Annotated in this window: 47 protein-coding genes and 1 tRNA gene (2 of these 48 only partly in view); 17 read left to right on the plus strand and 31 right to left on the minus strand. The window is 66.2% G+C overall.

All coding sequences use genetic code 11. From position 1 onward, the window contains the following. From cho to GWK50_RS07640, 18 genes are all read right to left on the minus strand, one after another. A protein-coding gene (gene cho / locus GWK50_RS07555) for an excinuclease Cho (protein ID WP_162015926.1) crosses the window boundary here: on the minus strand, positions 1-386 show its beginning. 508 nt of this gene lie to the left of the window's left edge; only the first 386 of its 894 coding nucleotides appear in the window; its start codon is at positions 384-386; its stop codon lies beyond the left edge, outside the window. 173 nt (positions 387-559) lie between these two features. Beyond that, positions 560-633 (minus strand) — tRNA-Gly (locus tag GWK50_RS07560). Between the two features lie 72 nt (positions 634-705). After that, positions 706-1,839, minus strand: coding sequence for a branched-chain amino acid ABC transporter substrate-binding protein (locus GWK50_RS07565; RefSeq protein WP_162015928.1), 1,134 nt, complete (start codon positions 1,837-1,839; stop codon positions 706-708). Positions 1,840-2,050: 211 nt separating this feature from the next. Beyond that, on the minus strand, positions 2,051-3,094 hold the full coding sequence (locus tag GWK50_RS07570; protein ID WP_162015930.1) for an NAD(P)/FAD-dependent oxidoreductase: 1,044 nt from the start codon (positions 3,092-3,094) through the stop codon (positions 2,051-2,053). Between the two features lie 160 nt (positions 3,095-3,254). Further along, a complete protein-coding gene (gene fdxA / locus GWK50_RS07575; protein ID WP_119964963.1) occupies positions 3,255-3,584 on the minus strand; it encodes a ferredoxin FdxA in 330 nt (109 codons plus the stop codon). Positions 3,585-3,695: 111 nt separating this feature from the next. Continuing rightward, entirely contained in the window at positions 3,696-5,057 is a 1,362-nt protein-coding gene (locus GWK50_RS07580; RefSeq protein ID WP_162015932.1) for a GTP-binding protein, read from the minus strand. Next, positions 5,057-5,989, minus strand: a complete 933-nt coding sequence (gene cysD / locus GWK50_RS07585; protein WP_162015934.1) for a sulfate adenylyltransferase subunit CysD — start codon at positions 5,987-5,989, stop codon at positions 5,057-5,059. The genes GWK50_RS07580 and cysD overlap by 1 nt, the downstream gene beginning before the upstream one ends. A gap of 18 nt (positions 5,990-6,007) precedes the next feature. Further along, positions 6,008-6,640: a phosphoadenosine phosphosulfate reductase family protein gene (locus GWK50_RS07590; RefSeq protein WP_162015936.1), complete on the minus strand. Its 633-nt coding sequence runs from the start codon at positions 6,638-6,640 to the stop codon at positions 6,008-6,010. A gap of 61 nt (positions 6,641-6,701) precedes the next feature. Beyond that, positions 6,702-7,097, minus strand: coding sequence for a DUF934 domain-containing protein (locus GWK50_RS07595; protein WP_162018048.1), 396 nt, complete (start codon positions 7,095-7,097; stop codon positions 6,702-6,704). Positions 7,098-7,129: 32 nt separating this feature from the next. Next, a complete protein-coding gene (locus GWK50_RS07600) occupies positions 7,130-8,920 on the minus strand; it encodes a nitrite/sulfite reductase (protein ID WP_162015938.1) in 1,791 nt (596 codons plus the stop codon). Positions 8,921-9,090: 170 nt separating this feature from the next. After that, positions 9,091-9,894, minus strand: coding sequence for a sulfite exporter TauE/SafE family protein (locus GWK50_RS07605; RefSeq protein WP_162015940.1), 804 nt, complete (start codon positions 9,892-9,894; stop codon positions 9,091-9,093). Between the two features lie 69 nt (positions 9,895-9,963). Next, on the minus strand, positions 9,964-11,853 hold the full coding sequence (gene mnmC, locus GWK50_RS07610; RefSeq protein ID WP_197904988.1) for an FAD-dependent 5-carboxymethylaminomethyl-2-thiouridine(34) oxidoreductase MnmC: 1,890 nt from the start codon (positions 11,851-11,853) through the stop codon (positions 9,964-9,966). An 80-nt stretch (positions 11,854-11,933) separates the two neighbouring features. After that, positions 11,934-12,206: an oxidative damage protection protein gene (locus tag GWK50_RS07615; RefSeq protein ID WP_162015944.1), complete on the minus strand. Its 273-nt coding sequence runs from the start codon at positions 12,204-12,206 to the stop codon at positions 11,934-11,936. Between the two features lie 342 nt (positions 12,207-12,548). After that, positions 12,549-12,998: a nitrate reductase cytochrome c-type subunit gene (locus GWK50_RS07620; RefSeq protein ID WP_162015946.1), complete on the minus strand. Its 450-nt coding sequence runs from the start codon at positions 12,996-12,998 to the stop codon at positions 12,549-12,551. A 34-nt stretch (positions 12,999-13,032) separates the two neighbouring features. Next, positions 13,033-13,932 carry a quinol dehydrogenase ferredoxin subunit NapH gene (napH, locus tag GWK50_RS07625; RefSeq protein WP_162015948.1) on the minus strand — a complete coding sequence of 300 codons (900 nt, stop codon included), beginning with the start codon at positions 13,930-13,932 and terminating at the stop codon, positions 13,033-13,035. Continuing rightward, entirely contained in the window at positions 13,929-14,774 is an 846-nt protein-coding gene (napG, locus tag GWK50_RS07630) for a ferredoxin-type protein NapG (RefSeq protein ID WP_162015950.1), read from the minus strand. Before napG ends, napH begins: the two co-directional genes overlap by 4 nt. Before the next feature lie 61 nt (positions 14,775-14,835). Continuing rightward, positions 14,836-17,361 carry a nitrate reductase catalytic subunit NapA gene (napA, locus tag GWK50_RS07635; protein WP_162015951.1) on the minus strand — a complete coding sequence of 842 codons (2,526 nt, stop codon included), beginning with the start codon at positions 17,359-17,361 and terminating at the stop codon, positions 14,836-14,838. Further along, positions 17,352-17,612 carry a chaperone NapD gene (locus GWK50_RS07640; RefSeq protein ID WP_162015954.1) on the minus strand — a complete coding sequence of 87 codons (261 nt, stop codon included), beginning with the start codon at positions 17,610-17,612 and terminating at the stop codon, positions 17,352-17,354. The genes napA and GWK50_RS07640 overlap by 10 nt, the downstream gene beginning before the upstream one ends. A gap of 1,079 nt (positions 17,613-18,691) precedes the next feature. On the opposite strand from GWK50_RS07640, the gene GWK50_RS07645 reads away from it, so the two are divergent. Further along, entirely contained in the window at positions 18,692-19,336 is a 645-nt protein-coding gene (locus tag GWK50_RS07645; protein ID WP_242455323.1) for a ligase, read from the plus strand. 197 nt (positions 19,337-19,533) lie between these two features. Here GWK50_RS07645 and GWK50_RS07650 read toward each other — a convergent pair whose 3' ends face one another. After that, complete coding sequence (locus GWK50_RS07650) at positions 19,534-20,169, minus strand: FMN-dependent NADH-azoreductase (RefSeq protein WP_162015955.1); 636 nt, start codon at positions 20,167-20,169, stop codon at positions 19,534-19,536. Positions 20,170-20,309: 140 nt separating this feature from the next. On the opposite strand from GWK50_RS07650, the gene GWK50_RS07655 reads away from it, so the two are divergent. Continuing rightward, complete coding sequence (locus GWK50_RS07655) at positions 20,310-21,239, plus strand: LysR family transcriptional regulator (protein WP_162015956.1); 930 nt, start codon at positions 20,310-20,312, stop codon at positions 21,237-21,239. A gap of 137 nt (positions 21,240-21,376) precedes the next feature. Further along, positions 21,377-22,243, plus strand: coding sequence for an HDOD domain-containing protein (locus tag GWK50_RS07660; protein WP_242455324.1), 867 nt, complete (start codon positions 21,377-21,379; stop codon positions 22,241-22,243). 21 nt (positions 22,244-22,264) lie between these two features. On the opposite strand, the gene GWK50_RS07665 is transcribed toward GWK50_RS07660, so the two are convergent. Continuing rightward, positions 22,265-23,863 (minus strand): methyl-accepting chemotaxis protein, encoded by a 1,599-nt coding sequence (locus GWK50_RS07665; protein WP_162015958.1) that lies wholly within the window; start codon positions 23,861-23,863, stop codon positions 22,265-22,267. 525 nt (positions 23,864-24,388) lie between these two features. Between GWK50_RS07665 and GWK50_RS07670 the strand changes: the two genes are divergently transcribed. The 6 genes from GWK50_RS07670 to GWK50_RS07695 all read left to right on the plus strand — a co-directional run bounded on the left by GWK50_RS07670 (position 24,389) and on the right by GWK50_RS07695 (position 30,574). After that, complete coding sequence (locus GWK50_RS07670) at positions 24,389-25,387, plus strand: sulfate ABC transporter substrate-binding protein (RefSeq protein WP_162015959.1); 999 nt, start codon at positions 24,389-24,391, stop codon at positions 25,385-25,387. A gap of 3 nt (positions 25,388-25,390) precedes the next feature. Continuing rightward, complete coding sequence (gene cysT, locus GWK50_RS07675) at positions 25,391-26,275, plus strand: sulfate ABC transporter permease subunit CysT (RefSeq protein ID WP_162015960.1); 885 nt, start codon at positions 25,391-25,393, stop codon at positions 26,273-26,275. Then, a complete protein-coding gene (cysW, locus tag GWK50_RS07680; RefSeq protein ID WP_162015961.1) occupies positions 26,272-27,174 on the plus strand; it encodes a sulfate ABC transporter permease subunit CysW in 903 nt (300 codons plus the stop codon). The genes cysT and cysW overlap by 4 nt, the downstream gene beginning before the upstream one ends. A 13-nt stretch (positions 27,175-27,187) precedes the next feature. Continuing rightward, positions 27,188-28,312 carry a sulfate ABC transporter ATP-binding protein gene (locus GWK50_RS07685; protein ID WP_162015962.1) on the plus strand — a complete coding sequence of 375 codons (1,125 nt, stop codon included), beginning with the start codon at positions 27,188-27,190 and terminating at the stop codon, positions 28,310-28,312. Positions 28,313-28,360: 48 nt separating this feature from the next. Continuing rightward, positions 28,361-28,867, plus strand: a complete 507-nt coding sequence (locus GWK50_RS07690; RefSeq protein ID WP_162015963.1) for a disulfide bond formation protein B — start codon at positions 28,361-28,363, stop codon at positions 28,865-28,867. A 78-nt stretch (positions 28,868-28,945) separates the two neighbouring features. Then, entirely contained in the window at positions 28,946-30,574 is a 1,629-nt protein-coding gene (locus GWK50_RS07695; protein ID WP_162015964.1) for an HD family phosphohydrolase, read from the plus strand. Here GWK50_RS07695 and GWK50_RS07700 read toward each other — a convergent pair. From GWK50_RS07700 to argA, 4 genes are all read right to left on the minus strand, one after another. Further along, the gene (locus GWK50_RS07700; RefSeq protein WP_242455325.1) at positions 30,508-32,151 is read right to left on the minus strand and encodes a PepSY domain-containing protein; all 1,644 of its coding nucleotides are present in this window, start codon (positions 32,149-32,151) and stop codon (positions 30,508-30,510) included. The genes GWK50_RS07695 and GWK50_RS07700 overlap by 67 nt on opposite strands. 16 nt (positions 32,152-32,167) lie before the next feature. Then, on the minus strand, positions 32,168-34,372 hold the full coding sequence (locus GWK50_RS07705; RefSeq protein ID WP_162018049.1) for a TonB-dependent receptor: 2,205 nt from the start codon (positions 34,370-34,372) through the stop codon (positions 32,168-32,170). A gap of 171 nt (positions 34,373-34,543) precedes the next feature. Further along, positions 34,544-34,903: a DUF2946 family protein gene (locus tag GWK50_RS07710; RefSeq protein ID WP_162015965.1), complete on the minus strand. Its 360-nt coding sequence runs from the start codon at positions 34,901-34,903 to the stop codon at positions 34,544-34,546. 144 nt (positions 34,904-35,047) lie between these two features. Continuing rightward, positions 35,048-36,394 carry an amino-acid N-acetyltransferase gene (gene argA / locus GWK50_RS07715; protein WP_162015966.1) on the minus strand — a complete coding sequence of 449 codons (1,347 nt, stop codon included), beginning with the start codon at positions 36,392-36,394 and terminating at the stop codon, positions 35,048-35,050. 164 nt (positions 36,395-36,558) lie between these two features. Here argA and chrA point away from each other — a divergent pair, with 164 nt between their 5' ends. From chrA to GWK50_RS07730, 3 genes are all read left to right on the plus strand, one after another. Further along, positions 36,559-37,758 (plus strand): chromate efflux transporter, encoded by a 1,200-nt coding sequence (gene chrA, locus GWK50_RS07720; RefSeq protein WP_162015967.1) that lies wholly within the window; start codon positions 36,559-36,561, stop codon positions 37,756-37,758. A gap of 35 nt (positions 37,759-37,793) precedes the next feature. Further along, positions 37,794-41,825: an ATP-dependent RNA helicase HrpA gene (gene hrpA, locus GWK50_RS07725; RefSeq protein ID WP_162015968.1), complete on the plus strand. Its 4,032-nt coding sequence runs from the start codon at positions 37,794-37,796 to the stop codon at positions 41,823-41,825. 77 nt (positions 41,826-41,902) lie between these two features. Further along, positions 41,903-42,325 carry a DUF2325 domain-containing protein gene (locus GWK50_RS07730; RefSeq protein WP_242455326.1) on the plus strand — a complete coding sequence of 141 codons (423 nt, stop codon included), beginning with the start codon at positions 41,903-41,905 and terminating at the stop codon, positions 42,323-42,325. Positions 42,326-42,590: 265 nt separating this feature from the next. On the opposite strand, the gene GWK50_RS07735 is transcribed toward GWK50_RS07730, so the two are convergent. Further along, complete coding sequence (locus GWK50_RS07735) at positions 42,591-44,921, minus strand: DUF1631 family protein (protein ID WP_242455327.1); 2,331 nt, start codon at positions 44,919-44,921, stop codon at positions 42,591-42,593. 196 nt (positions 44,922-45,117) lie between these two features. Further along, complete coding sequence (locus tag GWK50_RS07740; RefSeq protein ID WP_162015970.1) at positions 45,118-47,196, minus strand: sodium-translocating pyrophosphatase; 2,079 nt, start codon at positions 47,194-47,196, stop codon at positions 45,118-45,120. Between the two features lie 221 nt (positions 47,197-47,417). Between GWK50_RS07740 and ppa the strand changes: the two genes are divergently transcribed. Both ppa and GWK50_RS07750 read left to right on the plus strand, forming a co-directional pair. Next, positions 47,418-47,963 (plus strand): inorganic diphosphatase, encoded by a 546-nt coding sequence (gene ppa, locus GWK50_RS07745; protein WP_162015971.1) that lies wholly within the window; start codon positions 47,418-47,420, stop codon positions 47,961-47,963. Positions 47,964-48,108: 145 nt separating this feature from the next. Further along, on the plus strand, positions 48,109-49,887 hold the full coding sequence (locus GWK50_RS07750; protein WP_162015972.1) for a methyl-accepting chemotaxis protein: 1,779 nt from the start codon (positions 48,109-48,111) through the stop codon (positions 49,885-49,887). 58 nt (positions 49,888-49,945) lie between these two features. Here the strand turns inward: GWK50_RS07750 and GWK50_RS07755 are convergent, their stop codons facing one another. Then, on the minus strand, positions 49,946-50,764 hold the full coding sequence (locus tag GWK50_RS07755) for an alpha/beta fold hydrolase (RefSeq protein WP_162018051.1): 819 nt from the start codon (positions 50,762-50,764) through the stop codon (positions 49,946-49,948). A gap of 252 nt (positions 50,765-51,016) precedes the next feature. Between GWK50_RS07755 and GWK50_RS07760 the strand changes: the two genes are divergently transcribed. The 3 genes from GWK50_RS07760 (at position 51,017) to GWK50_RS07770 (ending at position 54,513) form a co-directional block, all read left to right on the plus strand. Then, on the plus strand, positions 51,017-52,801 hold the full coding sequence (locus GWK50_RS07760; protein WP_162015973.1) for a methyl-accepting chemotaxis protein: 1,785 nt from the start codon (positions 51,017-51,019) through the stop codon (positions 52,799-52,801). 123 nt (positions 52,802-52,924) lie between these two features. Further along, positions 52,925-54,145, plus strand: a complete 1,221-nt coding sequence (locus tag GWK50_RS07765) for an NnrS family protein (protein WP_162015974.1) — start codon at positions 52,925-52,927, stop codon at positions 54,143-54,145. Positions 54,146-54,213: 68 nt separating this feature from the next. Next, on the plus strand, positions 54,214-54,513 hold the full coding sequence (locus GWK50_RS07770; protein ID WP_162015975.1) for a DUF2249 domain-containing protein: 300 nt from the start codon (positions 54,214-54,216) through the stop codon (positions 54,511-54,513). A gap of 43 nt (positions 54,514-54,556) precedes the next feature. Here GWK50_RS07770 and sufT read toward each other — a convergent pair whose 3' ends face one another. The 4 genes in view from sufT to GWK50_RS07790 are tightly spaced (each overlapping or abutting the next) and all read right to left on the minus strand, a layout consistent with a single transcriptional unit that may run on beyond the window. Continuing rightward, positions 54,557-55,108: a putative Fe-S cluster assembly protein SufT gene (gene sufT / locus GWK50_RS07775; protein WP_162015976.1), complete on the minus strand. Its 552-nt coding sequence runs from the start codon at positions 55,106-55,108 to the stop codon at positions 54,557-54,559. Continuing rightward, positions 55,105-55,587 (minus strand): Fe-S cluster assembly sulfur transfer protein SufU, encoded by a 483-nt coding sequence (gene sufU, locus GWK50_RS07780; protein WP_162015977.1) that lies wholly within the window; start codon positions 55,585-55,587, stop codon positions 55,105-55,107. The genes sufT and sufU overlap by 4 nt, the downstream gene beginning before the upstream one ends. Further along, positions 55,584-56,861: a SufS family cysteine desulfurase gene (locus tag GWK50_RS07785; RefSeq protein ID WP_162015978.1), complete on the minus strand. Its 1,278-nt coding sequence runs from the start codon at positions 56,859-56,861 to the stop codon at positions 55,584-55,586. Before GWK50_RS07785 ends, sufU begins: the two co-directional genes overlap by 4 nt. Beyond that, positions 56,851-57,361 carry the 3' portion of a SufD family Fe-S cluster assembly protein gene (locus GWK50_RS07790; RefSeq protein WP_162015979.1) on the minus strand. 737 nt of this gene lie beyond the right edge of the window, so the window shows 511 of its 1,248 coding nt (coding positions 738-1,248); the start codon falls outside the window, past its right edge; it ends in the stop codon at positions 56,851-56,853. Before GWK50_RS07790 ends, GWK50_RS07785 begins: the two co-directional genes overlap by 11 nt.

Raw genomic sequence — 57,361 nt, forward strand, 5'->3', positions numbered from 1 at the left:
TACACCACCTCGGGCCGGTCGCCGTTCATGCGCAGCGCACACAGCTGGCGGCTGCGGCGCAGCTTCTGGTTGAACAGCGGGTGCAGTTCCTTGATCAGTTTCGCTTCCAGCAGCAGGGCCCCAATCTCTCCCGCCGTGCGGATATGGCTGATGCGCCGGGTCTGGCGCAGCATGCGCGCTTCGTCGGGTGTGCGCAGATGGGCCAGCAAACGGTTGCGCAGGTTGATGCTCTTGCCGATGTACAGCGGTAGGTCGCCTTCCTCGCCATGGAAGAGGTACACCCCAGGTGCTGCAGGCATGTCGGCAAGGGCTGCGCGCAGGTGCTCGGGGTATTCGTAGTACCTGGCTTCATCGAACTCAGGGCGGCGGCGTGCGGGAATGTGCATGGCAAATCTCCGCTTCAGGTCTTGAACTGCTTGACGTTGGCCAACACGATCCCTCACGCCTCGATGGTCTGCTTGCCGTGGGGCACGATGTCTTCAAGGCAACAAAAAACCCGCTGCTCCCATGGAGTCAACGGGTTGTGTGGGGTGGCTTGATGCCCGAAGAGATGGCTGTCTGGAGCGGGTGATGGGAATCGAACCCACGTTATTTGCTTGGGAAGCAAGAGTCCTACCATTGAACGACACCCGCGCAACCCCGCATTATAGGCAAGCCGACGCTCGCCTCAGGTGTGCGGGGCGGACATGCGCCGGAAGGCGCGTATCACTGGCTGCTCAGCGCCATGGGCTTGCCATTCTTGAAGGTGTTGACCACCGTGGGGGCCTTCAGGCGGTTGCCCTTGTCGTCGTAGCCGTATTCACCCAGCACGCCCTTGTAGGGGTTCTTGCGCATCCAGTCGCCGACCTTGGCGGGATCGATGGAGCCGCTCTTTTGCATGGCTTCGCCGATGAACATCACCTGGTCGTAGTAGGCCGGGCCATACACGTCGGGGTTTTGGCCAAAGCGCTTCTTGAACTTGTCCTGGAAGGCCTTGGTGGTGTCGTTGGCGTCCATCAGCATGCCGGCGTAGGCGCAGTACACAAAGTCGTTGACCGCGTCGCCCGCAAGCTTGGCCACCTCGGGGCTGCACAGCGTGTCGCCACCCAGCAGCTTGGCGCTGATGCCCAGCTGCTTCATCTGGCGTGCCATGGGGGCGGCCTGGGGCGCGTAGCCGCCGTAGAAAATGGCCTCGGGCTGCTTGCCCTTGAGGCTGGTCAGAATGGCCATGAAGTCGGTGGCCTTGTCGTTGGTGAACTCGCGGCCGACGATGGTCAGGCCCAGCTTCTGCGCTTCCTTGGCGAACTCCTCGGCCACGCCCTGACCGAAGGCGGTGCGGTCATCGACCACGCCCACCTTCTTGAGCTTCATGGTGTTGGCGGCGTAGGCTGCCATGTTGCCGCCGATCTGCGAGTCGCTGGCAACGATGCGGAACACGTTCTTGTAGCCGCCCTGCGTGACCTTGGGGTTGGTACCCACGGTGGAAACCATGGTGCCGCCGCCGTCGTAGACACGCGATGCGGGAATGGCCACGCCCGAGCAGTAGGGGCCCATGACGTACTTCACGCCCGAATCCACGAGCTTCTGGGCCACGGCCACGCCGGTCTTGGCGTCGCACTGGTCGTCTTCGGAGACCACTTCAAACTTCAGCGTCTTGCCACCCACGGTGATCTTGCGGGCGTTGAGCTCCTCGACAGCCAGGCGCACGCCGTTGTCGTTGTCGCGCCCGGCAAAGGTGTTGGGGCCGGACAAGGGGCCGCTGTGGCCGATCTTGACGACTTGCTCCTGGGCCATGGCGGGGGCGGCACAGGCCAGGATGACAGCAGCGACGAGGGGGGATTTCAGGAGAAAGGGGCGCATGGAAAGAGGCTTCCGAAGAGGATTGCGGAATGGGTGCCCTTGGACGCCGGGCGGGTAGGCCCGGGCCCGTGGGCGGCGGTGTCTGGGTACAGACGCACGCGCTGAGCGCGCGTTGCGATTCTGCCGCAGCAGGGTGCGTTTTTAGCGCCATTAATAAATGACGCGGGGAAGTAGCGCGCCGTATGCTCTGGCCAGGAGCACCCCAGCCTGGTCAGTGCGCCGACGGCGCCACACCCAGCAAGCCTTGCAGCCGTTCGCTGCTGGTCGTGTATTCCAGCGGCAGCTTGTGTCCCGCCAGCCATTCCGCCGCACCAAAGGCGGCCAGCGTGGCTTCGTGGAAGCCGCTGAGGATGAGCTTGCGCTTGCCGGGGTAGGTGATGGCGTCACCCACGGCGTGGATGCCGGGCACGCTGGTGGCGAAGGTGGCGGTGTCCACCACGAGCTGCTTGCGTTCCAAGGCCAGGCCCCATTCGGCGATGTGCCCCAAGCGCGGCACCAGGCCCAGGCGCACCAGCAGCAGGTCCAGCGGCAGGCGCAGCTGCGTGCCTTCGGGCGTGGTCAGGTCCAGCGCGGTGAGGCGCCCTTGCTCTTCGACGATGCCGCCGGCCACGCCGATGGCGACCGCGATGCGGCCAGCCGCGCGCAGGGCCTGCAACTCTTGCAGCAGGGCGGGCGGGGCGTCGAACACGTCGCGGCGGTGCTGCAGGGTGGTGTGGGCGGGGCGCAGGGCCTCGGGGGCGGTGGCGCAGGCGATGGCCTGGGCCACGGCGGGTTCGTCGCCTCCATGCACCACCACGCGCTGGCCGACGAGGCTGGTGCCTTCGTCCAGGCGGTAACGCAGTTGGTTGCCCTCATGGGCTTCCAGGCCGGGGAGCTTGAGGGTGCGCGGCACGAAGGCACCCACGCCGGTGGCGATGAACACGGCACGGGCCTGCAGCTGCGTGCCTTGCGCAGTGCCGACGCGGAAGCCGCCTTCGGGCAACGCCTGCACCGTGTCCACCTGCTGGCCGAGGTGCAGCGTGGGGGCGAAGGGCTGGATTTGTGCCAGCAGGCGCTGCACCAGTTCGTTCCCGGTGCAGGCCTGGACGGCGGGGATGTCGTAGATGGGTTTGTCGCCGTACAGCTCGGCGCACTGGCCGCCGGGGTGGGGCAGTGCGTCGATGACGTGGGCGCGCAGGCCTTGCAGGCCGAGCTGGAACACCTGGAAAAGGCCAACAGGCCCCGCGCCGATGACGATGGCGTCGGTGCTGAGCATTCCTGAACTCAGTGAGGCCTGCAGCCGATGCAACGGACGCGGCCCAGGCCAGGGCCGCCGTGCAAGGGCCGCCCCGCAGCACCGGCGGCGTCCCCCTTCCCGCAAAGCATGGCTTTGCGAGAGAAGGGGGAAGGCGCGCAGCGCCAGAGGGTGTTGTGCATTACCGCTGCAGGTCCTTGACCTTGCCGGGCTGGCCGTTCCACTCGTCGGCGTCGGGCAGGGCGGCCTTGCGCTTGGTGATGGGCTTCCAGCCGGGGGCGTTGGTCAGATCGGCGTTGATCTTGATGAAGGCCAGCTCGGTGGGGGGCAGGTCTTCTTCGGCGAAGATGGCGTTGGCCGGGCACTCAGGCACGCAGACGGCACAGTCGATGCATTCGTCCGGGTTGATGACCAGCATGTTCGGGCCTTCGACGAAGCAGTCAACGGGACACACGTCCACACAATCGGTGTATTTGCACTTGATGCAGTTTTCGGAGACGACGTGGGTCATGGCAGTGTGAATTTGTAATCGGGATAACCCTGGATTTTAAGTCGGTGGCAGGCCGCCCCCCGGGGGCGGCCCTGCCGGTGCAGGGGAAAACTGAGCGCTTGTTGCTTTGGCTCAGTTCACCAGCACGGCGCCTGCGGTGGCGTTGCTGGCCGTATCCACCAGAATCAGCGAGCCCAGCACGCGCGCCTGGCTGAACGGTGCAGCGGGCAGGGGTTCCTGCAGCAGCAGCTCCACATGGCCGATGGCGTTGGGGTCCAGCCGCTCGGCGTCTTCCTCGGCCAGGGTATTGATGTCCAGCCGGTGCACCACGCGGCGCACCTTGGCCTTGACCCAGCGGTGGCCGTGCAGCGCCCAATAGACGCGGCCCGCCAGCAGCGGTTCGTTGTCCATCCAGGCCACGGTGGCCTTGATCTCGCGCTGGCCGGGCCATGCGGGTACGGCGGCAGGTGCGTCAAAGTCGTCTTCGGCCACGGCGGCCTGCGTGGGTGCGGCCACGATCCAGTCGCCGCGCGAGACGTCCACCTCACGGTCGAGGATGATGCCCGCGCTCTCGCCCGCACCCACGGTGGTGGGGCGGCGTGCGTGGTCCAGCACCTGGGCCACGGTGGCCAGTTGCCCGCTGGGGAAGACCTGCACCGCGCTACCCGGCTGCACGCTGCCTGCGGCCACACGGCCCCAGAACACGCGGCGACCCTGGCTGGTGTCGGACGAAGACGAGAACTTCTCCACCCACTGCACCGGGAAGGCCAGCGGCAGGCCGGTGTCGGCCGGGGTGTTGGGCAGCAGCTCGAGGATCTGCAGCAGGCTCGGGCCTTCGTAGCCGCACCAGCCGCTGTGGCGATCCACCACGTTCCAGCCCTTGAGGGCCGAGACGGGCACGGTGGCGGCCACCTGAATGCCGGCGTCCTGGGCGAACTGCGCCAGCGCGGCGCCGATGTGCTGGAAGGCGAGCTGCGGGTCTTCCACGGCGTCGAGCTTGTTCACGGCAAACACCAGCGAATGCACGCGCAGCAGGTGCACCAGCAGGCTGTGGCGGCGCGTTTGTGGCAGCAGCGCGAGTTGCGGGTTTTTCCAGTCGAGCTTGGTGGCATCCACCAGCACCACGGCGGCGTCGGCCTGCGAGGCGGCGGTGACCATGTTGCGTGTGTACTGCTCGTGGCCCGGCGCGTCGCCGATGATGAACTTGCGCTCTTCGGTGGCAAAGTAGCGGTAGGCCACGTCGATGGTGATGCCCTGTTCGCGTTCTGCACTGAGGCCGTCGGTCAGCAGGGCCAGGTCCACCTCGCCACCACGCTGCACACCGGCCAGGTGGTCCTGCAGCACGGCGCGGCTGTCCACCAGCAGGCGGCCGATCAGCGTGCTCTTGCCGTCGTCCACGCTGCCGCAGGTAATGAACTTCAGCGCTGAAATATGGTCATTTTGGGCTGCATCGCCCGCCGTTGCTGCGGTATCAGCTATCAAATTCATAGTCATCAGAAGTACCCGTCTTTCTTGCGCTTTTCCATCGAGGCGTCGGAGGTCTTGTCGTCCATGCGCGTGGCGCCGCGCTCGCTCACGTCGGCAGCCAGCGTTTCGATCACGATGTCGGCGGCCGTGGCGGCCGGGCTTTCCACGGGGCAGGTGCAGGTGATGTCGCCCACGGTGCGGAAGCGCACGTCGCGCGTTTCCACCACCTCGCCCTCGCGCGGCGGCGTGAGTTCGGTCACGGGCACGAGCAGCCCCTTGCGCTCGACCACCTGGCGCTTGTGCGTGTAGTAGAGCGAGGGCAGGGCGATGTTCTCGCGGTCGATGTACTGCCACACGTCCAGCTCGGTCCAGTTGCTGATGGGGAACACGCGGAAGTGCTCGCCGGGTGCCAGGCGGGTGTTGAACAGCGTCCACAGTTCGGGGCGCTGGGCCTTGGGCTGCCATTGGCCGAAGCTGTCGCGGTGGCTGAAGATGCGCTCTTTGGCGCGCGCCTTTTCCTCGTCGCGGCGGGCGCCGCCGATGAGGGCGTCGAAGCGGAACTCGTCGATGGCCTCCAGCAGCGTGACCGACTGGTGCACGTTGCGGCTCTCACCGGGGTGCGCCAGGCGCACGGTGCCACGCGCCATGGAGTCCTCGACGCTGCGCACGATGAGTTCGGCGCCCAGCTCCTTGGCGCGGAAGTCGCGGAAGTCCGTCACCTCGTGGAAGTTGTGGCCCGTGTCGATCATGAGCAGCGGGTAGGGGATGCGGCCCACGCCAAAGGCCTTCTCGGCGCACTTGAGCATGACCAGCGAATCCTTGCCGCCCGAGAACAGCAGGGTGGGGCGCTCGAAGGCGGCGGCCACCTCGCGCAGGATGAAGATGGTTTCTTCTTCCAGCGCGTCGAGGTGGCGGTTGCTGAGGTGGCTCAGCGTGGAGGTGTCGATGCGGGCGTTCATGGTCGTGTTCGGTCGGGGTCAGTGGGCGAGATGAAGACCGCATTCGCGGTTGTCTTCGCCCTTGGTCGGGTCCACGTAATCAAAATTATTGGGCAGGCCGTGTGCCTTGCAGTATTCGTGCAGGTCCTTGGACGTCCAGTGCAGCAGCGGCGCCACCTTGATGAGGCCGTCGGGGTTGATGCTGACGGGCTCCATCTGCGCGCGCACGGCCGTGTCGGTGGCGCGCAGCGCGGTGAACCAGACCTGGGGCGCGGTCTCGCGCAGGGCGCGGGCAAAGGGTTCGAGCTTCACCTCTTCGGTGAAGGCGGCGTGGCGCGGGTCGTCCAGCGCGGGCGTGGCCCCTTCCACCGCCTCGCGGTGGGCGCGCGAGCGGCGTGGCAAGTAGATGCGCAGGTTCAGCCCCAGCTGCTTTGTCACCTCGTCGGCAAAGCGGTAGGTGGCTTCGGTGTTGTAGCCGTTGTCCATCCACACCACGGGCACATCGGGTTGCACGCGGGTGACCAGGTGCAGGATGACGGCCTCGAACGGGCGGAAGTTGGTGGTGACGATGGAGCGCTGACCCAGGCCCAGCGCCCAGGCTGTGAGGCCTGCGGCGTCGCGGCCCATTTCGGCGTTGACGCGGGCAAGTTCGGCGGCGGTCATGGTGCTCATTGGGTTACCTCCGTGCTGCGCACTGCGGTGCGAGCTTGCTTGGGAACGGCTCGGCGCGCGCTCATGCGGCCTCCCGGGCAAACAAGGGGCGCGGCTCCAGCATGTCGCCCTGGTAGAAGCCTTGGTAGCGTGCCAGTTGGCGCTCGGCCGCGTCGGCCTGGATACCGGGGGCCAGCACTGCGCTGCTGAACCCGCTGCGCTGCATTTGCAGGAGCTGGTCGATCAGCACGTCGCCCGTGGCACGCAGGTCGCCCGCAAAACGGTAGCGGCGGCGCAGCAGCACGGCCTGGCTGAAGGCGCGGCCGTCGGTGAACTTGGGGAAGACCAGCTCGATGCGGTCCACCCCTTCGAGGGCGCCGCTGCCCGCCAGTTCGGCCAGGTCGGCATCGTTGGCGATTTGCAGCACTTTTTGGCTCTCAGCGACCGTATCTATTGCGTCAGCAGCTATTATTTTCATAGTGAATCCATCGTGGAATACAGGGGCGGTGCTCATTCGGCCAGGGCTTCCTCAGTGGCCTTGGGGTGGCGTGCGCCGTTGGCTGCGGCCTTGAAGGGGTCTTGCCCCACGCGGCGCAGCGTGTCGATGAAGAACTCACCACCCTTGCGCAGGCTGCGGTAGGTGCCCAGCAAGGCCTCGATCACGTCGGGCACTTCGGCCGCCGAGAACGCGGGGCCCACCACCTTGCCGCCAATGGCCGGGCCCGACAGTTGCGAGCCGTCCGAGCCGCCCAGGGTGATCTGGTACCACTCCATGCCGTCCTTGTCCACGCCCAGGATGCCAATGTGGCCGCTGTGGTGGTGGCCGCAGCTGTTGATGCAGCCGCTCATGTGCAGGTCGATGGGGCCCAGGTCGAACAGTTCGTCCAGGTCCTGGTAGCGCTCGGTGATGGCTGCCGCAATGGGCAGCGAGCGGGCGTTGGCCAGCGAGCAGAAGTCGCCGCCGGGGCAGGCAATCATGTCGGTCAGCAGGCCGATGTTGGGCTGGGCCAGACCCAGCGCGCGTGCGGCTTCGTACAGTGCGGGCAGGTCGCTTTCAAACACCCAGGGCAGCATCAGGTTCTGGTCGTGGGTGATGCGCGCCTCGCCAGCGCTGAACTGCTCGGCCAGCTGGGCCAGGGCGTCCAGCGTGTCGGCGCTGGCGTCGCCTGGGGCAAAGCCCACGCGCTTGAAGGACAGTGTGACTGCCTTCATGCCTGCCAGCTTGTGGCCGCGCACGTTTTGCTGCAGCCAGCGCTGGTAGAGCTGGCCGGAGGTGTTCACGCTGTGCGTGCGGCTGGCGGGCTGCAGCGGCGGCACCACAAAGCTGGCCTGCACGCGGGCCAGTTCCGCCGCGGTGATGGTGTGCGGTGCGCCGTCCTGTTCCACAATGGCGCGGTACTCTTTTTCCACCGCGTCGATGAAGGATTGACCCTCGGCCTTGACCAGGATCTTGATGCGTGCCTTCCACTTGTTGTCACGGCGGCCGTAGCCGTTGTACACGCGGATCACGGCCTCCACGTAGTTGAGGATCTGGTCCCAGGGCAGGAATTCGCGCACCACGCTGCCAATGACGGGCGTGCGGCCCATCCCGCCGCCCACCTTGACGGTGAAGCCCGCGCTGCCGTCCTCGGCGCGGCGCGCCTGCAGGCCGATGTCGTACCAGCCGGTGGCGGCGCGGTCTTCCTCGGCGCCGTTGAAGGCGATCTTGAATTTGCGCGGCAGGAAGGCGAATTCCGGGTGCAGCGTGCTCCACTGGCGCATGATTTCGGCAAAGGGCCGGGTGTCCAGGATCTCGTCCTCGGCAATGCCTTCGTAGGCCTCGCAGGTGATGTTGCGGATGGTGTTGCCGCTGGTCTGGATCCCGTGCATGTGCACGCTGGCCAGCAGGTCCATCACATCGGCCGCCTTGGTGATGGGAATCCAGTTGAACTGCACATTGGTGCGCGTGGTGAAGTGCCCGTAGCCGTAGGTCAGGGGCGCGGCAGCCAGCGTCAGGCCGGGCTGGGCCGCCTGCAACTGGTCTTGCGTGGCCTGCGCGTGGGCCAGCAGCTCGGGCGTGGGGCGGTCGTAGTCGCGCGCAATGTGCGCCAGCATGCGCAACTGCGTGCTGCTGATTTCGCCATAGGGCACGGCAATGCGCGCCATGGGCGCATAGCGCTGGATGTACCAGCCATTTTGCAGGCGCAGCGGCAGCAAGTGCTCATCGCTCAGCTCGCCGCGTTGCCAGCGCTCGAGCTGGTCGCGGAACTGTTGGGCACGCAGGCGGATGAACTGCTTGTCGAATTCGGTGTATTGGTACATGGGAATACTCAGAAGGTGTGAATGAATCCGGCGTGTCCGAGCAGGCCGCGAAAACGCGGCCGATCTAGGCGCAAAGCGCAGCCATAGCGCGGGCTATGGCGAGCATTTGCAACGACGAGCGGGTGTGTTTTGGCGGAATGAGCGGGCATGGTGGGTTCGTTCACAGCTTCTTAGATAAAAACCAGTTTGGTGCCCGCCCAGGCGAGCAGCACGGAAAGGGCCGAGCGAATGAGCCGCTCCGGCGTGCGTGACACCAGGCGCGAACCCAGCCAGATGCCAGGCAGCGAACCTGCCAGCAACTGCGCCAGCAGCGGCCAGTCCACGGAACCCAGCGACGCATGGCCCATGCCGGCGACCAGCGTCAGCGGCACAGCGTAGGCAATGTCGGCGGCAACGATGCGTGGCAGCGGCAGGTGCGGGAACACCAGCAGCAGCACGGTCACGCCAATGGCGCCCGCGCCGACCGAGGTGAACGTGACCATGACGCCGATGACCGCCCCCAGCAGCACCGGCAGGCTCCAGTGGCGCGGCTCGGCGGCATTGGCGGCGTTGGCCCGGCGGGCAGCCAGCTCGGCGGCCTGGCGCTGGGCCGAGAAGGCCAGCACCTTGTACAGAGTGGCGGCGGCTGTCAGCAGCAGTGCCACGCCCAGGGTGGTGGTCATGAGGTGTTGCACGCGGTCGCTGGCAGGGCCCAGGTAGTGCAGCAGCCACAGCGCAGCCAGCGCTGCCGGAATGCTGCCCGCACTCAGCAGGCCCACCACACGCCAGGGCACCAGGCGCTGGCGCGCCATGCTAACCGTGCCGCCCAGCTTGGTGAAGGCGGCAAACAGCAGGTCGGTGCCGATCGCCAGGTGCGGCTTCACGCCAAAGAAGAAGATCAGCACGGGCGTCATCAGCGAGCCGCCGCCCACACCGGTCAGTCCCACGATCAGCCCCACGGCAAAGCCGGCAACGATGAATGCAATATCTGGCATGGCCGCGACTGTAGGCGGCCTTTATATATATGCAAACTAATTTTTTGTGCTTCTTATATATTTAAAATGCTATTTGGATGCGCTGGCGGCCACCAAGCGTTCGGCGCGCAGGGCGCGGGCCAGCTTGGCGTCCAGTGGCAAGGGTTCCTGGTGCAGCCAGGCAGCCAGCAGCTCACCGCACAGCACAGCCCGCGTGAGCCCGCGTGCGCCCATGGCCGTGCTCACCCACAGGCCGGGCCGGTCGGCCGACACTGGCCCCACGCAGGGCAGCCGGTCGGGTGAGGTGCAGCGCACGCCGGCCCAGGCCTGCAGGGCATCGGGTTCTGTGGTTTCAAAGGCCGGGTGCAGCAGCGGCTCGGCGCTGAGCACCAGGCTTTGAAGGCGGTGCAGGTTGGTGGCATGGGCCGTGGCCTGTTCTTCGGGGCTCAAAGGCAGGCGCTCCTGGTCGCGGTCAAAGGTCGAGCCCAGGTGCCATGCGGTCCCTGCGCCGTGCGGCACATGTGCGACCAGTGCGCCGTTGCCGTTGATGGGAAAAGGGGGCAAACCGGCCATGGCCGCCGTTTGCGGCCCCCAGCTCAATTGCCCGCGCACGGGCTGCAGGGGCAGGTGCGGGGCCTGCGCCAGACTCAGCAGCGCATTGGTGGCCGGGCCTGCGGCCAGCACCACCAGTGGGGCCTGGGCCACGAGGGTTCCTTGCGCGTCCATCACCTGCCAGTCGCCGCAGTCGCTGCGCTGCAACCCGGCCACCCGGTGGCCCAGCCGCACATGGATGCCGGGCTGTGCCAGCAGGCGCTCGACCAGGCGTTGCGGACGCACCCAGCCTGCTTGCACATGCCAGCAGGCGGTACTGTCCTCGGGCAAGCCTGCGGTTTGCAGCGTGGCGGTGGGCGCGGCGTGGTACCAGTCGGGGCCTGGGCCGTCCTCCCAACCCGGGGGCAGGCCCGGTTTGCCGGGGGGCCGGCGCTCCAGCACGCCGCTGGGGCTCCAGTCCACGCCGCTTTGCAACAGGGCCTGCGATTGCTGCAGCATGGCGCGCACCCCGGCGCGCGAAACGCGGGTGAACACGTTGTCGTCGCTGGAGAGGTGCGGCCCGAACAGCCCCACCGGCAGGCCTGAGGCGCCGGTGGCCGGTGTGTCACCAGCGTCGATCACCTCCACCCGCCAGCCGCGCCGCGCCAGGCTGGCAGCGCTGGTGGCTCCCGCCAGCCCGGCGCCAATGACGATGCATGTGCGCTCTGCAGGCCAAGGCGCGGGGCTGGGTGCGGACCAGGCGGGTTCGTACCATGCGTTCAGATTTGCGCGCTTGGGGGGCAGGCCAGGCACCTTTTCCACACGGAAGCCGCACTGCGTCAAGGCCTCGCGCACGCTACCTGCCACAGTCCAACTGGCCAAACGGGTGCCTGGGTGGCAGCAGCGCGCCATGGCCTGCAGGGTGGGCAGGCTCCAGATGTCAGGGTTGCACTGCGGGGCAAACCCGTCCAGATAGACCGAGTCGGCTTGCCAAGCCTGTTCGCGCAACTGCGTGTGGGCGTCGCCAATGGCCAGGGTCAGCAGTACGCGTCCACCCTCGAACACCAGCCTATGCACGCCGGGCAGCAGACCCCAGTACTGGGCGAACAGTTCGTGGGCCAGTGGCAGCAACTCCGGGTGGCGCTCTGCGGCGCGCATCAGGTCGCCGGCCGCCACCGGCCACGCTTCCACCGACATGAAATGCAGCATCTGGGGGCGCTGCGCGTCTGCCCGCCAAGCAGCCCAGGTGGCCAGGAAGTTGAGCCCCATGCCAAACCCGGTCTCCAGGATGCGCCACTGCCGTGCGCCAGCCCAGGCCTGGGGCAGGCCGCAGCCCTGTAGAAACACGGCCTGCGCCTGTGCCAGTGCGCCTTGCTCACCGTGGTAGCGGTCGCCAAAGCGTTTGCTGTAGGGGGTGCCGTCGTCGAGCCAGTCAATGCCGTCAGCCATGGTGGGTTGCTTCAATAGCCAATGAAAAAAGGCGCCGCGGAGGGCGCCGGTGTGCGTGCAGAGGGCACGGGGTGGGCGTGTCAGGCACTGGGGGGGACGTAGCCCTGCACCGCGTCCGCACCGCCGCCGAAGAAATGTTGCTCCATCTGGCGTGCCAGGTACTGGCGGGCGCGTGCGTCGGCCAGGTTCAGGCGATTTTCATTCACCAGCATGGTCTGGTGTTTGATCCAGGCGGCCCAGGCTTCCTTGCTCACGCTTTGCCAGATGCGCTTGCCGAGCTCGCCGGGATAGGGGGGAAAGTCAAGGCCTTCGGCTTCCTTGCCGAGCTTGATGCATTGAACCATGCGTGCCATGGGGAACCTTTGAAATGTGTTGGTAATAAAAAAACGGAGGCACCGTGGCTGTGGTTTGGAGGGGCAGCTTCCAGAATGGTTTTGCCGCATTCCCAAACCCTTGGAACCACCGAAATGGGCCTTGGCCGCCACTTTATCAAGTTTCCTCTTGCCGACGCTGCTTTGACCCTGGGCGCTGCATCGGCTCTGAGCGTCATCCCACGATGGCACCGAGGGCTGCGCTTGACACTTTCAGTGTGGCCCAAAAAAACCGCGCCAGAGGGCAGGGACACTGCCATGGCGCGCAATAGCGGGGGGTATTTGGAGCAGGGGCATACCGGGCGGCTGGCGCCCGGGTGAGAGTCACTTGGCGGCGGTGTTGCCCTTGAAGACGTTTTCCACCAGGGGCTTGGCGTCGATCTGCGGTACGTGGCAGGAATTACACTGCCAGCGCGCCTTGTCGATCACCGGGGCATCGGGGTTGACGGGCTTGACCAGGTGGCTTTCCTTGACCTGCGGGATCTTCTGGCCGCGCACCTCCTTGTGGATGTGGCAATCCAGACAGACGTTGTCTTCGCTGGTGATGTCGTCGAAACCTTCAACCTTGTGCGGCACCAGCGGCGGTTGCTGCTGGAAGGTGCGGGGGATGAGTGCGTGACCGCCGGGCTTGCTGCCGAGGTAGGGCTGGATCTCGGGAGCCTTGTCGACGGCCGGCACATCACTGCCGCGCATGGCGCTCACCGTCTGCGCGGCGCTCCAGCATGCGGCCACGGACAGGAGGGCGGCCAGCGAGATTTTGAGGGTCGTCTTCATGATGGGGATCTCCACGTTTGAAAGGTGTTTGGAATCATTGCGGCGGCTGTGGGGCCGCACTGGTAGTGGGGGCCTCGTTCGGCGCAAAGCGCGGAACAAAGGTGAATACGTCTTTGGAGCAGACATCGATGCAGCGCCCGCAGTTGGTGCAGTTGCTGTCCAGGATCATGGGGCCCACGCCCTTGCTGGCGCCCTTGAGCGGCATGCGGATCACCTGCTGTTCGGGGCAGGCGACGAAGCAGTCGAGGCAGTTGTTGCAGTCCTCGCGCTTGGTGGCCGACACGCGCACCAGGCTCCAGCGGCCCAGCAGGCTGTGGAAGGCACCCACGGGGCACAGATGCCCGCACCAGCCGCGCTTCATGACGAACAGGTCGAACAGGAAGATGCCGCCAATGACCAGCCAGCCCGCGCCCATGCCGAAGATCAGGCCGCGCGGCAGCAGGGACACCGGGTTCACCAGCTCCCAGACGATGCCGCCGGTGGTGGCCGCCAGCACGAGGATGAGTGCCAGGATCCAGTAGCGCGTCTGGCGCGGCATGTCGCCGCCGCCGCGGATGTCGAGCTTGCGGCGCAGGGCGCTGGCCGCGTCGGTGACGATGTTCACCGGGCACACCCAGGCGCAGTAAACACGACCACCCACCAGCAGGTAGAAGACCAGCACGATGCACACGCCGATGATGGCGTTGCGCTCGGGCACATGGCGCGTGGCGAGCAGTTGCAGCATCACCAGCGGGTCGGCCAGCGGCAGCGTGCCCAGCGTCAGGCTGTAGTTGAGGTTGCCCTTGACGATCCACCAGCCGAACCACGGTCCCACAAGGAACAGCGCGAGTACGGTCAGTTGCACCAGTCGGCGCAGCACCAGCCAGCGGTGCGCACCCCACCAGCCCTTGGCTTCGATGGCCTCGCGGGCAAAGGCGTTGTCGGCGGGCTTCATCGCGGTGCTCCGTCAGGGAGTTTGCCTTCAGAGCCGAAGGGGCTGCTGGGCAGGCCCTTGCTGCTGCCCGGGTCGAAGTGGCCGGGCAGGGTGGTGCCTTCGGGCATGCGGTCGGGCAGGTCGATCAGGCCCTTGTCTTCCACCAGCGACTGGCCGGCCTTGCGCTTTTCTTCCCAGCCGATGCGGTAGTGCGCGCCCAGCTCGCCCTTGGCCTGCGCGATGGGATAGACCTTGATGGCTGCCACCTCCAGCACGCAGGACGCCTCGCACTTGCCGCAGCCCGTGCAGTGCTCGGAGTGCACCGTCGGCAGGAACATGGTGTGCTTGGCCGTGCGCTCGTTGTGCTGCACTTCGAGCGTGATGGCCTTGTCGATCACCGGGCAGACGCGGTAGCACACGTCGCAGCGCAGGCCCAGGAAGTTCAGGCAGGTTTCATGGTCCACCAGCACCGCCAGACCCATCTTGGCCTGGGTGATGTCGGTCAGGTCATGGTCCAGCGCGCCCGTAGGGCAGGCCTTGACGCAGGGAATGTCCTCGCACATCTCGCAAGGCTTGCTGCGCGCCACGAAGAAGGGTGTGCCCGTGGCCACCTGCTGTGCCGGCGTGGCCAGTTGCAGGATGTCATAGGGGCAGTCGCGCACGCACAGGCCGCAGCGGATGCAGGCGGACTGGAAGTCGGTCTCGTTGCCTGCGCCCGGCGGCCGGATGGCGCCCGCTGGCAAGGCCTTGGCCTGCTTGCTGACCAAGCCCAGGCCCAGTCCGAGCACGCTCATGCCGCAGGCCATCTTCGTGGTGTCGAGGATGAACTGGCGGCGCGCGGTGTCTTTGACGGGGGCGGTCATGGTGTGGGCGGAACAGAACGAGGGAGGGGCCGGGCGCATGTCTCCATGCGCCCTTGGAGGGTCAGGCCTTCACCACCTTGCAGGCGCACTTCTTGAAGTCGGTCTCTTTCGAGATCGGGCAGGTGGCGTCCAGCGTGAGCTTGTTCACCAGGCGGTGCTCGTCGAAGAAGGGCATGAACACCAGGCCCAGCGGCGGCTTGTTGCGGCCACGGGTTTCCACCTTGGTGCTGACCTCGCCGCGCCGCGTCATCACCTTGACGGTGTCGCCGCGCTGCAGCCCGCGCTTCTTGGCGTCCTCGGGGTGCATGTAGAGCCAGGCATCGGGCATGGCGCGGTACAGCTCGGGCACGCGGCGCGTCATCGAGCCGGTGTGCCAGTGCTCCAGCACGCGGCCGGTGGACAGCCACAGGTCGAACTCGGCGTCGGGCATCTCGGCGGCGGGCGCGTAGGGCAGGGCGAAGATCCAGGCCTTGCCGTCGGGCTTGCCGTAGAACTTGACCACTTCGCCCTTCTTCACGTAGGGGTCGTAGCCCTCGCGGAAGCGCCACAGCGTTTCCTTGTTGTCCACCACGGGCCAGCGCAGGCCGCGCGCCTTGTGGTAGGTGTCAAACGGAGCCAGGTCGTGCGCATGGCCGCGGCCGAACTCGGCGTATTCCTCGAACAGGCCCTTCTGCAGGTAGAAGCCCAGTTCCTTGGACTCGTCGTTGTCGAAGCCCTTCTGCAGGTCGGAGAGCGGGAACTTGTTCACCTGGCCATTGGCATAGAGCACGTCGTACAGGGTCTTGCCCTTGTACTCGGGAGCCTTGTCCAGCAGCTCGGCAGGCCACACTTCCTCGACCTTGAAGCGCTTGGAGAACTGGATGTACTGCCACAGGTCGGACTTGGCCTGGCCCGGGGCCTTGACCTGCTGGCGCCAGAACTGCGTGCGGCGCTCGGCGTTGCCAAACGCCCCTTCCTTCTCCACCCACATGGCCGAGGGCAGGATCAGGTCGGCCGCCATGGCGGACACCGTGGGGTAGCAGTCGGACACCACCACGAAGTTGGCCGGGTTGCGGAAACCGGGCCAGATTTCGCCGTTGATGTTCGGCCCGGCCTGCATGTTGTTGGTGGTCGTGGTCCAGTAGAAGTTGAGCTTGCCGTCCTTGAGCGCGCGGCTCTGGGCCACGGCGTGCAGGCCGATCCAGTCGGGGATGGTGCCGGCGGGCAGCTTCCACTGCTTCTCGGAAATTTCGCGGTGCTTGGGGTTGGTCACCACCATGTCGGCGGGCAGGCGGTGGGCAAAGGTGCCCACTTCGCGCGCCGTGCCGCAGGCCGAGGGCTGGCCCGTGAGGGAGAACGGGCTGTTGCCAGGCTCGGAGATCTTGCCCACCAGCAGGTGGACGTTGTAGATCATGTTGTTGACCCAGGTGCCGCGCGTGTGCTGGTTGAAGCCCATGGTCCAGAAGGACGTGACCTTGGTCTTGGGGTCGGCATAGGTCTTGGCCAGCGCTTCGAGCTTGTCCTTGGGCACACCCGAAAGCTCATGCGCCTTGTCGAGGGTGTATTCGGCGACGAACTGCTTGAATTCCTCGAAGCTGATGGGCGCAGACGCATCGGGCGCGCCCTTGGGCTTGCCGTCCGGGCCGGGATAGCCGTTGTTGCCGGCGGCCTGCTCCAGCGGGTGGGTGGGGCGCAGGCCGTAGCCGATGTCGGTCACGCCCTTGCGGAAGTTCACGTGCTTCTTGACGAAGTCCTCGTTCACCGCGCCGCTCTGGATGATGTAGTTGCAGATGTAGTTGAGGATCGCCAGGTCCGACTGGGGCTTGAAGATCAGCTCGCTGTCGGCCAGTTCGCACGAGCGGTGCGTGAAGGTGGACAGCACATGCAGCTTGACGTGCTTGGCCGTGAGACGCCGGTCGGTGACGCGCGACCACAGGATGGGGTGCATCTCGGCCATGTTCGAGCCCCACAGCACGAAAGCGTCGGCGTGCTCGCAGTCGTCATAGCAGCCCATGGGCTCGTCGATGCCGAAGGTGCGCATGAAACCGGCCACGGCCGAGGCCATGCAGTGGCGGGCGTTGGGGTCGATGTTGTTGGAGCGGAAGCCGGCCTTGAACAACTTGGCGGCTGCGTAGCCCTCCCAGATCGTCCATTGGCCGGAGCCGAACATGCCGATGTTGCGCGGCCCGCCCGCCTTGAGCGCGGCCTTGCACTTCTCCTCCATGATGTCGAATGCCTTGTCCCACGAGATGTGTGCGAACTCGCCGTTCTTGTCGAACTTGCCGTCCTTCATGCGCAGCAGCGGCTGCGTGAGGCGGTCCTTGCCGTACATGATCTTGGACAGGAAGTAACCCTTGATGCAGTTCAGGCCCTTGTTGACTGGCGCGTCGGGGTCGCCCTGGGTGGCCACGACGCGGCCGTCCTTGACGCCGATGAGCACGCCGCAACCAGTGCCGCAGAAACGGCAGGCGCCCTTGTCCCAACGGATGTCGTCGCCGGAGCCGGCAGATTGCGCCAGCGCCTGCGCGCCTGGAACGCTGATGCCGATGGCCGTGGCAGCAGCGGTGACAGCATGTGCCTTGATGAGGTCACGACGGGTTACTTGCATTTCACTAACTCCTGATCAGGGTGGGATTCGGTTTGCTGGAAGATCATGGCGATATTCAAAACATCGTCGATGCGCCCGAGGGCCTCATAGACATCGATCGCTGCGCGGTCGTTTTCGGCTTCGATGGTGACGATGATCTTTCCGTCTTCGGAGGCGGCATGCACTTCGACACCCTGCACTTGGGTGAGTCGCTCGCGCAGCACGGTATCGGTGCCGGGCCTCGCATAAACAATGGCGCTGGAGATATTCAAGGGGGGCTTTCGTCGCGCGGCTGTGTGTGGCGCAGATATTGGTGTGAACAGCCAGAAAATCGATGTGCCTATATTTTCAGCACCGTATCGAATCGTGGAGTGTTGAAAATTCTTGACCGGCTACATAACCGAAATATCGGTTGAACATTTCTGCTGTCGTGGGTTTTTTGTATTTACTGATATGTAACCTGATGCCCGGTATGCTGAACCTGTACGTGAGATGTATGTTTGATCGCGATCAAAAAACATACTTTTCTTATGGCTTTTTTGAGGAACTTGGTGCCTGAGAGCTTGGCTGAGTGCGCCGCCTTGGCAGAAGCGATGGGGCTCACCCAGCATCGAATCCTGCTGCAACGCACCAAAGCCAGTGTTCGTGGGGTCTGCGCGCTGGCCAACGGCCTGGCCACCCCACTGCTGCGGGGAGAACGGTGCATACGCAAGGGCTGCCGTTCCCGGGTTGCCAGCCGCAGATTCAATCCCAGAGGTGCCAGGGTTCTGTTCTGAATGCGCCAAGGGTGGCCCACGCCAGGAGACCCGTCAGTAGAGTGCAATGTAACTAAGATACATGTTTTGCGCCTTCCGCAGGTGCCTCCAACCGCAAGTGCCCTCATTTTTGCGTTCCCATTCGGTGACGGTGATGCGTTATGTTCACTTGGGAATTTCCGATTTTATTTATCGGTTTCTGTGGTTCGCTTGATTTGGTTGCGCATTATCTTGACTAAATTACTTTGGAATTGGGGGCGCGGTTTTCTTGCATCCTGAAAGCGAGGGAGCGTTGGAGCAGGGCGCAGCGGGGCGGATGAAAGCGACCGGCCGACGCCGGGGCTTGCCAGGCCATGGGGCAGTGGGTGCACAGGGGGTGGTGGGGCACCAATTTTTAGGGAAAATGGCTTCTGAAGCCCGTATTCAAAGCGCTGGTAGCTATAAAAAACATAGCGTGTTGCTTGCGCTGGGGTTTGCCAATTTGACTTTCAGCCCTGGCAGCAGGATAGTTCGGCGCGCCATCGGCGACCCCTTTTCACCCTCGGAGCCTTCCCATCGACACCGTACAGCAAGAGCAGGCCTGGAACACGCTCCAGATGGCCGAGCCCGTCACTGCGCCCCGTTTTCGCGTCTGGACGTACCGAGATCCCGCCATCGTGCTGGGTTGTTCGCAGCGCGCCCTGCATGCCGAAGCGGCGCAGCGGATGCCGCAGGGAATGGATGTGCTGGTGCGCCCGTCGGGGGGCGGTGCGGTGCTGACCGGGCCGTGGATGGTGAGCGCTTCGGTGGCCTTGCCGCTGACGCACCCCTGGGTGCGCGGGCGCCTGCCCGACAGTTACCGTGACCTGGGCCAACTGCATGTGGAGGTGCTGGCCGCTCTGGGTGTGGCTGGCCGTGCCCTGCCGGAATCGGAAGTCACTGTCGCCAACGCGCACCTGGGCCCCGTGGTGGGCTGGGCCTGCTACGGCAGTCTGGCCCCTTGGGAGGTGGTGGATGCGGCGGGCCGCAAGCTGGTGGGGCTGGCCCAGCGCCGCCAGCGCACGGGGGTGCTGCTGGTCGCGGGCACCTTGGCCACGGTGCCGGACTGGCCTTTGCTGTGTGGCGCCCTGGGCCACCCCGACGATGTGGACGGCATGCAGCGGCGCACCGTGTCGTGCGATGTGCTGGCCGATCGCCCCTGGGATGCCGCCTTGTATGCGCGCCGCCTGCACGCGGCACTGGAGCGCGCGCTGGGCGAATGAGGCGCCGGGCAGCACATCAGTGATCCGTTCCGCGAACGCGGCGCCCGCGATGCAAGAGCATGAAACTGGCGCATCCCAGGCCAGAGCCACCGCGCAAGGGCCGTCCCGCCGCGCTGGTGGCGTTCCCCTTCCCGCGGTGCGCAGCACTGCGAGAGAAGGGGGAAGGCGCGAAGCGCCACAGGGGGATGTGTTTTATCTCAAGCGGCTTGCTGTGCCAGCGGCTGGTTGGCGGCCTGGCCGATGTGCTGCTGCGCTGCGCTCAGGGCACTGGCCTTGGCGGCTTCACCCATGGCCACACCCTCGGCACGCACAAAGCGCACATCCGTCACGCCGAAAAAGCCCAGCACGGTCTGCAGGTAGCTCTCCTGGTGTTCCATGGCACGGCCGCCTTCGCTGGTGGAATACACGCCGCCACGGCTCGACACGATGATCACGGTCTTGCCCTTGGCCAGGCCCTCAGGGCCGTTGGCCGTGTACTGGAAGGTGCGGCCGGGCTGGGCGATGCGGTCGATCCAGGCCTTGAGCTGCGTGGGGATGCTGAAGTTGTAGAACGGCGCACCAATCACCACCACGTCGGCGGCAAGGAACTGGCTCACCAGCTGTTCGGACACAGCGTTCTCGCGCACCTGCACCTCGCTCAGGCCCTCGGTCTGCCCGGTGCGCGGGGCCATGGCTTCCATGGTGAAGTGGGCCGGGGCGTTGGCCACCAGGTCCAGGTAATCCACCTGTGTGCCGGGGTGGGCGGCGGTCCAGGCGGCCACCACCTGTGCGGTGAGCTGGCGGGATACCGAGTTGGAACCGGTGATGGCGGAATCGATGTGAAGCAGTTGCATGGTGATCTCCTGGGGGTGGAGCCACGGTGTGTGGCGATGGATAGATTGTGGAGATCGCCTTAGTTTTTGATAAGTTGGTGAAAATGCGATAGATTGTCCTGCCAATGGAACAATAAGCAAATGAGCGCCAAGGAGCCACCATGCAGGATCTCAACGACATGCTGTACTTCGCTGAAGTGGTGGAGCGGGGCGGTTTTGCTGCCGCCGGGAGGGCTTTGGGCATCCCCAAGTCGCGCCTGTCGCGCCGGGTTTCCGAGCTGGAGGCGCAACTGGGCGTACGCCTGTTGCAGCGCACCACGCGCAAGCTGTCCCTGACCGATGTGGGCGAGGCCTTTCTGCGGCATTGCCAGGCGGTGCGCGAGTCGGCCCTGGCGGCGCGCGACACGGTGGCCCAGGTGCAGACCGAGCCGCGCGGCACCATCCGGGTGAGTTGCCCGGTCACGCTCGCGCAGACGGTGCTGGGCGAGTTGATGCCTGCTTTTCTGGCGCGCCATCCCCTGGTGCGGGTGGAGCTGCAGGTGAGCAACCGGGCCGTCAACCTCGTGGAAGAAGGCCTGGACGTGGCGCTGCGCGTGCGGCCCACGGTGGACGACAGCGGCAGCATGGTCGTCAAGCGCCTGGATGTGGCGCGCCAGGTGCTGGTGGCCAGCCCCGATCTGCTGATCCGCCAGGGCACGCCCACGACGTTGGCCGACCTGGCGCGCATGGACTCCATCTCCATGTCGGCACCCGACGGCAAGGCCGTGTGGCAGCTCATCGGCCCCAATGGTGCCCAGCAGACGGTGCAGCACACACCGCGCTATGTGGCCGATGACCTGCTCACGCTCAAGTTTGCCGCGCTGTCGGGCACCGGCATTTGCTGGTTGCCCGACTACATGTGCCACGATGAAATCCGCGACCGGCGTTTGGTGCGCGTGCTGCCGGATTGGGCGCCCACGCCGGGCATCGTGCACGCGGTCTTTCCTTCGCGCCGTGGGTTGGCACCTGCGGTGCGGCATTTTCTGGACTTTCTGGGCGAATCCATGCCGGGGCGCAGCAGCATGGCGACCCGTGTGTCAACAGGGGGATGAAGCGGCCTCTGGCCGCCGGGGGGGGGGGCGCGGACACCGGTTTGCGGTCACAATGCAACCAATTGAAACAAAGTCTGTGTGGGTTGTGCAAGCACCTAGTTGCGGCCACCAGGCACCCATCGCCGGGGATTTCCACCGTGACCGACCACCCGATCGACCAGAACATTCGCCAGGCCCGCAGCTTGCCCGCTGTGCGTGCCATCGTCATTCCGCCATGCCCGCAGGCCCTGTTTCGCCTGCAGGAAATACTGGCCCAGCAAGAGACGGACATGGATGCGCTGGACCAGTTGGCCTCGTCCGATGTGGCCCTGGCGGCGGCGTTGATCCGCACCGCCAACAGCCCGCTGTACCGGCTCGATCAACCCGTGCAGACCGTGGGCATGGCACTTACCGTGTTGGGCCTGCGCCCGGCGGTGGAGCTGCTCTCGGCCTTCATCACGCGCCAGGCGCTGCAGGTGCGCTCGCCGCTGCTGGAGCATTTCTGGGAAAGCTCGCAACGCCGCGCCATCGCTTGCGAGCACATTGGCCGCCAGCTCTACAGCCTGGACCCGGGCCTGGGCTACAGCTTCGGCCTGTTCTGTCACGTCGGCATGCCGGTGCTGGTGAAGGCGGTGCGCGGATATGCCAGTACGGTCACCGAGGCCCTGGCGCGCCAGGACCGCACTTTCACCCAGACCGAGAACGCCAATCACCGCACCGACCATGCCGTGGTGGGCGCCATCGTTGCGCGCACCTGGCACCTCACGGGCGATGTGGCGCAGGCCATCTGGCTACACCACGACTTCGGCTGCCTGCAGGACGACCAGTTCAGCCCCACCGTGCGCCACCTGGTAGCCATGGGCTTGCTCGCCGAGCACCTGGTGCACCACCATGAGGGCCTGGAGCCCTCACGCGAATGGCGCCAACACGGCGAGGCCTGCATGGCCTCGCTGGATGTGTCGCACGACGAACTGAACCACTGGGTGGACGATCTGTACCCGGCGTTCGAGGCCGTGCGTTTCTGAGTGCTTGCGGCTGCAGGCCTTTCAACGCGCGGGCAGGGCGGCGCGGCGGTGGGCGGCGGTGCCAACCTGGAACACCTCCACCAGGGCGGTCAGGCGCTGGGCCTGGGATTGCAGGTTGTCCGCGGACGTGCGGCTTTCCTCGACCAGGGCACCGTTTTGCTGAGTCATCTGGTCGAGCTGGGACACCGCGACGTTGACCTGTGAAATGCCGTCGCTTTGCTGGACGGCGGCCGTGCTGATCTCGCCGATGATGGAGGTGACGCGCTGCACCCCCTGCACGATCTCCTCCATCGTGGCGCCCGCGTTGGTCACGAGCTGACTGCCCGAATCCACCTTCTCCACGCTGGCCTGGATCAGCGCCTTGATCTCCTTGGCCGCCTCGGCGCTGCGCCCGGCCAGGCTGCGCACCTCGCTGGCCACCACGGCAAAGCCCCGCCCCTGCTCGCCCGCACGGGCGGCTTCGACGGCGGCATTGAGTGCCAGGATGTTGGTCTGGAACGCAATGCCGTCGATCACGCTGATGATGTCGGCAATCTTCTGGCTGCTGTGGTGGATGTCCGCCATGGTGCTCACCACCTGCTGCATGACCTCACCGCCCCGCGAGGCCGTGCCGGCCGCCTGCGCGGCCAGCCGGTTGGCTGCCTGGGCGGAATCGGCGCTCTGGCGCACGGTGGCGGTCAGTTCTTCCATGCTGGCGGCGGTCTGTTCCAGGCTGCTGGCGGCCTGTTCGGTGCGCTGGCCCAGGTGCTGGTTGCCGTTGGCAATGGCGCTGCTGGTGGCGTGGAGTTCGTCGATGTTGTCGCGCACGGCCGATACCAGTTCATGAAAGCGCTGCTGCATGTCGCGCACAGCCACCATCACGCTGCTGCTGTCGCCTGGCCGCACCGGCACGGCCACCGTCAGGTTGCCCTGCTGCATGGCCTGCACCACAGAGCGCACCTCACGGGGCTCGGCCCCCAGCTCGCGGCCGATGCTGCGGGACACCAGCACCGTGGCGGTCACACCCACCAGCAGGGCCAGCGCGGTGATGGCCAGCATGACTTTGCTGAACTGGCTTGCCTCCTGGTTGGCCTCGGTGCTGTTTTTGATGATGCGGGCCTCTTCAAAGTCGATCAACTTGTTGATGGCCGCCAGCCACTGTTCGTACTGTGGCTTGGCATCGCTCCAGAGCAAGGCTTCGGCCGCTGTGCGGTCGCCTGCCTGTACCAGAGCCACTACCTTGCGCGTGGTGGCAACGGTACGCGCTTCGATGTCCCGGATGGCTTGCACCATGGGCGCCACTTCAGGTGGAACCGAGCCGCCGCTTTGAAGCACCTTGTCCATTTGTTGCCCCGATGCGGCGTAGAACGCGGCCAGGCGATCGATCGCTTCGATTTCGCGCTGGCGTGCAGCTTCGTTGGGGGCCAGCACCACATCCCGTACGGCAATCGAGCGGTCGTGGGCGGAGCCGCGGAAATTGATGGCGGCGCGCTGGATGACCGCGTTCTGCGTGGCGTTGGCCGTGAGTGCGGCGTCAATGCCGCGGGCGATATACACGCTGTACACCGACATGCCCAGCAGCATGGCGATGACGAGACCAAAGCCTGCCATCAGGCGTTGACTGATTTTCCAGTTTTGCATCGTGTTTTGCCTTGTTGGGTGGGAGACGAGATGTTGCAAGTTGTTACTTGTTGGGTCGGAATTGTCTGGGCGGTGTGGTCAGCGGGCAATCCGGTTCTCTCTATGGCAGCGATAGTCTCCAGCCTTGCCGATACCGCCTGACCCGTGCGGTGCAGGGGGGTGACCGGAAGGCACAGGTGCTGAGGTCAAGGCATCTCGTGGGGCTGCGGCGCTCTGCATGTGCATACCCCGGCGTGCCCATGGGGTCGGGAGATCCACGCGGGGCCGGATGGCTTCGGTGCAGGTTGCAGCCCGGTTAGTGCGGGATTGATTGCTATAAAAAATATAGCTGCTAGCGCTTTCCAGTCAAGCGCTTGAAGCCATTTTTCCGCAAAGAATTCTGATGAGAGAGCCTGGCCCTGGACTGGAGAGCGAGTGGTTTTATATGCGATTTGTTGATTAACAAACAAAAATATATTCTTTTGTGTTTTAAAGAAGGCTTCGCACAATGCCCTCCATTCCAAGCAATCACCGGGCGAAGCAACCATGACCTCCCTGAAAATCAAGACCCTCCTGGCCTCCCTGGCCCTGGCTGCCAGCGGCGTGGCATCGGCGCAGAACCAGTTGCTCAACGTGTCGTACGACGTGGCGCGCGAGTTCTACAAGGACTACAACGCCGCCTTCGTTGCGCACTACAAGAAGACCACTGGCCAGGACATCAAGATCGACCAGTCGCACGCCGGCTCCAGCGCCCAGGCGCGCGCCGTGAACGACGGCCTGGCTGCCGACGTGGTGACCATGAATACCACGACCGACGTGCAGTTCCTCGCCGACAGCGGCGTGGTGGCCAAGGACTGGGCCCAGAAGTTCCCGCACGACGCCTCGCCCACCACCTCGACCATGCTGTTCCTGGTGCGCAACGGCAACCCCAAGGGCATCAAGGACTGGGACGATCTCATCAAGCCCGGCGTGCAGGTGATCGTGGTCAACCCCAAGACCGGCGGCAACGGCCGTTACGCCTACCTGGCCGCCTGGGGCGCCGTGCGTGAGAAGGGCGGTACCGAGCAGCAGGCGGCCGAGTTCGTGGCCAAGCTCTACAAGAACGTGCCGGTGCTCGCCAAGGGCGGGCGCGACGCCACGGCCACCTTCCTGCAGCGCAACCAGGGCGACGTGCTGATCACCTTCGAGTCCGAGGTGGTGTCCATCGACCGCGAATTCGGCGCCGGCAAGGTCGATGCGATTTACCCCTCGGTCAGCATCGTGGCCGAGAACCCCGTGGCCGTGGTGGAGCGCACCGTGGCCAAGAAGGGCACGGCGCAACTGGCCAAGGCCTACCTCGACTACCTGTACTCCGACGAGGCCCAGGAGATCGCCGCCAAGCACGCCATCCGCCCGCGCTCCGAGAAGGTGCTGAAGAAGTACGAGGCCACCTTCAAGCCGCTCAAGCAGTTCACCGTGGCCAAGTACTTCGGCAGCCTGACGGAAGCGCAGAAGGTGCACTTCAACGACGGCGGCCAGTTCGACAAAATCTATAGCGCGAAGTAAGCCATGACCGCCGCCACCTCCGTGGCTGCGCTGGGGGCAGCCCCGGCGCAGGCCGGGCGGCGTGCGCCCAAACGCGTGTTGCCCGGCTTCGGGCTGTCGCTGGGGTACACGCTGTTCTACCTGAGCATCATCGTGCTGATCCCGCTGTCGGCGCTGATCTTCAAGACCTTTTCGCTGACCTGGGAGCAGTTCTGGTCGGCCATCAGCGCGCCGCGTGTGCTGGCCTCGTACCGGCTCACCTTCGGCGCGTCGTTCCTGGCGGCGCTGGTCAACCTGTTCTTTGGCCTGCTGATCGCCTGGGTGCTGGTGCGCTACAAGTTTCCTGGCAAGAAGATCGTGGACGCGCTGGTGGACCTGCCGTTCGCGCTGCCCACGGCCGTGGCCGGCATTTCGCTCACGGCGCTGCTGGCGGGCAACGGCTGGGTGGGCAGCATCCTGGAGCCGCTGGGCATCCAGCTCGCGTTCAAGCCCGCGGGCATCGTCATCGCACTGATCTTCATCGGCCTGCCCTTCGTGGTGCGCACCGTGCAGCCCGTGCTGGAGGACGCCGAGAAGGAACTCGAAGAGGCCGCCACCAGCCTGGGCGCCACGCGCTGGCAGACCTTCCGGCTCGTCATCCTGCCGTCCATCACGCCGGCGCTGATGACCGGCTTTGCCATGGCCTTCGCGCGGGCCGTGGGTGAATACGGCTCGGTGATCTTCATCGCGGGCAACATGCCCATGGTGTCCGAGATCACGCCGCTCATCATCATCGGCAAGCTGGAGCAGTACGACTATGCCGGTGCCACCGCCGTGGCGGTGGTGATGCTGGTGATCTCCTTCATCCTGCTGCTCGTCATCAACGCGCTGCAGGCCTGGCAGCGACGCCACGCGGGGGCACCAGCATGAGCGGCAACAACTCTCGAACCATTCGTCGCGCACAAGCAGGCACGACCGAGGCGCCGTGGGTGCGCTACACATTGATCACGCTGGCGCTGGCCTTCATGCTGCTGTTTTTGGTGCTGCCGCTGGCCGCCGTGTTTGCCGAGGCGCTGCGCAAAGGCTTTGGCGCGTATCTGGAAGGTCTGCGCGAGCCCGATGCGTGGTCTGCCATCAAGCTCACGCTCATCACGGCTTTGATTGCTGTGCCGCTGAACCTGGTGTTCGGCGTGGCGGCGGCCTGGTGCATTGCCAAGTACGAGTTCAAGGGAAAGGCCTTCCTGACCACGCTGGTGGACCTGCCGTTTTCCGTGTCTCCCGTGGTGGCGGGTCTGGTTTACGTGCTCATGTTTGGTGCGCAGGGCTGGTTTGGGCCCTGGCTTGCGGCGCACGACATCAAGATCATCTTTGCCGTGCCGGGCATCGTGCTGGCCACGGTGTTCGTGACCTTCCCGTTCATCGCGCGCGAGCTGATCCCGCTGATGCAGGCGCAGGGCAACGACGAGGAGCAGGCCGCCATCGTGCTCGGCGCCACGGGCTGGCAGACCTTCTGGTACGTGACGCTGCCCAACATCAAGTGGGGCCTGCTGTACGGCGTGATTCTGTGCAATGCGCGCGCCATGGGTGAGTTTGGTGCGGTGTCGGTGGTGTCGGGCCATATCCGGGGGCAGACCAACACCATCCCGCTGCACGTGGAGATCCTCTACAACGAGTACCAGTCGGTCGCGGCCTTCGCGGCGGCCTCGCTGCTGGCGCTGCTGGCGCTGGTCACGCTGGTCATCAAGACGGTTGCCGAGCACCGCAACGAGCAGGCGCTGAAGGCGGCCGCAGAACTCCCGCCGGAGCGCCCTGCGCCCGCCGGTTTGTGAAGGACAACAGAACATGAGCATTGAAATCCGCAACGTCAGCAAGCAGTTCGGCGACTTCCAGGCGCTGCGCGATGTGAGCCTGGACATCGCGTCCGGCGAACTCATCGCGCTGCTCGGCCCCTCGGGCTGCGGCAAGACCACGCTCTTGCGCATCATCGCCGGCCTGGAGACGGCCGACGTGGGCAGCATCCACTTCAGCGGCGAGGACACGACCGACGTGCATGTGCGCGAGCGCAACGTGGGCTTTGTGTTCCAGCACTACGCGCTGTTTCGCCACATGACGGTGTTCGAAAACGTGGCCTTTGGCCTGCGCGTCAAGCCGCGCGGTGAGCGCCCGAGCGAGGCGCAGATCCGGCAAAAAGTGATGGACCTGCTCAAGCTCGTGCAGCTGGACTGGCTGGCCGAGCGCTACCCCTCGCAGCTCTCGGGCGGGCAGCGCCAGCGCATCGCCCTGGCGCGCGCGCTGGCCGTGGAGCCCAAGGTGCTGCTGCTCGACGAGCCCTTCGGCGCGCTCGACGCCAAGGTGCGCAAGGAGCTTCGCCGCTGGCTGCGCCGCCTGCACGACGAGCTGCATGTCACCTCGATCTTCGTGACGCACGACCAGGAAGAGGCGTTGGAGGTGGCCGACCGCGTGGTCGTCATCAACCAGGGCAAGATCGAGCAAAGCGGCACGCCGCAGCAGGTCTGGGACCATCCGGCCAGCCCGTTCGTGTATGGCTTCCTGGGTGATGTGAACCTGTTCCATGGCCGTGCGCACGAAGGCCTGGTGCACCTGGAGGGCATGGAGCTTGATTCGCCCGAGCACCACCAGGCGCAGAACGCCAAGGCCTTTGCCTATGTGCGCCCGCACGATCTGGACGTGGAGCGCTACACCAGCGGCGCGGGCGTGGACGAGGACGGGCGCCCGCGGGGCATCGTGGCGCAACTGGAGCGGGCCATTGTGGTGGGGCCGATCGCGCGGCTGGAACTTATTCCCACCGGCGACCACCAACCAGCGCACAATGCAGCCCCGCAGGCCCTGATCGAAGCGCAGATTCCTGCACAGCAGTACCGCGACATGGGCTTTGCGCAAGGGGATATGCTGTTGGTGACACCGCGGCGTGCCCGGGTATTTTTGGACCAGGCCTCTGGCATCTGAGCGGCGCCCCTGTCGGGCGTGCCAGCCGGGGGTTCGATAAGGTGAAGAATGATTGCAAATTGGTTTGACCACGCGCCGCGCCGCGTGCTCGCGTTCATCAGCGCCGCGTGCATTGCCATGCTGGCGTTTGGCCTGTACCTGCAGCATGTGGTGGGGCTGGAGCCGTGCCCCATGTGCATTGTGCAGCGTTATGCTCTGATTTTTGTAGCTATCCTCGCAGGACTGTCAAGCGCCAGCGGCAGAAAAGGCTGGTGGATGAGTCTCACCGCACTGGCGGTGCTGAGCAGCGGTTTTGGCGCATTCACGGCGGCGCGCCAGAGCTGGCTGCAGTGGTTTCCGCCCGAGGTGTCCATGTGCGGGCGTGACTTCTACGGGATGATCGAGAACTACCCGATCCGCCGCGCCATTCCCATGATCTTCAAGGGCTCGGGCGACTGCACGGCCATCGACTGGACCTTCCTGGGAGGCTCCATCGCCAACTGGTCCTTCGTGTGGTTTGTGGTGTTTGGCTTGGCCATGCTGTGGCTGTTGGTGCGCGGCCTGCGGACCCGCTGATCCTGTCACCGTTGGCGCTGTAAGCGGCGCTAACATGGCGGGGCGCTGGCCGCAGGGGGTCGGCATGAAGGCACCACCATGGGCAAGTCATCCGCCATCGAGCTGTTCCGTCGCCTGGAGCAGCTCAACCAGATCGGCGCCGCGCTCTCGCGCGAGCGCGACATCGAACGCCTGCTCGAAAACATCCTCGAAGCCGCCAAGGCCCTGACCGGCGCCGATGCCGGAACCCTTTACAGCATGACGCCCGATGGCGGGGCGCTGCGCTTCGAGATCATGCGCACCGACTCGCTGGGCATCCGCCAAGGCGGCACCACGGGCCAGCGCGTGGGTTTGCCCGACCTGCCACTGCGCCGTGCCGACGGCTCGCCCAACGATGCGCTGGTGGCCGCACACGCCGCTATCCACGAGCGCACGGTCAACATTGCCGATGTGTATGCCGAGGCAGGCTTCGACTTTTCGGGCACGCGCGCGTTCGACCAGCGCACCGGCTACCGCTCGCAGTCCTTCCTGACGGTGCCCATGAAGAACCACGAGGGTGCGGTGATTGGCGTGCTGCAGCTCATCAACGCCATCGACCCGGCCACGGGGCAGGTGGGGCCGTTCTCTTTGGAGGACCAAAGCCTGACCGAGTCGCTCGCCTCGCAGGCGGCCATCGCGCTGAGCAACCGGCTGCTCATCTCGCAACTGGAGACGCTGTTCGAATCCTTCGTCAAGCTCATCAACGTGGCCATTGACGAAAAATCGCCCTACACCGGCGGCCACTGCGAGCGCGTGCCCCAGCTCACCATGATGCTGGCCGAGGCCGCCGACGCCACCACCACCGGGCCGCTGGCCGACTTCCGCATGAGCGAGCGCGACCGCTATGAGCTGCAAATGGCCGGCCTGTTGCACGACTGCGGCAAGATCACCACGCCCGTGCATGTGGTGGACAAGGCGACCAAGCTGCAAACCATTTATGACCGCATCGGGCTGATCGACACTCGCTTTGAGGTGCTCAAGCGCGACGCCGAACTCGATGCCCTGCGCGCCCAGCTGGCCCTGCGCCCGGTGCAGGACGCGGGCGCCGAGGCCATGGCCCAGGCCGCGCTGCAAAGTGAACTGCAGGCCCTGGAGGCCGACCGCGAATTCCTGCGCCGCTGCAACCACGGCAGCGAGGCCATGCAGCAGGCCGACCAGTTGCGCGTGCGCGTCATCGGCACGCAGCGCCAGTGGCGCAACCCCGAGGGTGTGCAGACCAGCTTTTTGAGCGCCGAGGAGATGGAGAACCTCACCATCCGCTCCGGCACGCTCACGCAGGCCGAGCGCGACACCATCAACTACCACATCGTCGCCACCATCAAGATGCTGGAGACACTTCCCTGGCCGCGGCACCTCAAGAACGTGCCCGAGTACGCCGGAGGCCACCACGAGCGCATGGACGGCAAGGGCTACCCCCGTGGGCTGACGCGCGCCCAGATGTCCTGGCAGGCGCGCATGATCGGCGTGGCCGACGTGTTCGAGGCCCTGACCGCCGCCGACCGGCCCTACAAGAGCGGCATGAAGCTGTCGCAGGCCCTGGGCATCATGCAGCGCATGGTGCACAACGGTCACATCGACCCCGACCTGTTCGAAGTGTTCGTGCAGGGCAAGGTGTACCAGCGCTACGCGGAGCAGTTTCTCGATCCGGAGCAGATCGACGCGGTGGGTGCTTCTCCATCCAGTGCATGAGTGCCGTGGGTCACTGGCTGTTGGGGTGGCGTTGTTTGCCGGTTCTTGCGTGGTCGCCGCATTTTGAGTGCCACGCGTCGCCAGCCAATCACGATGCCGGTCAAGCTCATGGCGAGCCCTCCGAGGCTGAGCACGATCAAGACCGTGTCCCAAAGTGGACGCATGGACAGCAGGGGCATCCAGTCCCAACTGTGCAGCATGCCAAACAGCCAGCGGTGCAAGCGACGGTGGCGGTCGAGCCGGTTGAGCACCATGCCTGTATGCAGATCGACATGCACCCAGCTCGCCTGCGGGTCGTCAAACACCACACGCAAGACGGGCAGGGGCTTCTCTGCACCGCCACCCATGGTGTGGGGCTCGCGCGTGTAGTAGTACATGTCGTAGGCTCGGATTGTCTCTACCCGCAGGATTGGCGCCGACATCAGCGCTGCCACTGAGGTTTCAAGTTCCTCCTCTGCCCAGACATGCGGTGTGGCCGAGGCCGCGTTCAGCAGCACAGTCTGGCGCCCAGGCGCATGGGCTTGCACCAGTGAATGGCCTGCGGTGCGCGTCCAGCGCAGCTCGCGCACTTCTGCTGGGGATGCGGCGAGCAGTGCTTGCACATTGGCGGTTTGCTCTGGCAAGGAGAGCGGACCGCCGTGCATGGCTTCGAGCTGCAGTGGCGCTGCACCACTGTCGAAGATGCGCCAGGGGTTCATGGACATCAGTCCGCTGAAGATCCAGGTGAACGTGATGACGGCGAACAGCAGGCCTGCGATGTGATGCCAGCGCATCATGCTGCCCGGATACGGCGAGCGCGTGCCATTGCGGTAGGTGCCCGCGAAGCGCCAGCGCATCACGCCGATCACGCTGCCCAGCACCGTGACAACGATGCCCAGAATGGACAACCAGTTGACGATGTCGGTCCAGTAGGCATTGAACACATTGCCCCTGAATGGATAGAGCCAATGGATCCAGGCGCCCACGTAGTTCCAGACGCGCTCGGTGCGGGTGGCATCACGCACCACCTCGCCGGTCTTGCCGGAGACATAGAGCACCGTGCCCGCGCTGTCTTCCAGTCGCACGCGGTGCAGGGGGCGGTGGGGGTCGAGCGCACGTGAATGGGTGAAGGCATCCTCGTCCGTTTCGCCCTCGTGGGTCACTGCGATCCCTGGCCCTGCATAGGCGGTGGCGCTGGCCAGCGCGTGGGCTGCGTCCACGTTGGTGAGCACTGCACCGTTCTCTGCATCGATCACGATGGCGGCTGCGCGCTGCATCCGGTGGTTCTTGCCGCCTGCCGCGGGTAGTTCGTGCGCGGGTGTGGCCAGATAGACAGGGCGCCCCCCGCTGGCCACGGCCAGGCGCAGGTCCTGCAGCGGACCTTGCAGCCCGGCCGCCACCAGCGCCTGCCCGGGCTCCAGCACCACCGGGGCGGTACGCAGGGTGGGCAAGCGTTCCAGCCGTTCGGCGGGCGTGAGCTTGGGGTAGCCCACGTACATCATCACCACGCCCGAGATGAACCACATGGCGAAGAAGGCGCACAGCAGCACGCCCAGCCAGCGGTGAATCAGGAACAGCCAACGTTTGGCGTGCACCATGGGAGTCTCCGCAGCCTCAGAAGGCGACGTGCAGCGTCACGTCGGCCGTGCGCGGAGCGCCCAGGTAGGCCTGGCCGGGCCGTCCTTCGGCGGCGTAGATGCGGTCGGTTACATTGCGCAGGCGGCCGGTCAGCGAGGCCGTCTTGTTGATCTTCCACGAGAGTCCCAGATCAAGCAGTGTGTACGAAGGCCAGTACATGGTGTTGGCCGCATCCGCATAGGTCTTGCCGACATGGCGTAGTCCGGCGCTGGCGTGGACGGTGGGCGTGATGGCATAGGTCACCCACAGGTTGGCGACCGTTTCGGGTGTGAACGTGGGGGTCTTGCCCGCCAGTGACACGCCGCCTTGCATGAAGTTCTCGTAGCGTGCCCGGGTGGCCATCAGGTTGCCCTGGATTTGCCATTGGGCAGAGGGGCGAAGCCCCACCGCTAGTTCAATGCCTTGGGACGATTGCTCACCCACCAGAAGGGTCTGGCCTGGGTTGTTCGGGTCTTGCGAGGCGATGTTTTTGCGGTTGATCTGGAAAGCGGCCAAGGTGGCCGAGCCCTTGCGATCCCAGAAGTCGAATTTGCTGCCCACTTCGACCTGGCGGCCGGTGGTCAGTTCGCTGTTGTTGCGCACGTCGCCGAAGGTGGCGGTGGACAGCGATCCGGAAGGGGGATCGCCAGCCGTGGCGAACTGTGCATACAGGTTGGCATCGGGTGCAATGTCCCAGACCACGCCAACGCGCCCCGTGGTGGGGTGATAGGAGCGGCTGAAGGTGGCCGGGTTGGCGGCCGTCACCGCGCGGCGGTTGGTCAAGTCCAGCTCAATGCGTTCGTGCCGCAGGGCGGTGACGAGGTTGATTTTGGGCGCTATGGCCGTCCGGTTCTCCAGGTACAGCGCTGTGGAGCTTGTCTTGTTGTCGCGGTCCGGGTTGAAGCCGGGCTGCATGCCGGGAATGTCGAAGAAGTTTTCGGTCGTGAAGTGGTAAGGGTTGACCGTGCTCACGGTGGTGGATAGGCCGTTCGGGAAGCGCGTTTGCCGGTTCACGCTCACGTCGAGGCCGAAAGCCCAGTCGCTCTTGCGGCCCGCGAGACTCCCTTGGTAGGTGCCTTCGAGGCGGTCACCTACGACTTCGTGGTCGTGGCGCTGCAGATAGGTACCGGTACGGATGACTTGGGTGTTGGCGGCGTTGAAGCGGTAGGTCTCGACGTTGCGGTAGTCGCGCAGTGCGTCATAGACATAGAAGGTATTCTTGAATTGCAGTGCATCGGAAGCCCGCCATTGGGCGACCGATCGCAGCCATTGCACCCGGTGGGCGTAGATGCCGTCGGCACTGTTGTAGTTCTTGAAGCGGGTGGCGCGGTCGATCCGCGTCGCCCCGGCCGTGGGATTGAGCGTAGGCGTGCCCCAGTACGGGCGATCCACGTCATCCTTTTGCATCTCGTAGGCCAGGGTGTGCGTGAAGCCCCCGCCAAAGTCGGACAGCAGCGAAGTGGCCAGTTGGGTGGATTGGGTGTGCATGCCATCGATCCAGCTGCCGGCGTTGCGGTGGTTCAGATCCAGGCGCACGAAGTGTTGCGGACCGGCCGTTCCGTCACTGCCGGCAATGCGGCGGTTCAGGCCCAGCGAGACTTCCTTGAGGTTGTTCTGACCTAGGCGCAACTGGCCCTCGGAGAAATCGTGGCGCTCGGCCGTCTTGGTGATGTAGTTGAGGGAGCCGCCCACGGCGCCCGAACCGTACAGAAAGCTCGATGCGCCGCCCACGGCCTCGACCCGATCGTAAATCCAGCTGTCCACGGCCCGGGTGGCGCTTCCGTAGTGCACGGTGATGCCGTTGTAGAGCTGGGTAACCGAGTTCCCTGTGAAGCCACGGTAGCTGGCCGACATGCTGCCGGGGGCGTTGTGCGCCGACACCCCGGGAATGGCGCGCAGGATTTCCTGCGTGTCCTGGGCGCCGCGCGCCTCGATGGTGGCGCGGTCCACCACGTTGACGGAGGCCGGTGTCTCACGTGCGCTCAATCCCAGACGGCTGCCGGTTTCGACTGGGGTGTCGAGGTTAAGGCGGCCATTGGGTGCGGGTGCGGTGTCCACTACCTGCACGGATTGCAGAGTGGGCGTATCGGTCGCAGGGGCCTGGGCTGTGGCCGCCAGGGGCGTGAAAGCCAGGCCTGCCAGCAGGCTGGCGTACAGGGGCGAAAGGGTGAACGATGGGGCCTGGGCGCGCGTGGCGGCCATGCGGGCGGGGGCGGTGGAACGGATCATGAAAACTCTCTCTGACGGATGGCTCGGAGGCACGCCATGGCGCCTGATACGCCTGCCCCGGCTGGGCAAGGCGGCATGTGGGCCGTAGGCATGCAGGCCGACCGCCGCACGCAGGGCGCGACGGGTGGGCTGGAAGGGCGCGGGTCAGGAGAGTGCGGGGGGGCCGCGCGCCGGTAGCGGCGCGGCGGTGGCGGCCGCAATGCGTGCGGCCTCGATGGGCTGCAACGCGTGGGCCAGGGGCAGGGAAGGAATCACGCTGCCGGTGGCAACCGCTGGTGGTGCGCCGGCAGGGGAACACAGAGGGCAGTCCATGCCTGCGCTGCCCATTTTCTCCACGGTGCCGTCATCGCTTTGCATCATCAGCATGAGGGTGCCGGTGCTGGAGCAGATGACCTGGATGGGCTGCGGATGCACGATGGGCGCGGCGATGGCCACACCCAGCGACGCCATGAACCATGCCAGCACCCACAGGCGCAGCGCAGAAAAGGTTCTTGGCATCTTCATGTTTGCCATCATACCTGCCTGGGCCTCGGAAACGGCCCGCCATGCTGGGCGAAACACGCCTGCTCCGCCGTTGTCACCAGATGTTTTGCTATCATATTAATAGCTATTTGCGCTTTCTGGAGCTGGGCTGCACCCTGAAAACGCTTAAAGCTTCTTGACCAGCACCTGGCTGCGCCGATCCCAGTTGTACTTGCGCTTGCGGGCGTCGGGCAGCCACTCGGGGTCCACCACCACGAAGCCGCGCTTGATGAACCAGTGCATGGTGCGCGTAGTGAGCACGAAGATGGACTCCAGCCCCAGGTTGCGTGCGCGCTGTTCGATCCGCTTGAGCAGCTTTTCGCCGTCGCCCGTGCCCTGGCTTTGGGGCGAGACGGTGACAGCGGCCATTTCGCCGGTGCGTTTTTCGGGGTAAGGGTAGAGCGCGGCGCAGCCGAAGATCACGCCGTCGTGCTCGATGATGGTGTAGTTGGCGATGTCGCGTTCGATCTCGGTGCGGTCGCGCTTGACCAGGGTGCCGTCCTTCTCGAAGGGTTCGATGAGCTGCAGGATGCCACCCACGTCGTCGGCCGTGGCCTCGCGCAGTTCCTCCAGCTTCTCGTCCACGATCATGGTGCCGATGCCATCGTGCACATAGATTTCGAGCAGCAGCGCGCCGTCCACGGCGAACGGGATGATGTGGCTGCGCTCCACGCCGCCCTGGCAGGCCTTCACGCAGTGCTGCAGGTAGAAGGCCGTGTCGGTGGGGCGCTGGCTCGGCGGCACGCGCGCCAGCAGTTGCTTGGCCTGGGCCAGCGGCAGCTCGGTGTCGATGGGGTTGTCCTCGCCCTCGGGAGCCTCGGGGTCGGTGCGGATGCCGGGCACCTCGGACAGGAACAGCAGCTTGTCGGCCTTGAGCGCAATGGCCACCGAGGTGGCGACTTCTTCCATGCTCAGGTTGAAAGCCTCGCCCGTGGGCGAGAAGCCGAAGGGCGAGAGCAGCACCAGCGCGTCCATGTCCAGCGCGCGCTGGATGCCCGCCACGTCCACCTTGCGCACCAGGCCGGAGTGTTCAAAGTCCACCCCATCCACAATGCCCACCGGCCGCGAGGTAACGAAGTTGCCCGAGATCACCCGCACCGTGGAGCCTGCCATGGGCGTGTTGGGCAGCCCCTGGCTGAAGGCGGCTTCGATCTCGAAGCGCAATTGCCCGGCGGCCTCTTGGGCGCAGTCCAGTGCCACCGAATCGGTGATGCGGATGCCGTGCGAGTACTTGCCCGCATGGCCCTTGGCCGCCAGTTGCTCGTTCACCTGGGGCCGAAAACCGTGCACCAGAACGATTTTTACGCCCATGGCCTTGATCATGGCCAGGTCCTGGGCAATGCTGTGCAGCTTGCCCGCCGCAATGGCCTCACCCGTCAGCCCCACCACAAAGGTCTGGTGCCGAAACTTGTGGATGTAGGGCGCCACCGACCGGAACCAGGGCACAAAGGTGAAGTTGAAGACGGTGGACATGCGCGGTAGGTGTGCAGCGGGTGCGCCCGCAAGCTGCGGGCGGGGTGATGTAAACCCCTATTGTTGCGCAGACACGCCGCCGGGCGCTGTCGGTGGCCGCCATCGGCGTGCCATGTGTGTCGATTATTCTGCGCCGCCGTTGCTGCACATCCACAATCGCGTCCATGCCCGACTCCGAGTTCTCCGACCGCAGCCCCTGGGCTGTCTTCCTGGTTTTCCTGCGCCTGGGCCTCACGTCCTTTGGCGGGCCGGTGGCCCACCTGGGCTATTTTCGCGAGGAGCTGGTGGTGCGGCGCCGCTGGCTGAGCGAGCGCAACTACGCCGATCTGGTGGCCCTGTGCCAGTTCTTGCCCGGCCCCGCCAGCAGCCAGGTGGGTATGGCCTTGGGGTTGGCGCGCGCGGGCTACCCGGGAGCACTGGCCGCGTGGCTGGGGTTCACGCTGCCATCGGCCGTGGCACTCATCCTGTTTGCCCTGGGCCTGGCCCACTGGGGGGACGCCGTGCCCGCTGGGTTGCTGCACGGGCTCAAGGTGGTGGCGGTGGCTGTGGTGGCGCAGGCGGTGTGGGGCATGGCGCGCAGCCTGTGCCCCGATGTGCCGCGCACCAGCCTCATGGCGGTGGCCGCCTGCGCTGTGCTGTGGTGGTCCTCCGCCTGGGCGCAGGTCTTGGTCCTGGCGCTGGCCGCGCTGGTGGGCCTGTGGACGCTGGCGCCAGGGCAGGGCGCCGCCCACGAGCCCCTGCCCATCCCCGTGGGGCGCCGCGCGGGCATGGCCTGGCTGGCGCTGTTTGTAGCGCTGCTGCTGGGGCTGCCTTGGGCAGCGGCGGTGTTTCCGCATGCCACGCTGGCGGTGGCCGATGCCTTCTACCGCGCGGGCTCGCTCGTTTTTGGCGGCGGGCATGTGGTGCTGCCCTTGCTGCAGGCCGAGCTGGTGCCCACGGGCTGGGTGGACCAGGACACTTTTCTGGCAGGCTACGGCGCAGCCCAGGCCGTGCCCGGCCCATTGTTCACCTTTGCCGCCTTTCTGGGGGCTTCGCTGCAAATGGGGCCCCAGGGTGTGTGGGGCGCGCTGGTGTGCCTGCTGGCCATCTTTGCTCCTTCATTCCTGTTGGTGGCCGGGGCGCTGCCCTTCTGGGAAGGGCTGCGCGCCCACCCGCGCATGCGGGCGGCGCTGGCGGGCGTCAACGCGGCCGTGGTGGGCCTGCTGGTGGCGGCGCTGTACCAGCCTGTGTGGACCAGTGCCATCCACACCCCACAGGACGTTGCCCTGGCGCTGCTGGCGGGAGTGGCCCTCATGGCCTGGAAGCTGCCGCCCTGGCTGGTGGTAGCCGCCAGCGCCGGGGCGGGGTGGTGGCTGGGGGCTTGAGGGGCGCGGCCTGCACGGCCCGATAATTGCGCCCCATGCCTTTGCCCGATCCGCGTCTGCCTGCACCTTCCCGCGCCTTCACCCTGGAGTTTCCCGAGTCCCTGCCCGTATCCGGTCGGCGCGACGAGATCATGGAGGCGATGCACCAGCACCAGGTCATCATCGTGTGCGGCGAAACCGGTTCGGGCAAGACCACGCAGCTGCCCAAGATCGCGCTGGCGCTGGGCCGGGGCAAGTGCAACGCCGCGCCGGGCCAGAAGGGCCAGCTGATCGGCCACACCCAGCCGCGCCGCATTGCCGCCAGCAGCGTGGCCAAGCGCATTGCCGAGGAATTAAAGTCGCCGCTGGGCGAGGTGGTGGGCTACAAGGTGCGCTTCCAGGATCGGCTGAGCCGCGACGCTTCGGTCAAGCTCATGACCGACGGCATTCTGCTGGCCGAGACGCAGACCGACCCGCTGCTCAAAGCCTACGACACGATCATCATCGACGAGGCGCACGAGCGCAGCCTGAACATCGACTTTCTGCTGGGCTACATCCGGCAGATTCTGCCGCGCCGGCCCGATCTGAAAGTGGTGGTGACCTCGGCCACCATCGATGCGGACCGCTTTGCCAAGCACTTTGAAAGCAGCAAGGGCCCGGCTCCGGTGATCCAGGTGTCGGGCCGCACCTTCCCCGTGGAGCAGCGCTGGCGGCCATTCGAGGAGTCACGCGACTACGGCCTGAACGAGGCCATCGCCGATGGCGTGGACGAACTCTGGCAGGGCAACGCGGGCGGCGACATCCTGGTGTTTCTGCCCGGCGAGCGCGAAATCCGCGAGGCCGCCGACCACCTGCGCAAGCACCTGGCGCACCAGCCGGTCACGCGCAACGCCGAGGTGCTGCCGCTGTTCGCGCGCCTGAGCCAGGCCGAGCAGGACCGCATCTTCGACGGCCACACCGGGCGGCGCATCGTGCTGGCCACCAATGTGGCAGAAACATCTTTGACGGTTCCTGGTATCAGATACGTCATTGACGCAGGAACGGCGCGCGTCAAGCGCTACAGCTTGCGTAGCAAGGTGGAGCAGTTGCTGGTCGAGCCCATCAGCCAGGCGGCGGCCAACCAGCGCGCCGGGCGCTGCGGGCGCGTGGCCAATGGCATCTGCATCCGGCTGTACGACGAAAAAGACTTTGCGGGCCGCCCGCGCTTCACCGACCCGGAAATCCTGCGTTCCTCGCTGGCGGGCGTGATCCTGCGCATGAAGTCGCTGCACCTGGGCGTGGTGGAGGACTTTCCGTTCATCGACGCGCCCTCGGGCCGGGCGATTGCCGACGGCTACCAGTTGCTCAATGAACTGGGCGCGGTGGACGACAAGAACGAGCTCACGCCCATGGGGCGCGAACTGTCCAAGCTGCCGCTGGACCCGCGCGTGGGCCGCATGATCCTCGAAGCGCGCGCGCGCGGCGCCCTCAGCGAGGTGCTGGTGATCGCCAGCGCGCTGAGCCTGCAGGATGTGCGTGACCGCCCCATGGACGCGCAGCAGCAGGCCGACCAGCAGCACGCCAAGTTCGACGACGACAAGAGCGAGTTTTCCGGCTACCTCAAGCTCTGGCAGTGGCTGCAGGACGCGCGCGGCGGTGCCCCCGCCTTGCCCTCGGCACGCCAGCAGCAGGCCCAGGCGCGCGCGCGTGGCCCCTCGCAGGCGGTGCTGCCGGTGGCGCAGCGCAAGGCGGCCGCGCCGGTTCCGCCCGTGCCCGCGCCAGCGGCCCCCACGCACAAGCTCAGCAACCGCCAGTACGAGCAGTTGCTGCGCCAGAACTTCATCAACGTGCGCCGTGTGCGCGAATGGCGCGACGTGCACAGCCAGCTGCTCACCGTGGTGACGGAGCACCACTGGGCGCTCAACACCCAGCCGGCCAGCTACGAGGCGCTGCACCTGTCCATGCTGGCGGGCCTGCTGGGCAACATCGGCTTCAAGCCCGAGGAAGAGGAACAGTACCTGGGCGCGCGCGGCATCAAGTTCCACCGCCACCCGGGCGCGCATCTGCGCAAGAAGCCGGGGCGCTGGATCGTCTGCGCCGAACTGGTGGAGACCACGCGCCTGTTTGGCCGGGGCATCGCCGCCATCGAGCCGCAGTGGCTGGAAGAGGTGGGCGCGCACCTGCTGAAGAAACAGGTGCTCGACCCGCACTGGGAGAAAAAGGCCGCCGAGGTGGTGGCCTTCGAGCGCGCCACGCTCTACGGCCTGGTGGTCTACAGCGGCCGCCGCGTGGGCTACGAGAAGGTCGACCCGCACGCCGCGCGCGAGCTGTTCATCCGCGAGGCCCTGGTGGGCGGCGAGGCGCCGCAGGACTGGGACAAGCGCCTGCCCTTCCTGGCCGCCAACGACAAGCTCATCGCCAAGGTGCAGGAGCTGGAGCACAAGTCGCGCCGCCAGGACGTGCTGGTGGACGAGGAACTGATCTTCGCCTTCTACGACCAGCAGGTGCCGCAGGATGTGTGCAACGGCCGCGGCTTCGAGCACTGGTACCGCCAGGAGAGCAAGGCCCGGCCCGACCTGCTCAAGCTCACGCGCGACGAACTCATGCGCCACGAGGCGGCGGGCATCACCACCAGCGCCTTTCCCAAGATGGTGCGGCTGGGCGGCGTGGACTGCGCCGCGAGCTACCTGCACGAGCCGGGCGATGCGCGCGACGGCATCACCGTCACCATCCCGTTGTTCGTGCTCAACCAGGTGCAGGAGGAGCGCTGCGAATGGCTGGTGCCCGGCATGCTCAAGGACAAGATCCAGGCCCTGCTCAAGAGCCTGCCGCAGCGCCCGCGCAGCCGCTTCGTGCCGCTGCCCGACAACGCCACGCGCCTGGCCGCCCTGCTGGGCACGCCCGACCGCGTGGGCCACACCGGGTTGGTGGACGCGCTGCTCAAGCAGGTGCGCGAGGAGACCTCGCTCGACGTCAAGCGCGCCGACTTCAAGCTGGACATGGTGCCGCCGCATTTGTTCATGAACTTCCGCGTGGTGGACGAGCATGGCCGCCAGTTGGGCCAGGGGCGCAACCTGGGCGCACTCAAGGCCGAACTGGGCGCCAAGGCGCGCGGGGCCTTCCAGGCGCTTGCTTCGTTAAAGATAGCGCCTGGCGCAGGTAGCAAGGCAGATTCAGATAAAAAACCATCTGAAAATGCCGTAGATAAAGCGCAAGCAGCTCCTGAAAATAGAGCAAAACAAGCCCCCGCTGCGCAGGCCGAGGCACGCTACACCGCCTGGACCTTCGGTGAACTGCCCGAATTGATGGAGATCGGCAAGGGCGGGCAGACGCTGATCGGCTTTCCTGCGCTCATTGACGCGGGCGACGCCGTCACCATCGAGGTGTTCGACGAGCCCGAGGTGGCGGCGGCCAAGCACCGCGCCGGCCTGCGCCGCCTGTGCGCGCTGCAGATCAAGGACGCGCTCAAGTACCTCGAAAAGAACATCCCCGACCTGCAGAAGATGGCCGTGGCCTACATGCCGCTGGGCACGCAGGAAGAACTGCGCGCGCAGATCATCGACGTGGCGCTGGACCGCGCCTTCCTGCTCGACCCGCTGCCCACCAATGCGCAGGACTTCGAGCGCCGTGTGCAGGAGGGGCGCGGCCGCCTGACGCTGATCGCGAATGAAGTGGCGCGCCTGGCTCTCACCATCCTGCAGGAGTACGCTGCGGCGGTGCGCAAGCTCAAGGACACCAAGGGCGCGCCGGATGCGGTGGCGGATGCGCAGCAGCAGTTGCAGCGCCTCGTGCCGAAGAACTTCCTGGCGGCGGCGCCCTGGCCGCAGCTCGCGCACTTCCCGCGCTACCTCAAGGCCATCGTGCTGCGGCTGGACAAATTCCGCGCCGACCCGGCCCGCGACGCTGCCCGCCTGGCCGAGCTGCGCCCGCAGGAGCAGCGCTACTGGCGCCTCGTCGCCGAGCGCAAGGGCCAGGTGGACGCGCGCATGCAGGAGCTGCGCTGGCTGCTGGAGGAACTGCGCGTGAGCTTCTTCGCGCAGGAACTGCGCACGCCGCAGCCGGTGAGCGTGAAGCGCCTGGACAAGCTCTGGGCGCAGATCAACAGTTGAGGCGGAATGGCGGTCGGGGAAGGTTTCAGGAAGGCAAGCACTTCAAATGCGATCAATTCGCATTTATACTGTCTGTGATGAATCCCAATGCCATGCAGACCGCAGCCGCCTACGACCCTTCAGACGAGCATCTTGCCGTATGCCGTGCCTATGGCGAGGTTCAGGAACGCTGCACCCGTGTGATGGCGGGGCAGCAGGCCGAAATTGATCGTCTGCACGCGCAGGTGGTGCGCTTGCGGGGCGCGCTGGTGGTGCGCGAAACGGCGCTGGCCTATGCGCGTGAAGACCACGAACGCTTGGTCGCCCGCTTGGCCTTGGAGCGCGATCCACAGGCCGTTGCCGCCGATCTGGTGCTGTGCCAGACGGGCTGCCTGGGCCATGGCAACTTCTGGCGCGTGCAGGACCAGTGCCGCCGCAGCGGCAAGGCCTGCGTGTTGATCGAGGCTGCGGGCCGCCTGGAAAACGCCCCTGAATACACCGCAGCTGGTGGTGTGCCCTGATCCGTATCAGCGCTCATTCTGCGAACGCGGCACTCGCAACGATCAACACCCGCGCCCTCAAATTCGAAGCTTCCGTACATGCGGTTGCCCGCGTTCGCAGCAGAGCGCACTGGCCGTGCCATATTCACGCTGCGTCCAGCGTGCTGACTTTGGCCAGGGCTCCCGCGCAAGGGCCGCCCCGCCGCGCCGGGAGCGTCCCCCTGCCCGCATTGCGCAGCAATGCGAGAGCGGGGGGAAGGCGCGAAGCGCCTTAGGGGGTTGCACCCTAATACCGCGTATCCACGCTGTTGCGCATGGCGGCGCGGGCCACGGCGTCCAGCGCTTCGCCCACCACGGTCTGCTCCGACACCACGCGCAGCGCGCCCTGGGCCATGAGCCGGTCGCGCAGGCGCCGTGTCATGGACTGGGAACGCCCGCTGGCGCTGGTGAACAGGAACAGCGTGCCGTGCGGGCCCACCCAGGTGAGCTGGGTGCGTTCCCAATGGCCGTCCACGCGCAGATCCACCCAGGTGCCCACGGCCATGTCGGGCGTGCTGCCGGGCGCGGCCCCGGTGTCCGGTGCTTCCAGTGGCTGGCCGCTGGCGCCGAAGGATTCCATGAACCCCGACTCCTTGGCTTCGGCCGGGGCAAGCCAGGGTTCGTCGTCGGCTGGGGCGTCCAGGCGCGGGGTGCTGGGTTGGGTGGCAGTGGCTGCCGTAGAAGTTGGCATGGGCGCCTGCGCCGCCTGGCCCGTGGCCGGGGTGGCCGTGCCCTGGAAGGCCAACTGGTGCAGGCGCATCAAGGTGTCCATGAAGGGGCCCAGCTCCGTGGCCGGGTAGCCGATGGTGGCCAGCCCTTCGCGCAGGCGGGCCAGCAGCTTGGGCACCAGGCGGGCCAGCCTGGCGGGGTTCTTGCGCGTTTCCTCGGGCTGCGCGCTCCAGAGCAGGGCATCGACAAACTCGCGGTAGCGGCCAGGGTCGGCCTGGCCACTGTCGTTGTTCAGCCTGGCCTGGGCCAGTACCTGGGACCAGGGGCCCTGCAGGAAGGCACCGATCTCTGCGGGCACCAGGCCGAATTCGGGCAGGTGCCGGATCTGCCGGGCCAGCCGCGACGCCAGCAGGTGGCGTTGCTCGGCCCGCCACAGCGACTCGATGGCACGCTTGCGCTCCTGCTCGCGCTGGGCCTCGCTTTCGGACCAGCGCTGCTGGAGCTGTTCCAGCACGGGCTCGAAGTCGTCACGACTCTGGATGGTGGTCTGTGCCAGGGGCAGGGCGTTGTCGTGCAGTGCCAGCAGAAAGCTCTCGAAGCCGGGGGCTTGCACGTTGTCAAAGCCCAGGCTGCGGTCGGTGATTTCCTGCAGTAGCCTGCGCGCAGGGTGGTCGCGGTCGCTGAAGAAGCGCGGGTCGGCCACGGCCAGTTGCATGAGGGCGGGCTCCAGGGCCCGCACCACCTGTTGCACGGGCGGCAGCAGGCGCGGGTCCTGCGCGATGTTGTCCACCATGAGCGCCACCACCTCCTGGCTCAGTGCCTGGCCCAAGCCACCGCTGGCCGCCGCAGAGGGCTGCATGGGGGTGCGCGGGCTTTCCAGGCGCTCCATGAGACGGCCCACCTGGTTCATCTCCTGCAGGGCCTCGAAGGCGGCGGGCACGGTGGGTTCGAAATCGGTGGGTGGCAGGGTGTCGGCTTCGTCGTGCTGCCCATCAAAGGTGCGGGCAAAGTGTGCGGCAAAGTCCGTCACCCGGTTGCCTGTGGGCGCACCGCCCAGGTCACCCAGCAGCAGGTGGCGCAGGCGTTCCAGCGTGAGCAGGGCTTCCTGCTGGGCATGGGCCGGTGCGGCGGCATCGGCGGTGGTTGCCGCCGCAGGCTGCATGGCCGGCGCGGTGGGCACGACCACCGCATGGGCGGGCTCATTGGCAAAGCCTGGGGAATGGCCTTGCGGGCCGCTCGCCAGGGTGTAGGCATAGCGGCCGTCGGCCTGGCGCATGGCATAGCCGATGGGCTTGATGCCGGCCTGCTGTAGTTGCGCTGTGAGATCGGCGTACAGGGTGCGCAGCTCTGCCCCCAGCGCCTGCGCCATGGGGCCCATCCAGTCGCGGCGCACGGTATCGGTCACCTGCATCTGGCCCACCACGGTCTGCAGGGCCTGCAGGAACATTTCGGGCCGCAGTGGGTTGCTTTCGGGGTTGACGTTGGGCAGGCCTTGCGCGGCGCAGGCCAGACCGTTGAACTCTGCCAGCGTGGCATCGACGGCTTCGGCCAGCACCTCGCGGGCACGGGCGCGCTCCACGCTTTCGTGGATCTGGTGTTCGTCCATCAGCTCCAGTTCGTCGAAATGCACCGTGAACAGGGAGCGCGTGTGCTTGTGCCGGTCCAGCGTGTCCTGGGCCATGGTCTGGCGCAATGCGCCGGGGTAGCGCTCGGCCATGGTGAAGCACAGTCGCGAGAGCTGCTGGCGTGCTTCGAGCAGGCCGTGGCGTTCGCCGGGTGTGCGCGAACGGTCTTCCAGCGACTGCAGCGCCAGTCGGGTGCTTTCGAGCACCCTTTCCAGCAGTCGGTGGCTCTGGTCCAGGGTGTGCCGTACGGTGTGCTCAAACACCTGGGCGTCGGTTCCTGTCACGGTCGGAGCGTGGTCTCGCAAGCGGTTTCCTCTCACTGCGGATGGCGGGTGGGGTGAAGGCGGCAAGGGCCCCCAGGTCAGGGGGCATTATTCCCCGTCCTTGGGTGCACAGGAATCCCAAAAAATCACAAGGGGCATGTGCCCCTTGTGGTGGTGCGGGCAGGGCCCGCGGCCCCGCTCCGGTGGGATGGCTGGCTCAGCCCGCGTGGAACTTCACCACCAGCGGCACGATGAGCAGCGCCACGATGTTGATGATCTTGATCAGCGGGTTGACGGCCGGTCCGGCGGTGTCCTTGTAGGGGTCGCCCACGGTGTCGCCGGTCACGGCGGCCTTGTGCGCCTCGGAGCCCTTGCCGCCGTGGTGGCCGTCTTCGATGTACTTCTTGGCGTTGTCCCAGGCGCCGCCGCCGGTGCACATGCTGATGGCGACGAACAGGCCGGTCACGATGGTGCCCATCAGCAGGCCACCCAGGGCCTTGGGGCCCAGCAGCAGGCCGACCACGATCGGCACCACCACGGGCAGCAGGCTGGGGATGACCATTTCCTTGATGGCCGCGGTGGTCAGCATGTCCACGGCCTTGCCGTATTCGGGCTTGGCCGTGCCTTCCATGATGCCCTTGATCTCGCTGAACTGGCGGCGCACTTCCACCACCACGCTGCCGGCAGCACGGCCCACGGCTTCCATGGCCATGGCACCGAACAGGTAGGGGATCAGGCCGCCGATGAACAGGCCGATGATGACCATGGGGTCGCTCAGGTCGAAGCTGACCGCGCGGCCATAGCTTTCGAGCTTGTGCGTGTAGTCGGCAAACAGCACCAGCGCGGCCAGACCGGCAGAACCGATCGCGTAGCCCTTGGTCACGGCCTTGGTGGTGTTGCCCACGGCGTCCAGCGGGTCGGTGATGTCGCGCACGCTGCTGGGCAGCTCGCTCATTTCGGCAATGCCGCCGGCGTTGTCGGTGATGGGGCCGTAGGCATCCAGGGCCACCACGATGCCCGCCATGCTCAGCATGGACATGGCCGCCACGGCGATGCCGTACAGCCCCGCGAGCTGGTAGGCCACCAGGATGGCGATGCAGACGAAGATCACCGGCCAGGCCGTGGAGCGCATGGACACGCCCAGACCCGCGATGATGTTGGTGCCGTGGCCGGTGGTGGAGGCCTGGGCGATGTGGCGCACGGGCGAATACTGCGTGCCGGTGTAGAACTCGGTGATCCAGACCAGCGCGGCCGTCAGCACCAGGCCGGTGGTGCAGGCGCCAAACAGTTTCATCTGCGCGCCGCTGCCGCCCAGGGCATTGTCGGGGATGATCCAAGTCGTGACGAAATAGAACGCGACGAGCGAGAGCACACCGGCGATGGCCAGGCCCTTGTAGAGCGCGGGCATCACATTCTTCATGCCGGGCGAAGCCTTGACGAAGAAGCAGCCGATGATGGAGGCCACAATGGACACGGCACCCAGCGCCAGCGGGTAGAGCACGGCGTTGAGCGGCGCGGCGGCCACCAGCAGGGCGCCCAGCACCATGGTGGCGATCAGGGTCACGGCGTAGGTCTCGAACAGGTCGGCGGCCATGCCGGCGCAGTCGCCCACGTTGTCGCCCACGTTGTCGGCGATCACGGCGGGGTTGCGCGGGTCATCCTCGGGGATGCCGGCTTCGACCTTGCCCACCAGGTCGGCGCCCACGTCGGCGCCCTTGGTGAAGATGCCGCCGCCCAGCCGCGCGAAGATGGAGATCAGCGAGGAGCCGAAGGCAAAACCGATCAGCGGGTTGAGCAGGCCGGCGAGGGTCTTGTCGGCCACCGGATTGCTGCCCACCAGGAACCAGTAGAAGCCGGTCACGCCCAGCAGGCCCAAGCCCACCACCAGCATGCCGGTGATGGCGCCGCCGCGGAAGGCCACGTCCAGCGCGGGGCCGATGCCTTGGGTGGCAGCCTGCGCGGTGCGCACGTTCGCACGCACGGACACATTCATGCCGATGAAGCCGCAGGCGCCCGAAAGGACCGCGCCGATGACGAAGCCGATGGCAGTCTTGCCGTCGAGGAAGAGACCGATGAGGATGGCCAGCACCACGCCGACGATGCCGATGGTCTTGTACTGCCGCGCCAGGTAGGCGGCCGCGCCCGCCTGGATGGCGGCTGCGATTTCCTGCATGCGGGCGTTGCCCGCGTCCTTCGAGAGAATCCAGCCGCGGGCCCAGAAGCCATAGGCCACGGCAACCAGCCCGCAAACGAGGGCCAGTATCAGAGGGGAAGTCAGCGCTGTGTTTCCAGCCATTCTTTTCTCCAGGGTGTTGAATCGCACGTTAGGAGACACAACGCACCGGTCATGTCCCCGCTGCGTTGCTTCCTCGTGCTCCATGCCTGGAGACGATTGGCCAACTCGGCCAATTTACCCCGAAAAAATGACATGCAAGCGTCGAGAAAGGGGGGCGCCGGTAAAATGAGGGTTAATCCCGACGTGAATCCTTAACAATCATCAACAACGCGAACGACACCATGTCTCTCAACAGCGTCACCCCTGGCAAGAACCTTCCTGAAACCTTCAACGTGGTCATCGAGATTCCGGCCGAATCCGATCCCATCAAGTACGAAGTGGACAAGGAGTCGGGCGCCGTCTTCGTGGACCGTTTCCTGACCACGGCCATGTACTACCCGTGCAACTACGGCTACGTGCCCCGCACCCTGTCGGGCGATGGCGACCCGGTGGATGTGCTGGTGATCACCCCGTACCCGCTGCACCCTGGCGTGGTGGTGCCCTGCCGTGCCCTGGGCATCCTGAAGATGGAAGACGAAGCCGGCATCGACGGCAAGGTGCTGGCCGTGCCCACCACCAAGATTCTGAAGATGTACGAACCCTGGAAGACCGTGGCGGACGTGAACCCCATGCGCCTGAAGGCCATCAGCCACTTCTTCGAGCACTACAAGGATCTGGAAGAAGGCAAGTGGGTCAAGGTGCTGGGCTGGGAAGGCGTGGAAGCCGCCCACCAGGAAATCGTGGACGGCGTGGCCAACTTTGAGAAGTCGCAGGCCGGCGTGAACTGACAGACCGCTGACACCTCCCCCTGAAGGCATGCCCGTGGCAACGCGGGCATGCCTTTTTTGCTGGAATGCCCGCTTGCGCACGGTCTGCGCCGCTGTCTAGACTCAAAGCAATCAGATTTGTTACAAATTGCATAGGGGGTGGGAGATGCGGTTTTCCGATTGGCGCATTGGCGCAAAGCTCGGGTTGGCATTCGTACTGGTGGTGGTGTTGGCGGCGGTGCTGGGGGCCGTGTCGTTGGTGCAGCTTGCGCGCATCCATGCAGGGGCGGATGACATGGCCACCCGGCTGCTGCCCAGCGTATCGCAGGCGGGGGAGGTGCGGGTGCTGCTCAATCGCATGCGGCGCTCGGAGGCGGGCATCGTCACCGCCACGCGCCAAGAGGACATGCAGGCGGCGGTGGATCAGGTGCAGGCCCGGCTGGGCGAGCTCAAGGCCGTGGAAGCGCAATACGCCACGCTGCTGAACGAGAGCGCACGCAGCCAGTTCCAGCAGTACGAGCAGCGCAAGACGCAGTACCTCAAGCTGCACGCCGACCTGGCCGACATTGCCAAGGGGGTGGACTACAGCAGCGCTGAGGCACTGGAGTTGTCGGGCGACATGCTGCGCCAGATGTACGCTGGCGAATCCGAGGCGGCCTTTGTGGCCATGGAAGCGATGGTGGGCCGCATGCAGCAGGCCCATGCAGAGGACGTGCGTGTCGCCACGGGTGGCATGCGCGGCATTTTTGACAATGCGCGCCTGTGGGTGGGCGTGGCCTTGCTGGCTTGCGTATTGCTGGCTGTGGTGCTTGGGGTGACCATTGCGCGTGCCGTATCGCGTCCAGCGCATGAGGCGGTGGCCGTGGCGCGTGCCATTTCCGAAGGCAATCTCACGGTGCATATCCCCGCCGGAGGGCGTGACGAGATGGGCCAGTTGCTCCAGGCCCTGCTGCAGATGCGCGACAACCTGGCGCGTGTGGTCTCTGGGGTGCGCGGCTATGCCGAGGGCGTTTCCACCGCCAGCGCGGAGATAGCGCAGGGCAACCACGACCTGTCCTCGCGCACGGAAAGCCAGGCCAGCGCGCTGGAGGAAACGGCGGCATCGATGGAAGAGCTGGGCTCGACGGTGCGCCAGAACGCCGACAACGCCCGCCAGGCCAACCAGATGGCCATGAACGCCTCCACCGTGGCGGTGCAGGGCGGCGAAGTGGTGTCCCAGGTGGTGGAGACCATGAAAGGCATCAGCACCGCCAGCAACAAGATCGCCGACATCATCGGCGTGATCGACGGCATCGCCTTCCAGACCAACATCCTGGCGCTGAACGCTGCCGTGGAAGCCGCCCGCGCAGGCGAGCAAGGCCGAGGCTTTGCCGTGGTGGCCAGCGAAGTGCGCAGCCTGGCCGGGCGCAGCGCCGAAGCGGCCAAGGAAATCAAGAGCCTGATCAGCGCCAGCGTGGAGCGCGTGGAGCAAGGCAACATCCAGGCAGAGAAGGCGGGAGAAACCATGACCGAAGTGGTCAACGCCATCCGGCGTGTGACCGACATCATGGGAGAGATCAGCGCCGCCAGCAGCGAACAAAGCGCGGGCGTGTCGCAAGTGGGCGAAGCGGTCACGCAGATGGACCAGGCCACACAGCAGAACGCCGCGCTGGTGGAGCAGATGGCAGCGGCGGCGGGCAGCCTTAGCGGCCAGGCGCGCGAGCTGGTGCAGGCCGTGGCGCAGTTCCGCCTGGTGCAGCAGGACACCGTGGCAGCACCGCCCAAGCCCCCGGCACGCCCAGTGTCTGCACCCACCGTGTCGGCGCCATCGCCCAGTGCAGCCAAGCAGGTCCGCCCACCCGCGGCCAAGCCCAGCGCGGTGTTGCCCAAACCCAGCGCACCCGCGGTGGCGCAGGCACGGCCCGCCAAATCGGGGCAGGACGACGGGGATTGGGAAAGCTTTTAGTGATTTGGGGCTTTACGCCCGTCCATAAAGCGCTATTAGCTACAAAAATAATAGCAAATTAGCCCGGCTTGCCACGCTGTGGGTCGGGGTATAGCCACTGCAGGCCGGGCACACGCGGGCGCTCGAAAGGGCGCCAGGCCCCGGTCACGGGGTTCTGGCTCAGGCGGTCGGCCACGGCCCACCAGGCGCTGGGGTTCAGGCCCAGGCCGAAATGGCTGGCCACCACCTCAATGTTTTCCGTGTGCGGGTTGTGGGGTGCGGGTGCCTGGATGCTGCCGCGCCAGGCCACGACTCCGTCGCTGCGCGAGTAGATGCTGGTGGTGGGCACGGGTGGTGCGACCGGCAGGTCATAGTGCTCTGTCTCGCGCTTTGGATCGCGCCCACTGACCCATTGGTAGATGCGCCAGGCGTTGGTCGAAGTGTGTTCGCCCGCAAAGGGGGTGCCCAGCGTGACCACGCAGCGCACACGGTCGGGCATTTCCTTGGCCAGTTCGCGGGCGTACACACCGCCCAGGCTCCAGCCCACCAGGCTCACGCGTGCACCGCTGCGCTGGCAGGCTTCGTCGAGCTTGCGCTTGGCTGTTTCCAGCACGCCGTGGCGTGGGCCCATGTTCAAGCCCTGGCCCCAGCCGTAGGCGTGGTAATTGCGCGACTCCAGGTAGCGGCGCAAGGGCAGGGTGGAAGCATCGCCGGCCGTGAGACCGGGGAACACGATGATGGCGTGACCGTCCCCCAGCGGCGCGTTCTGCAGCAGGGGCCATGCGGGCAGCACAGCGCCAAACTCCCAGGGAGCGCGAAATTCCATGGCCAAGAGGTGCAACCCGGGTGGGGGCAAGGTATCTGTTGGGGCTGGCGCTTTTCGGAACGGGAATGGCATCGTGGGGTGGGGTTCGGGCAGCTCGGCGTTGGTATGCGGCTGTTGCATTTTTTCACAATCAGACGCAATCTATCTGGACGCCGCACTCCAAACTCACAAGGTACGGATCCTCACCACAATGTGGCGGGTGTTGCCCAGGTGCATCAAAAAGCGTAGCGTGCTGCGGTGTGAGGTCATGCCGTTTGGTGGTAATGCATGGGTGGTTGGCTGGTTGCGCAACTGGTCGGTGCCCTTTGGTTCAGGAGGTTGACCATGGACTTTTTGTTCAAACTCAGCGTGTCGCGGCGCTTGGTGGTGTTGGTGGGGTTTGCCGTGGCCGCCATGGCGCTGCTGGTCAGCGTGCTCATGACGTCGGAGCGGGCCATGCTCCTGCGCGAGCGCCAGGACAGCGTTCGCCAGGCGGTGGAGACCGCGCATGGCATCCTGGTGCATTTCCACGGCCTGGCGGCCAAGGGAGACATGCCCGAGGAAGAGGCCAAGAAGCGTGCCATGGAAGCCATCCGACCCTTGCGCTACAGCGGGGCAGAGTATTTCTGGATCAATGACATGCAACCGCGCATGGTCATGCACCCGATCCGTCCCGAACTGCAAGGCCAGGATTTGAGTGCGAACAAGGATCCGACGGGCAAGCATTTGTTTGTGGAGTTCGTCAACACGGTGAAGAAGGGCGGCGCAGGCTACGTGGACTACATGTGGCCCAAGCCGGGGAGCGACGCCCCCGTGGAAAAGGCGTCCTACGTCAAGGGATTCGCTCCCTGGGGCTGGATTGTGGGCTCAGGCGTCTATGTGGATACCGTGCAGGCCACCTTCATTCGGCGCCTGGCAGAGGCGGGGGTACAGGCCCTGGTGTTGGCCTTGTTGCTGGTGCTGGTGGGCTGGCTGATTTCACGCAGCATCCTTCAACAGCTGGGTGGGGAGCCCGCGCTGCTCAACCACATCACGCACCAGATCGCGCAGGGCGATCTGACTGTGGACATTCCCACCTCGGCTTCGGGCAGCAGCGTGTTGCACAGCATCCAGGCCATGCGCGACAGCCTGGCCGGCGTCGTGCTGCGTGTGCGCCAGGGTTCCGAACATGTCTCCACCGCCAGCGCCGAGATCGCGCAAGGCAACCACGACCTCTCGGCCCGCACCGAAAGCCAGGCCAGCGCGCTGGAAGAAACATCGGCCTCGATGGAGGAACTGAACTCCACCGTCAAGGCCAACGCCGACAACGCCCGCCAGGCCAACCAGATGGCCATGAACGCCTCCACCGTGGCGGTGCAGGGCGGCGAAGTGGTGTCCCAGGTGGTGGAGACCATGAAAGGCATCAGCACCGCCAGCAACAAGATCGCCGACATCATCGGCGTGATCGACGGCATCGCCTTCCAGACCAACATCCTGGCGCTGAACGCTGCCGTGGAAGCCGCCCGCGCAGGCGAGCAAGGCCGAGGCTTTGCCGTGGTGGCCAGCGAAGTGCGCAGCCTGGCCGGACGCAGCGCCGAAGCGGCCAAGGAAATCAAGAGCCTGATCAGCGCCAGCGTGGAGCGCGTGGAGCAAGGCAACATCCAGGCAGAGAAGGCCGGAGAAACCATGACCGAAGTGGTCAACGCCATCCGGCGTGTGACCGACATCATGGGAGAGATCAGCGCCGCCAGCAGCGAACAAAGCGCGGGCGTATCGCAAGTGGGCGAAGCGGTCACGCAAATGGACCAGGCCACACAGCAGAACGCCGCGCTGGTGGAGCAGATGGCGGCGGCGGCGGGCAGCCTCAGCGGCCAGGCGCGCGAGCTGGTCGAGGCCGTGGCGGTGTTCCGCCTGGCCCAGGGCAGCGCCATGCCAGCCGCTGCCGCACGCAGCGCTTCACCTGCGCCAGCCCCCGCACCAGCGCCGCGCCCGGTGCCCGCTCCGGCATCCAGGCCGGTGCAGGCCAAGGTGGCCCCGCCTCGTCCAGCCGCCGCCAAGGCGGCGCCCAGCCTGAGTCCACCTGTGCCACCCAAGCCAGCCGCGGCCAAGCCCGCCAAAGCGGGGGGCGAGGACGACTGGGAATCCTTCTGAAGGCGCACAGACGGTAGGGCTGTTAGGGCATAGGCTGTTTGGTGGTGATTTAAGATTCATGTAAAATGAATCTTATTGATCCATTTGCTGTGCACTTTTAGGAAGGCACGGCGCTGCAAGCCCATGACACCGCCTCTACCCCCGCTCATCACCATCACAGAAAAAGACCAGCCGCCCGCCGCGGCTGCGGCGCTGCAAGGGTGGCCGCTGCTGCGGCTGGGGTTCAGGCCTTTCTACCTGGGCGCGGCCCTGCTGGCCTGCCTTTCGGTGCCGGTGTGGATTGCCCTGTTTCTCGGTCACGCCGAGCTCAAGCTGGAGATTTCGCCGCTGCTGTGGCACGCGCATGAAATGCTCTTTGGCTTTGCGGCCGGGGTCATTGTGGGTTTTTTGCTCACAGCCGTGAAAGCCTGGACCGGCCTGCCCACGCCGCGCGGCGCCTTGCTGGGCACGCTGGCCTTTGTCTGGCTGGCAGCGCGTGTCGCGGCCGTGGTGGCGCCGTACCCGGTGTATGCCGCACTGGACATGGCCTTGCTGCCGGCGGTGGCGCTGATTTTGCTGCGTGTGCTGATCAAGGCAGGCAACAAGCGCAACATTCCGCTCATTTCCCTGCTGGTGCTCATGGCGACAGCCAACCTGGTGTTCCACCTGTCGGCCCTGGGTGCCATCGATGTGCCGCCCGTGGCCGCGTTGTATGCCGGGCTGGCACTGATCGTCATGGTCGAGTGCGTGATGGCAGGCCGCGTGGTGCCCATGTTCACCAAGAACGTGACGCCGGGCCTGGTCATCAACATCCCGCGCAAGTTTGAACTGGCGCTGCTGGCCGTCACCGCACTGGCGCTGGCCCTGTGGGTGTTTGCACCGCCGGGGCCGGTCACCCTGGTGGCCTGCGCCGTGGCCGCCGTGCTGCACGCCGTGCGGCTGTGGATGTGGCATCCCTGGGTCACGTTCAAGCGCCCCATCCTGTGGATTCTGCACGCTGCCTATGCCTGGCTGCCCATCGGCTTTGTGCTGCTGGCGCTGGCGCAGGTGGGCTGGGTGAGCTATTCGCTGGCGGTGCATGCGTTTGGCGTGGGCGTGACCGGCGGGCTCATCATCGGCATGGTCACGCGCACCGCGCGCGGCCACACCGGGCGGCCGTTGCAGGTGGCGCGCCCCGAGGTGCTGGCCTATGCCTTTGTCATGCTGGCCGCCGTGTTGCGCGTGCTGGTGCCTGCCGTGGCGCCCGCCCTGTACACCCAGGCGCTGGCGGTGGCAGCGGGTCTGTGGGCTGTGGCCTTTGCGCTCTATCTGGTGGTCTATACCCCCTGGCTCATGCGCACCCGGCTGGATGGCAAGGACGGCTGAACAGCCTCCGATGCCCTGTCTTTTCTTCTTCTATCCCTTCTCTCCATTCCACTTTGAAAGGTCTCACCATGGGTTCCAGTTCTGTGTCCGAAATCGACGTGCGCACCATCGTTCCGCAGGAACGCCACCTGCAGATCTTTGGCCGTCTTGACGCTCTGCGCGCTGGCGAAGCGCTGCAGATCGTGAACGACCACGACCCCGTTCCGCTGCGCCTGCAGCTCGAATCGCGCGCTCCGGGCCAGTTCCAGTGGGCCTACCTGCAATCGGGTCCGGACCTGTGGCGTGTGCAGATCAGCAAGCTGGAAACGGCGCGCAGCAAGGCGGAGTCCGAGGACTCCTGCTGCTCCGGTGGTGCCTGCTGCGGTTGATGGTTTCTACACCCCCGACGTGCCGCAGCGTCGGGGGGGCGCATCACAGTCCGAGCGCCAGTTGCGCTGCCTCGGACATCATGGAGCGGTCCCAGGGCGGGGTGAACACCATGTTCACCGTGATCTCGCCCACGCGCGGCAGGGCCAGCACCTTGTCGCACACCTCATCGGCAATCGCCTCGCCCATGCCGCAACCGGGCGCGGTGAGAGTCATGTCGATCACCACGCGCAGCTTGTCGCTGTCTTCCAGCGGTTCCAGCGCACAGCGGTACACCAGCCCCAGGTCCACGATATTGACCGGAATCTCCGGGTCGTAGCAGGTGCGCAGTGCGTCCCACACCAGGGGCTCCACGTCGCCGTCGTGCACCTCAGCGGGCACGGGTGCGGTTTGGGGCGGGGTCTTGCCGATGGCGTCGGCATCCACGCCCTTGAGGCGCGTGAGCTGGCCCTCCACCAGCAGCGTGAATGAGCCGCCCAGGGCCTGGGTGATCTGCGCCAGTTGCCCGGCCTGCAGTTCGATGGGCGCGCCACTGGGGATGGCTTCCACCATCACGGTGCGGCGCACCAGCACGTCTTCGCGGGGTCTGCGGTTCATGGCTGCTGCTCCGCTGGCGCCGCGTCTGCGGGGATGGTGCCCTCGGCTTTGTCGGCCTGGTCGGCAATGGCGTGCATCAGTGCGTGCCAGCCCAGCAGGGCGCATTTGATGCGGCTGGGGTAGCGGCGCACGCCCGCCAGGCTGACCAGCTTGCCCAGCGCGGCGTCATCGGGCTCCTGCGTGCCGGTGAGCACGGCGCGAAAGTGCTGTTGCAGTTGCTGGGCACTGGCCAGATCGCGGCCCTTGACGGCCTCGGTCATCATGGAGCTGGATGCCATGCAGATGGCGCAGCCCTGACCGCTGAAGCGGATGTCCTGCACGCGGCCGTCCTGCACTTGCAGCTCCACCGCCACCTGGTCGCCACACTGCGGGTTGGTGCCCTGGGCCTGGTGCGTGGGGTGGGGGAGGTGGCCAAAGTTGCGCGGCGTGCGCTTGTGCTCCAGCACAAGTTCCTGGTACAGGTCGTTTTCGGTGTTCATCGCAAAACCTCCACGGCGTGCGCCACGGCGGCGACCAGGCGCTCCACCTCGTCGCTCGTGTTGTAGGCGGCAAACGAGGCGCGCGTGCTTGGCCCCAGGCCCAGGTGGTCCATCAGCGGTTGGGCGCAATGGTGGCCGGTGCGCACGGCAATGCCGCGTGCATCCAGCAGGGTGCCGATGTCGTGCGGGTGCCCCTGTTCGGCCACAAAGGACACCAGGGCCGACTGTGTGGCGTGCGCAGCCAGCACGCGCACACCGGGGATGCGCGCCAGGCCTTGCACGGCCTGCGCGCGCAGCGCGTGCACGTGCGCGGCGATGGCGTCGCGCCCCACCAGCTCGATAAAGCGCGCCGCAGCGGCCAGGCCCACGGCGCCCGCCACGTTGGGTGTGCCGCCTTCGAGGCGGGCGGGCAGTTCGGCATAGTCGGCACCGTCCCAGCGGACCTGGGCCACCATGTCGCCGCCCAGGCGCAGGGGTTCCAGGCGCTCCAGCGCGCTGCGCCGCCCCACCAGCACGCCAATGCCCATGGGGCCGTGCATCTTGTGGCCGGAAAAGGCCAGGAAGTCGCAGTCAATGTGGGCCAGCGCAGGCATGGCGTACGCGGCGGCCTGGGCGGCGTCGAGCACGGTGAGCGCCCCGGCCTGCGCGGCCATGCGCAATAAATCTTCAAACGGTGGACGCTCGCCGGTGGCATTGGCGCTGGCCGTGAGAGCCAGCACCCGGGTGCGCGGCGAGAGCAGCGCCTGCAGGTCGGCCACGTGCAGGCGGCCCTGCGCGTCGGGGCGCAGGATGCGCAGCACGGCGCCGCTTTGGCGCGCAGTCTGTTGCCAGGGCAGCAGGTTGGCGTGGTGCTCCAGGCCGCTGACGATGATTTCGTCGCCCGCGCGCAGCCAGGCCTGGTCTGGCCCACCAGCCCATAGGCCCTGCGCCACCAGGTTCAGCGACTCGGTGGTGCCGCTGGTAAAGACCAGCTCGTGCTCGGCACTGGCGCCGACAAACCGGTGCAACGTGGCACGTGCGGCCTCGTAATCGTCGGTGGCGTATTGGCTTAAAGAATGCACGCCACGGTGGATGTTGGCGCGGTGCCGGGTTTCAAAGGCCTGTAGCGCATCCATCACCTCCAGCGGCATGGCGGTGGTGGCGGCGTTGTCCAGATAGGCCAGCGGCGCGCCGTGGATGGCCTGCTGCAACAACGGGAACTGCGCGCGCAACGCTGCCGAGCCGGGGGCCAGCGTGGGCGGGGGCGCCAGTGTGGTGGGGGATTCAAGCCGCATGGGGCACCTCCGCTTGCAGTTGGCGTGCCAGGGCCTGCGCCAGCACGCCGCTGTCCAGCCACTGGGCCAGGGCCTGGGCGCCGGGGTCGTCATCGAACGCACGCTCCAGCACGGCGCGGGCCATGCCTTCGGTGAGGAGGGCGCGGGCTTGCGCTTCGTCCAGCCCGCGCTGCAGGGCATAGAACAGCGCGTCTTCGGGCAGGCGACCCCAGGTGGCGCCATGGGCGGCCTGCACCTGGTCGTGCAGGATTTCCAGGTGCGGGCGCAGCACCATGCGCGGCTGGCCGTTCAATGCCACGCCACTCAGGCGCTGGCGCACCTGGGCTTCATGGGCGCCGGGGGCAATGCGGCTGTGTGCGTTGGCCACCACGCGCTCGTGGTCTGCGGCCAGGGCCAGTACCTCGGTGTGGGCGGCGGTGTGGGCCGCATCCAGCCGGGTGTGTACTTGCTGCTCCAGCACCTGGCCAGCGGGCAGCAGCAGGGCGGCGCTGCGGGCCTGG

Origin of the sequence: Acidovorax sp. 210-6, assembly GCF_010020825.1 — a bacterium.
GTDB lineage: Bacteria > Pseudomonadota > Gammaproteobacteria > Burkholderiales > Burkholderiaceae_C > Simplicispira > Simplicispira sedimenti.

Coding starts and splice junctions, on each gene's coding strand:
- GWK50_RS07750 (WP_162015972.1), top strand. CDS start 48,109: ATGCGGTTTTCCGATTGGCGCATTGGCGCAAAGCTCGGGTTGGCATTC.
- GWK50_RS07645 (WP_242455323.1), top strand. CDS start 18,692: ATGGCCGAGCCCGTCACTGCGCCCCGTTTTCGCGTCTGGACGTACCGA.
- mnmC (WP_197904988.1), bottom strand. CDS start 11,853: ATGGCTGACGGCATTGACTGGCTCGACGACGGCACCCCCTACAGCAAA.
- sufT (WP_162015976.1), bottom strand. CDS start 55,108: ATGAACCGCAGACCCCGCGAAGACGTGCTGGTGCGCCGCACCGTGATG.
- fdxA (WP_119964963.1), bottom strand. CDS start 3,584: ATGACCCACGTCGTCTCCGAAAACTGCATCAAGTGCAAATACACCGAT.
- GWK50_RS07760 (WP_162015973.1), top strand. CDS start 51,017: ATGGACTTTTTGTTCAAACTCAGCGTGTCGCGGCGCTTGGTGGTGTTG.
- napH (WP_162015948.1), bottom strand. CDS start 13,932: ATGAAGCCCGCCGACAACGCCTTTGCCCGCGAGGCCATCGAAGCCAAG.
- ppa (WP_162015971.1), top strand. CDS start 47,418: ATGTCTCTCAACAGCGTCACCCCTGGCAAGAACCTTCCTGAAACCTTC.
- GWK50_RS07710 (WP_162015965.1), bottom strand. CDS start 34,903: ATGAAGATGCCAAGAACCTTTTCTGCGCTGCGCCTGTGGGTGCTGGCA.
- GWK50_RS07730 (WP_242455326.1), top strand. CDS start 41,903: ATGAATCCCAATGCCATGCAGACCGCAGCCGCCTACGACCCTTCAGAC.
- GWK50_RS07565 (WP_162015928.1), bottom strand. CDS start 1,839: ATGCGCCCCTTTCTCCTGAAATCCCCCCTCGTCGCTGCTGTCATCCTG.
- GWK50_RS07770 (WP_162015975.1), top strand. CDS start 54,214: ATGGGTTCCAGTTCTGTGTCCGAAATCGACGTGCGCACCATCGTTCCG.
- GWK50_RS07670 (WP_162015959.1), top strand. CDS start 24,389: ATGACCTCCCTGAAAATCAAGACCCTCCTGGCCTCCCTGGCCCTGGCT.
- GWK50_RS07605 (WP_162015940.1), bottom strand. CDS start 9,894: ATGCCAGATATTGCATTCATCGTTGCCGGCTTTGCCGTGGGGCTGATC.
- GWK50_RS07650 (WP_162015955.1), bottom strand. CDS start 20,169: ATGCAACTGCTTCACATCGATTCCGCCATCACCGGTTCCAACTCGGTA.
- GWK50_RS07600 (WP_162015938.1), bottom strand. CDS start 8,920: ATGTACCAATACACCGAATTCGACAAGCAGTTCATCCGCCTGCGTGCC.
- napA (WP_162015951.1), bottom strand. CDS start 17,361: ATGCAAGTAACCCGTCGTGACCTCATCAAGGCACATGCTGTCACCGCT.
- cysT (WP_162015960.1), top strand. CDS start 25,391: ATGACCGCCGCCACCTCCGTGGCTGCGCTGGGGGCAGCCCCGGCGCAG.
- GWK50_RS07595 (WP_162018048.1), bottom strand. CDS start 7,097: ATGAAAATAATAGCTGCTGACGCAATAGATACGGTCGCTGAGAGCCAA.
- GWK50_RS07705 (WP_162018049.1), bottom strand. CDS start 34,372: ATGGCCGCCACGCGCGCCCAGGCCCCATCGTTCACCCTTTCGCCCCTG.
- cysW (WP_162015961.1), top strand. CDS start 26,272: ATGAGCGGCAACAACTCTCGAACCATTCGTCGCGCACAAGCAGGCACG.
- hrpA (WP_162015968.1), top strand. CDS start 37,794: ATGCCTTTGCCCGATCCGCGTCTGCCTGCACCTTCCCGCGCCTTCACC.
- chrA (WP_162015967.1), top strand. CDS start 36,559: ATGCCCGACTCCGAGTTCTCCGACCGCAGCCCCTGGGCTGTCTTCCTG.
- GWK50_RS07665 (WP_162015958.1), bottom strand. CDS start 23,863: ATGCAAAACTGGAAAATCAGTCAACGCCTGATGGCAGGCTTTGGTCTC.
- GWK50_RS07740 (WP_162015970.1), bottom strand. CDS start 47,196: ATGGCTGGAAACACAGCGCTGACTTCCCCTCTGATACTGGCCCTCGTT.
- napG (WP_162015950.1), bottom strand. CDS start 14,774: ATGACCGCCCCCGTCAAAGACACCGCGCGCCGCCAGTTCATCCTCGAC.
- GWK50_RS07580 (WP_162015932.1), bottom strand. CDS start 5,057: ATGACTATGAATTTGATAGCTGATACCGCAGCAACGGCGGGCGATGCA.
- GWK50_RS07570 (WP_162015930.1), bottom strand. CDS start 3,094: ATGCTCAGCACCGACGCCATCGTCATCGGCGCGGGGCCTGTTGGCCTT.
- GWK50_RS07765 (WP_162015974.1), top strand. CDS start 52,925: ATGACACCGCCTCTACCCCCGCTCATCACCATCACAGAAAAAGACCAG.
- GWK50_RS07590 (WP_162015936.1), bottom strand. CDS start 6,640: ATGAGCACCATGACCGCCGCCGAACTTGCCCGCGTCAACGCCGAAATG.
- GWK50_RS07685 (WP_162015962.1), top strand. CDS start 27,188: ATGAGCATTGAAATCCGCAACGTCAGCAAGCAGTTCGGCGACTTCCAG.
- GWK50_RS07695 (WP_162015964.1), top strand. CDS start 28,946: ATGGGCAAGTCATCCGCCATCGAGCTGTTCCGTCGCCTGGAGCAGCTC.
- GWK50_RS07615 (WP_162015944.1), bottom strand. CDS start 12,206: ATGGCACGCATGGTTCAATGCATCAAGCTCGGCAAGGAAGCCGAAGGC.
- GWK50_RS07655 (WP_162015956.1), top strand. CDS start 20,310: ATGCAGGATCTCAACGACATGCTGTACTTCGCTGAAGTGGTGGAGCGG.
- cysD (WP_162015934.1), bottom strand. CDS start 5,989: ATGAACGCCCGCATCGACACCTCCACGCTGAGCCACCTCAGCAACCGC.
- GWK50_RS07785 (WP_162015978.1), bottom strand. CDS start 56,861: ATGCGGCTTGAATCCCCCACCACACTGGCGCCCCCGCCCACGCTGGCC.
- GWK50_RS07690 (WP_162015963.1), top strand. CDS start 28,361: ATGATTGCAAATTGGTTTGACCACGCGCCGCGCCGCGTGCTCGCGTTC.
- sufU (WP_162015977.1), bottom strand. CDS start 55,587: ATGAACACCGAAAACGACCTGTACCAGGAACTTGTGCTGGAGCACAAG.
- GWK50_RS07620 (WP_162015946.1), bottom strand. CDS start 12,998: ATGAAGACGACCCTCAAAATCTCGCTGGCCGCCCTCCTGTCCGTGGCC.
- GWK50_RS07700 (WP_242455325.1), bottom strand. CDS start 32,151: ATGGTGCACGCCAAACGTTGGCTGTTCCTGATTCACCGCTGGCTGGGC.
- argA (WP_162015966.1), bottom strand. CDS start 36,394: ATGTCCACCGTCTTCAACTTCACCTTTGTGCCCTGGTTCCGGTCGGTG.
- GWK50_RS07755 (WP_162018051.1), bottom strand. CDS start 50,764: ATGCCATTCCCGTTCCGAAAAGCGCCAGCCCCAACAGATACCTTGCCC.